Source organism: Gilvibacter sp. (assembly GCF_965601605.1).
Taxonomy (GTDB): Bacteria; Bacteroidota; Bacteroidia; order Flavobacteriales; family Flavobacteriaceae; genus Gilvibacter.
Window position 1 is genome coordinate 57,672 of sequence record NZ_CBFCWJ010000017.1, and the last position, 57,671, is coordinate 115,342.

44 protein-coding genes and 3 pseudogenes (2 of these 47 cut by a window edge) are annotated in these 57,671 nt (G+C 43.8%); 40 read left to right on the plus strand and 7 right to left on the minus strand.

The genetic code is table 11. The features are described from left to right. Window positions 1-92: the beginning of a DUF6686 family protein gene (locus tag ACSLP7_RS04475; RefSeq protein WP_435578208.1), read on the minus strand. 262 nt of this gene lie to the left of the window's left edge; 92 of the gene's 354 nt are visible here — the first part of the coding sequence; it begins with the start codon at window positions 90-92; its stop codon lies off the left edge, out of view. A gap of 454 nt (window positions 93-546) precedes the next feature. On the opposite strand from ACSLP7_RS04475, the gene ACSLP7_RS04480 reads away from it, so the two are divergent. Together ACSLP7_RS04480 and ACSLP7_RS04485 are read left to right on the plus strand one after the other, a co-directional pair. Continuing rightward, a complete protein-coding gene (locus ACSLP7_RS04480) occupies window positions 547-705 on the plus strand; it encodes a hypothetical protein (protein ID WP_435578209.1) in 159 nt (52 codons plus the stop codon). Window positions 706-838: 133 nt separating this feature from the next. Beyond that, on the plus strand, window positions 839-1,060 hold the full coding sequence (locus ACSLP7_RS04485) for a hypothetical protein (protein WP_435578210.1): 222 nt from the start codon (window positions 839-841) through the stop codon (window positions 1,058-1,060). Between the two features lie 57 nt (window positions 1,061-1,117). On the opposite strand, the gene ACSLP7_RS04490 is transcribed toward ACSLP7_RS04485, so the two are convergent. After that, window positions 1,118-1,939 carry a universal stress protein gene (locus ACSLP7_RS04490; protein ID WP_435578211.1) on the minus strand — a complete coding sequence of 274 codons (822 nt, stop codon included), beginning with the start codon at window positions 1,937-1,939 and terminating at the stop codon, window positions 1,118-1,120. Between the two features lie 147 nt (window positions 1,940-2,086). Here ACSLP7_RS04490 and rimP point away from each other — a divergent pair, with 147 nt between their 5' ends. The 3 genes from rimP to infB are packed head-to-tail and all read left to right on the plus strand — an operon-like array spanning window position 2,087 to window position 6,527. Next, complete coding sequence (gene rimP, locus ACSLP7_RS04495) at window positions 2,087-2,551, plus strand: ribosome assembly cofactor RimP (RefSeq protein WP_435578212.1); 465 nt, start codon at window positions 2,087-2,089, stop codon at window positions 2,549-2,551. Between the two features lie 14 nt (window positions 2,552-2,565). After that, a complete protein-coding gene (gene nusA, locus ACSLP7_RS04500) occupies window positions 2,566-3,798 on the plus strand; it encodes a transcription termination factor NusA (protein ID WP_435578213.1) in 1,233 nt (410 codons plus the stop codon). Window positions 3,799-3,842: 44 nt separating this feature from the next. Then, window positions 3,843-6,527: a translation initiation factor IF-2 gene (gene infB, locus ACSLP7_RS04505; RefSeq protein ID WP_435578214.1), complete on the plus strand. Its 2,685-nt coding sequence runs from the start codon at window positions 3,843-3,845 to the stop codon at window positions 6,525-6,527. Between the two features lie 54 nt (window positions 6,528-6,581). On the opposite strand, the gene ACSLP7_RS04510 is transcribed toward infB, so the two are convergent. Continuing rightward, window positions 6,582-6,989: an SPOR domain-containing protein gene (locus ACSLP7_RS04510; protein WP_435578215.1), complete on the minus strand. Its 408-nt coding sequence runs from the start codon at window positions 6,987-6,989 to the stop codon at window positions 6,582-6,584. A 224-nt stretch (window positions 6,990-7,213) separates the two neighbouring features. On the opposite strand from ACSLP7_RS04510, the gene ACSLP7_RS04515 reads away from it, so the two are divergent. The 9 genes from ACSLP7_RS04515 to ACSLP7_RS04555 all read left to right on the plus strand — a co-directional run bounded on the left by ACSLP7_RS04515 (window position 7,214) and on the right by ACSLP7_RS04555 (window position 20,415). Beyond that, a complete protein-coding gene (locus ACSLP7_RS04515; RefSeq protein ID WP_435578216.1) occupies window positions 7,214-8,545 on the plus strand; it encodes a c-type cytochrome in 1,332 nt (443 codons plus the stop codon). Window positions 8,546-8,572: 27 nt separating this feature from the next. Further along, window positions 8,573-11,638, plus strand: coding sequence for a TAT-variant-translocated molybdopterin oxidoreductase (locus ACSLP7_RS04520; protein ID WP_435578217.1), 3,066 nt, complete (start codon window positions 8,573-8,575; stop codon window positions 11,636-11,638). Window positions 11,639-11,663: 25 nt separating this feature from the next. Then, window positions 11,664-13,397 carry an NrfD/PsrC family molybdoenzyme membrane anchor subunit gene (gene nrfD / locus ACSLP7_RS04525; protein ID WP_435578218.1) on the plus strand — a complete coding sequence of 578 codons (1,734 nt, stop codon included), beginning with the start codon at window positions 11,664-11,666 and terminating at the stop codon, window positions 13,395-13,397. Window positions 13,398-13,400: 3 nt separating this feature from the next. Then, the gene (locus ACSLP7_RS04530; RefSeq protein ID WP_435578219.1) at window positions 13,401-13,937 is read left to right on the plus strand and encodes a DUF3341 domain-containing protein; all 537 of its coding nucleotides are present in this window, start codon (window positions 13,401-13,403) and stop codon (window positions 13,935-13,937) included. 4 nt (window positions 13,938-13,941) lie between these two features. Further along, complete coding sequence (locus tag ACSLP7_RS04535) at window positions 13,942-14,604, plus strand: c-type cytochrome (protein WP_435578220.1); 663 nt, start codon at window positions 13,942-13,944, stop codon at window positions 14,602-14,604. Window positions 14,605-14,630: 26 nt separating this feature from the next. After that, a complete protein-coding gene (locus ACSLP7_RS04540) occupies window positions 14,631-15,983 on the plus strand; it encodes a quinol:cytochrome C oxidoreductase (RefSeq protein WP_291182499.1) in 1,353 nt (450 codons plus the stop codon). Between the two features lie 30 nt (window positions 15,984-16,013). After that, complete coding sequence (locus ACSLP7_RS04545) at window positions 16,014-17,078, plus strand: cytochrome c oxidase subunit II (protein ID WP_435578221.1); 1,065 nt, start codon at window positions 16,014-16,016, stop codon at window positions 17,076-17,078. A gap of 18 nt (window positions 17,079-17,096) precedes the next feature. Further along, a complete protein-coding gene (locus ACSLP7_RS04550; RefSeq protein ID WP_435578222.1) occupies window positions 17,097-18,920 on the plus strand; it encodes a cytochrome c oxidase subunit I in 1,824 nt (607 codons plus the stop codon). An 88-nt stretch (window positions 18,921-19,008) separates the two neighbouring features. After that, window positions 19,009-20,415 (plus strand): MATE family efflux transporter, encoded by a 1,407-nt coding sequence (locus tag ACSLP7_RS04555; RefSeq protein WP_435578223.1) that lies wholly within the window; start codon window positions 19,009-19,011, stop codon window positions 20,413-20,415. Here the strand turns inward: ACSLP7_RS04555 and ACSLP7_RS04560 are convergent. Continuing rightward, on the minus strand, window positions 20,412-22,607 hold the full coding sequence (locus ACSLP7_RS04560) for a DUF5916 domain-containing protein (RefSeq protein WP_435578224.1): 2,196 nt from the start codon (window positions 22,605-22,607) through the stop codon (window positions 20,412-20,414). The two genes, ACSLP7_RS04555 and ACSLP7_RS04560, sit on opposite strands and share 4 nt — an antisense overlap. A gap of 131 nt (window positions 22,608-22,738) precedes the next feature. Between ACSLP7_RS04560 and ruvB the strand changes: the two genes are divergently transcribed. The 11 genes and pseudogenes from ruvB (at window position 22,739) to ACSLP7_RS04615 (ending at window position 41,181) form a co-directional block, all read left to right on the plus strand. Beyond that, window positions 22,739-23,761, plus strand: coding sequence for a Holliday junction branch migration DNA helicase RuvB (gene ruvB, locus ACSLP7_RS04565; RefSeq protein ID WP_435578225.1), 1,023 nt, complete (start codon window positions 22,739-22,741; stop codon window positions 23,759-23,761). Next, window positions 23,761-25,101, plus strand: a complete 1,341-nt coding sequence (locus tag ACSLP7_RS04570) for a cytochrome P450 (RefSeq protein WP_435578226.1) — start codon at window positions 23,761-23,763, stop codon at window positions 25,099-25,101. The genes ruvB and ACSLP7_RS04570 overlap by 1 nt, the downstream gene beginning before the upstream one ends. A 1-nt stretch (window position 25,102) precedes the next feature. Then, window positions 25,103-26,046 (plus strand): annotated as a pseudogene (gene queG / locus ACSLP7_RS04575) (tRNA epoxyqueuosine(34) reductase QueG). An 84-nt stretch (window positions 26,047-26,130) separates the two neighbouring features. Beyond that, window positions 26,131-28,426, plus strand: a pseudogene (locus ACSLP7_RS04580) (NADP-dependent malic enzyme). 86 nt (window positions 28,427-28,512) lie between these two features. Next, on the plus strand, window positions 28,513-29,094 hold the full coding sequence (gene ruvA, locus ACSLP7_RS04585) for a Holliday junction branch migration protein RuvA (protein WP_291182508.1): 582 nt from the start codon (window positions 28,513-28,515) through the stop codon (window positions 29,092-29,094). A 3-nt stretch (window positions 29,095-29,097) separates the two neighbouring features. Continuing rightward, a complete protein-coding gene (gene sprA, locus ACSLP7_RS04590) occupies window positions 29,098-36,480 on the plus strand; it encodes a cell surface protein SprA (RefSeq protein WP_435578227.1) in 7,383 nt (2,460 codons plus the stop codon). Between the two features lie 27 nt (window positions 36,481-36,507). Continuing rightward, the gene (gene gcvH, locus ACSLP7_RS04595) at window positions 36,508-36,888 is read left to right on the plus strand and encodes a glycine cleavage system protein GcvH (protein WP_435578228.1); all 381 of its coding nucleotides are present in this window, start codon (window positions 36,508-36,510) and stop codon (window positions 36,886-36,888) included. A gap of 55 nt (window positions 36,889-36,943) precedes the next feature. After that, window positions 36,944-37,267, plus strand: a complete 324-nt coding sequence (locus tag ACSLP7_RS04600; RefSeq protein WP_435578229.1) for a VanZ family protein — start codon at window positions 36,944-36,946, stop codon at window positions 37,265-37,267. Between the two features lie 55 nt (window positions 37,268-37,322). Continuing rightward, window positions 37,323-38,045: an energy transducer TonB gene (locus ACSLP7_RS04605; protein WP_272830317.1), complete on the plus strand. Its 723-nt coding sequence runs from the start codon at window positions 37,323-37,325 to the stop codon at window positions 38,043-38,045. A 145-nt stretch (window positions 38,046-38,190) separates the two neighbouring features. After that, the gene (locus ACSLP7_RS04610; protein ID WP_435578230.1) at window positions 38,191-38,976 is read left to right on the plus strand and encodes an energy transducer TonB; all 786 of its coding nucleotides are present in this window, start codon (window positions 38,191-38,193) and stop codon (window positions 38,974-38,976) included. 81 nt (window positions 38,977-39,057) lie between these two features. Next, window positions 39,058-41,181, plus strand: coding sequence for a gliding motility protein RemB (locus ACSLP7_RS04615; RefSeq protein WP_435578231.1), 2,124 nt, complete (start codon window positions 39,058-39,060; stop codon window positions 41,179-41,181). Here the strand turns inward: ACSLP7_RS04615 and ACSLP7_RS04620 are convergent. Continuing rightward, window positions 41,178-42,068 carry an MBL fold metallo-hydrolase gene (locus ACSLP7_RS04620; protein ID WP_435578232.1) on the minus strand — a complete coding sequence of 297 codons (891 nt, stop codon included), beginning with the start codon at window positions 42,066-42,068 and terminating at the stop codon, window positions 41,178-41,180. The genes ACSLP7_RS04615 and ACSLP7_RS04620 overlap by 4 nt on opposite strands. Before the next feature lie 124 nt (window positions 42,069-42,192). Between ACSLP7_RS04620 and cyoE the strand changes: the two genes are divergently transcribed. From cyoE to tsaB, 15 genes and pseudogenes are all read left to right on the plus strand, one after another. Beyond that, window positions 42,193-43,101, plus strand: a complete 909-nt coding sequence (cyoE, locus tag ACSLP7_RS04625; RefSeq protein ID WP_435578233.1) for a heme o synthase — start codon at window positions 42,193-42,195, stop codon at window positions 43,099-43,101. Beyond that, window positions 43,098-43,682, plus strand: coding sequence for a cytochrome c oxidase subunit 3 (locus tag ACSLP7_RS04630; RefSeq protein WP_291185217.1), 585 nt, complete (start codon window positions 43,098-43,100; stop codon window positions 43,680-43,682). Before cyoE ends, ACSLP7_RS04630 begins: the two co-directional genes overlap by 4 nt. Window positions 43,683-43,727: 45 nt before the next feature. Further along, complete coding sequence (locus ACSLP7_RS04635) at window positions 43,728-44,705, plus strand: cytochrome c oxidase subunit 3 (RefSeq protein ID WP_435578234.1); 978 nt, start codon at window positions 43,728-43,730, stop codon at window positions 44,703-44,705. A gap of 18 nt (window positions 44,706-44,723) precedes the next feature. Next, window positions 44,724-45,107, plus strand: a complete 384-nt coding sequence (locus ACSLP7_RS04640) for a cytochrome C oxidase subunit IV family protein (protein ID WP_291185222.1) — start codon at window positions 44,724-44,726, stop codon at window positions 45,105-45,107. A 239-nt stretch (window positions 45,108-45,346) separates the two neighbouring features. Continuing rightward, window positions 45,347-46,000 (plus strand): hypothetical protein, encoded by a 654-nt coding sequence (locus ACSLP7_RS04645; protein ID WP_435578235.1) that lies wholly within the window; start codon window positions 45,347-45,349, stop codon window positions 45,998-46,000. Window positions 46,001-46,003: 3 nt separating this feature from the next. After that, entirely contained in the window at window positions 46,004-46,633 is a 630-nt protein-coding gene (locus tag ACSLP7_RS04650) for an SCO family protein (protein ID WP_435578236.1), read from the plus strand. Beyond that, window positions 46,630-47,163, plus strand: coding sequence for a DUF420 domain-containing protein (locus ACSLP7_RS04655; RefSeq protein WP_435578237.1), 534 nt, complete (start codon window positions 46,630-46,632; stop codon window positions 47,161-47,163). The genes ACSLP7_RS04650 and ACSLP7_RS04655 overlap by 4 nt, the downstream gene beginning before the upstream one ends. Then, window positions 47,163-47,390 (plus strand): hypothetical protein, encoded by a 228-nt coding sequence (locus ACSLP7_RS04660; protein WP_435578238.1) that lies wholly within the window; start codon window positions 47,163-47,165, stop codon window positions 47,388-47,390. The genes ACSLP7_RS04655 and ACSLP7_RS04660 overlap by 1 nt, the downstream gene beginning before the upstream one ends. 117 nt (window positions 47,391-47,507) lie before the next feature. Then, the gene (locus tag ACSLP7_RS04665; protein WP_435578239.1) at window positions 47,508-48,215 is read left to right on the plus strand and encodes an ABC transporter ATP-binding protein; all 708 of its coding nucleotides are present in this window, start codon (window positions 47,508-47,510) and stop codon (window positions 48,213-48,215) included. After that, window positions 48,208-49,452 (plus strand): ABC transporter permease, encoded by a 1,245-nt coding sequence (locus ACSLP7_RS04670; protein ID WP_291185261.1) that lies wholly within the window; start codon window positions 48,208-48,210, stop codon window positions 49,450-49,452. The genes ACSLP7_RS04665 and ACSLP7_RS04670 overlap by 8 nt, the downstream gene beginning before the upstream one ends. A gap of 1 nt (window position 49,453) precedes the next feature. Beyond that, window positions 49,454-50,713, plus strand: a pseudogene (locus ACSLP7_RS04675) (ABC transporter permease). A gap of 30 nt (window positions 50,714-50,743) precedes the next feature. Further along, on the plus strand, window positions 50,744-51,904 hold the full coding sequence (locus ACSLP7_RS04680; protein WP_435578240.1) for an efflux RND transporter periplasmic adaptor subunit: 1,161 nt from the start codon (window positions 50,744-50,746) through the stop codon (window positions 51,902-51,904). Between the two features lie 63 nt (window positions 51,905-51,967). Next, window positions 51,968-53,410, plus strand: coding sequence for a TolC family protein (locus tag ACSLP7_RS04685; RefSeq protein ID WP_435578241.1), 1,443 nt, complete (start codon window positions 51,968-51,970; stop codon window positions 53,408-53,410). A 3-nt stretch (window positions 53,411-53,413) separates the two neighbouring features. Further along, window positions 53,414-54,700, plus strand: a complete 1,287-nt coding sequence (locus ACSLP7_RS04690; protein WP_435578242.1) for an efflux RND transporter periplasmic adaptor subunit — start codon at window positions 53,414-53,416, stop codon at window positions 54,698-54,700. A gap of 6 nt (window positions 54,701-54,706) precedes the next feature. Continuing rightward, window positions 54,707-55,366, plus strand: coding sequence for a tRNA (adenosine(37)-N6)-threonylcarbamoyltransferase complex dimerization subunit type 1 TsaB (tsaB, locus tag ACSLP7_RS04695; protein ID WP_435578243.1), 660 nt, complete (start codon window positions 54,707-54,709; stop codon window positions 55,364-55,366). On the opposite strand, the gene ACSLP7_RS04700 is transcribed toward tsaB, so the two are convergent. Together ACSLP7_RS04700 and ACSLP7_RS04705 are read right to left on the minus strand one after the other, a co-directional pair. Continuing rightward, window positions 55,363-57,477 (minus strand): thioredoxin domain-containing protein, encoded by a 2,115-nt coding sequence (locus tag ACSLP7_RS04700; protein ID WP_435578244.1) that lies wholly within the window; start codon window positions 57,475-57,477, stop codon window positions 55,363-55,365. The genes tsaB and ACSLP7_RS04700 overlap by 4 nt on opposite strands. Before the next feature lie 64 nt (window positions 57,478-57,541). After that, window positions 57,542-57,671, minus strand: partial view of a dodecin family protein gene (locus tag ACSLP7_RS04705; RefSeq protein WP_291185282.1) — the 3' portion only. Its footprint extends 71 nt past the window's final position; the window shows 130 of its 201 coding nt (coding positions 72-201); the start codon falls outside the window, past its right edge; it ends in the stop codon at window positions 57,542-57,544.

Genomic DNA, 57,671 nt, shown 5'->3' on the forward strand with positions numbered 1-57,671 from the left:
TTGTTGAAGGTGAGTTGAAACTTTCTACAATTCTCACAGTAAGCAAGCTCTCCATTAACATTTTTAGTAAGTACCTTGACTGAATGACACATAGTGCTTTGGGTTTAGATCAGTATCTGTAAATGCATCTAATTTTCTACAGCACAAATGTACACCAGAATTTCATTATTTAAAATAAATCTAAATAAAAATAGATGTTAAAATTCTGAAGAAACTAATCTCTTTACTTCCAACTGAAAGATAACGTGATATGATGTACTTTTGTGAAACCCAGAAATCAAGAAAGAACTAAAGGTCTAATCATTGACCAATTAACAGTATATATCCTCTATTTGGTTTTTATGCGGTTAAATGAACACTGGTCAATTAAAAACCCGGCGCTTAGCGTCGGGTTTTGCATTTTATAGTCTGTGACTCTAGATCATAGCCGATTTAGTGAGCCTTGATAGGGTTTTTAATTTCGGTCTTGTAGGTCTTCTGCGTCCTACCCGAGCACCGAGGCCATAGGAGTTGTTGATAGGTAAAGATTACAATTGGACCGGCGTTGTGACCGATATTACCGGTTTTTATTTGTACATGACCACAGGCACGGGTGAGTACCTAACTTTGCCTAATAATTTAGTCCTTCAAAAAGGGATAGAATTACTGCCTGAATATCCTGAGGAAAATGCTGATAATCAAGAGGATGCGGCGTTCTTTAAATAGCCCATAAACTAAGGCAATAGTGGGTATAAATTTTAGTTATGTTTAGTTTTTGATCTAAATAGTTAAACAAAAGCTAAAATTCTAGTTTTCAAGGCTAACAATTATTAGTTTTACTCAACTAAAATTTAAAGCTATGAGCCTATTTGATAAAGCCCAAGAGTTCCTCAGTAGAAAGATGAGCCACATGTCCACTAGTGATCGGGTAAAAGCTTCAAGAGAAGCGAAGGCCTTGGTACTTGGACTCAACGAAATTTACAAACAAGATAAAGATGCCTCCATCATGGATTTGATGAAGACCATCACCGTGAAAAAGAGAAAAATAGAAAAACGTTTATATCACGTACCTACAGTTTAAACTTACTGTGATACAGACACTTTGGAGAAAGGGATAGCCTTAAAGGTTATTCCTTTTTTATATTTTAAAGGTAATCACCGGGCGTTGCGCGTGATTTACCAGGTCTTCACTGATACTTCCGTTAAAAAAGTGAGACAGTCCTTTGCGGCCGTGTGTGGACATTCCCACCAATTGCGCGTCCGTTTCCTTAGCAAAATTCAAAATACCTTTCTCTACAGAATGATCGTTGTAAATGTTCAGGCTGTAATTCTCAAGGCCCATGTCTTTGGTAAAGGTTCGCATAAGAGTGAGCGCTTCATCAGAAGTCTTAAAATCACTTACAGTATTGACAAAGAGCAAATGGAGCTTAGCATTCATGCTCTGCGAAAACTTATATGCCTTGTCTAATGGAGTTCTGCATTCTTCAGAAAAATCCGTTGCAAACACAAAGTCGTTGATGTCAAAATCATCGTGATCGTTTTTGATGACCAGTACAGGTTTGTCCGAAGTCCGAACTACTTTCTCTGTGTTACTGCCGATGAACATTTCTTTAAATCCGCTGGCGCCGTGCGAGCCCATAACGATCAAATCGATATCATTGACCTTGATCGCGTCTTGGATGCCTGCGTAGATCTCGTTATAGGCAACCTCCTGATGCACGGTCAATCCATCTAAATAGGGTTTGCGCTCCATTTCCTTGAAATTCTTTTCAGCGAGCTTGATAAAGAACAGGGATTCCGGAAGTTGTTCGTTGTTTCCAGAATTAGCCAAATGAATCGGTAATTCTAAAATATGGAGTAGGTGAATTTCTCCATTGTGTTTTCTGGCAAGGTCCGCAGCTACTTTTAATGCGTACTCAGCTTGTTCAGAAAAGTCAGTTGGCACTAATATTCGTTGCATGTTTGTGGTTTTTAGTATGTAGGAAATTACGAAATAAACCTATGCGCCAAAGGCTTTTAAGTCTCAAAAATTATTGCTATATTTGCAGCGCATTTATAGGGAATAACGAACTATGAGGGGACACAAAGTCCCCTCTTTTTATAGACCATGTTCAAAGAAAAAGTAATCGATCTTGTTTCGGCAGCGCTAGAAGAGCGTCCGGATCTTTTTTTGATAGACCTGCACATTGGTGAGGGGAATCAGATCAAGATTGTCATTGATGGAGACCAAGGAGTACGAGTTGAAGACTGCATTGCCATGAGCCGCGCGGTAGAGCACAACTTGGATCGTGAAGAAACGGACTTTTCTTTGGAGGTGACTTCTGCGGGAGCTACAGCGCCTTTAGAATTGCCGAGACAATTCGTCAAGAACATTGGTCGTAAACTTGCTGTTAAGACCGCCGAAGGAGAAAAACTGGAAGGCGATTTGACTGCTGCAGACGATTCAGGTTGTACCCTGAGTTGGAAGACCCGAGAACCAAAGCCTGTTGGAAAAGGTAAGGTTACAGTGCAGAAAGAGGCAACCTTGGCCTATGCCGATATTGCCGAAGCTAAAGTGATGATCAAATTTTAATTAAGAATAAGCAGATGGAAAATCTCGCATTAATCGAATCATTTTCAGAGTTTAAAGACGACAAGCTGATTGATCGTGTAACCCTGATGGCGATTTTGGAAGATGTATTCAGAAGTGCTTTAAAGAAAAAGTACGGAGATGACGATAACTTCGATATTATCATTAACCCTGACAAGGGGGATTTAGAGATCTGGCGCAACCGTATCGTTGTGGCCGATGGCGAAGTTGAAGACGAGAACCAGGAAATTTCATTGACCGAGGCCCAAAAAATTGAGCCTGACTTTGAAGTTGGCGAGGATGTATCCGAAGAAGTAAAACTCATTGATCTTGGACGTAGAAGTATTTTGGCCTTGCGTCAGAACTTGATCTCTAAGATCCACGAGCATGACAATACCAACATCTACAAGCAGTTTAAAGAGCTTGAAGGTGAGATTTATACAGCAGAGGTGCACCACATTCGTCACCGTGCGGTAATTTTGTTGGACGATGAAGGCAACGAGATCATTTTGCCAAAGGATCGTCAGATTCCATCAGACTTCTTCCGCAAAGGAGAGAACGTTCGTGGAATTATTGAGAGCGTGGAGCTCAAGGGCAACAAGCCTGCGATCATCATGTCTCGTGCAAACCCATTGTTTTTGGAAAAACTCTTCGAGCAAGAGATTCCAGAAGTATTTGACGGTTTGATCACTGTGAAAAAAGTAGTGCGTATTCCAGGAGAGAAGGCCAAAGTGGCTGTAGACTCTTATGATGACAGAATTGATCCAGTAGGTGCCTGTGTGGGTATGAAAGGATCGCGTATTCACGGAATCGTGCGCGAGTTGGGTAATGAGAACATTGACGTGATCAACTATACCAACAACCTGCAACTGTTTATCTCTCGTGCCTTGAGCCCGGCCAAGATCACTTCTATGAAATTGGATGAGGAGAACAAGCGCGCTGAGGTTATCTTGCGTCCGGAAGAGGTTTCTAAAGCCATTGGACGTGGAGGACACAATATTCGTTTGGCGGGTCAATTGACTGGTTATGAAATCGATGTGTTCCGTGAAGGTGCAGAAGAAGACGTAGAATTAAGAGAATTCTCTGATGAGATCGAAGATTGGATCATCGCAGAATTCAGCAAAATAGGTTTAGATACCGCCAAGAGTATCTTGGAAAAAGAAGTTGGCGATTTGGTGAAAATGACCGATTTGGAAGAAGAAACCATCGTCGAAGTAATGAATATTTTAAAAGAAGAATTCGAGGAGTAAATTGTAACTTGCGGATTCTTATTAGCTAAGAGAGAAGCATTTTTATGGCTGAAGTAAAAACAATGAGGCTTAGTAAAGTTTTGCGAGAATTTAATATTTCGCTTGATCGTGCCGTTGACTTTTTAAAGGAAAACGGATTCGAGGTGGAGGCACGCCCTACAACCAAGATCACGGGAGAGGAATATCAAATTCTGTTTGACGAGTTTCAAACGGACAAGAGCAAGAAGGTAGCCTCAAAAGAAGTTGGTGAAGAAAAGCGAAAGGAGAAAGAAGAACTCCGTTTGGCTCGTGAGCGCGAACTGGAAGAAAAGCAGCAACGCGAAACTTCCAAAGTGATCAAAGCCAAAGCGCAGCTCGATGGGCCAAAGGCAGTAGGTAAGATTGACCTAGAGCCTAAGAAGGAAACCCCAGAGCCTGAGCCACAGCCAGAACCGGTTAAAGAGCAGGAAGCTCCTAAAGTTGAAAAGGAAGCTCCTAAAGCTCCAAAAACTCCAAAAGCTCCTGAGAAGAAAGAGGAGAAGAAGGAAGCTGCTCCAGTAGAAGCCAAGAAGGAAGAGGCTCCAGCAGAGCCAGGCAAACCGGACAAGGTAAAAACCCAGTACAAAAAACTGGACGGTCCTAACTTCACAGGACAAAAAATCGATCTGGATAAGTTCAAAAAGCCAGAGCGTAAAAAGAAAGATACCGATAATAAGGACGACAAGAAAGGTGGCGGACCTAACAGAGAGAAACGCGGCAAGCGCCGTCGTATCAGTAAGGAGCCATCCGGAGGTCGTGATAACAGACGCGGCGGAAACAGACGTTCTCCAATTGTAAAGGAGGAGCCGTCTGAGGAAGAAGTGCAAAGACAAGTGCGCGAAACTCTTGAAAAGCTTCAAGGGAAGAGCAGCAAAGGGAAAGGTGCCAAATACCGTCGTGAGAAGCGTGATTCTCACCGTGAAAAGACGGAAAAAGAGCTGGCAGCTGCAGAAGCAGAAAGCAAAACACTGCGCGTAACAGAATTTGTTACGGTAAGTGAGGTTGCAACCATGATGGATGTGTCCGTGACACAGATCATCTCTGCTTGTATGTCTTTGGGAATGATGGTGACCATGAACCAGCGTCTGGATGCAGAAACACTTTCTATTGTTGCCGATGAATTCGGGTTTGAAGTAGAATTTGTAACTGCAGATATTGAAGAAGCAATTCAAGAGGTTGAAGACAAACCAGAAGATCTGGAGTCTCGTGCACCGATCGTAACGGTTATGGGTCACGTTGACCACGGTAAGACCTCTTTACTGGATTATATTCGTGATGCGAACGTGATTGCCGGAGAATCCGGAGGAATCACCCAGCACATTGGAGCCTATGGGGTAACCTTAGAAAGCGGTCAAAAGATCACCTTCCTTGATACTCCTGGTCACGAGGCCTTTACCGCGATGCGTGCTAGAGGTACTCAAGTAACTGACTTAGTGATCATTGTGGTTGCTGCGGATGATGATATCATGCCTCAGACCAAGGAAGCGATCTCTCACGCCCAAGCGGCGGGAGTGCCAATCGTTTTTGCGATTAATAAGGTAGATAAGCCAACGGCGAATCCAGATAAGATTAAAGAAGGACTTGCGGCCATGAACCTCTTGGTAGAGGATTGGGGTGGTAAGATCCAATCACACGACATCTCGGCCAAAACAGGTCAAGGAGTGAATGAACTCCTAGAAAAGGTGTTATTAGAGGCAGAGCTTCTTGAACTGAAAGCCAACCCGAACAAGGCGGCTGTAGGTAGTGTGATTGAAGCTTTCTTGGACAAGGGTAGAGGTTATGTATCCACTATATTGGTACAAGCCGGTACTCTTGAAATTGGAGATTATGTACTTGCCGGACAACACTCTGGTAAGGTAAAAGCCATGCATGATGAGCGCGGTAAATCCATTAAAAAGGCAGGGCCGGCTACTCCGGTTTCTATCTTAGGTTTGGACGGAGCGCCTCAGGCTGGTGATAAATTCAACGTCTTTGAAGACGAACGTGAGGCAAAAGCAATTGCAGCCAAGCGTACGCAATTACAGCGTGAGCAGTCTGTAAGAACACAGCGTCACATTACTCTGGATGAGATTGGACGCCGAATTGCCCTTGGAGACTTTAAAGAGCTTAACATCATCCTTAAAGGAGATGTGGATGGTTCTGTAGAAGCTTTGACCGATTCGTTCCAGAAACTCTCTACAGAGGAGATTCAAGTGAACATCCTACACAAAGGTGTGGGTGCGATCACCGAAAGTGATGTGCTCTTGGCGTCTGCTTCTGATGCGATCATTATTGGATTTAATGTACGTCCGATGGGTAATGCCCGTCAGGTAGCTGATAAAGAAGAAATCGACATCAGAACGTACTCGATCATCTACGATGCGATCAACGATCTTAAAGATGCGATGGAAGGGATGCTTTCTCCAGAAATGAAGGAAGAGATTACTGGAACCGCAGAGATCCGCGAAACCTTCAAGATTTCCAAGATCGGAACCATTGCAGGTTGTATGGTAACCAACGGAAAGATCTTCCGCAATTCTGGGGTACGCCTGATCCGCGAAGGTGTGGTTATCTTCACTGGCGAATTGGCTTCCTTGAAGCGATTTAAAGACGATGTAAAAGAAGTATCTAAAGGGTACGACTGTGGTATGCAAGTCAAAAACTATAATGACATCAAAGAAGGTGATATTGTAGAGGCATTCCAGGAAGTAGCCGTTAAAAAGAAACTGTAATTGACAGTTTAATAGAAATAAAAAAGCGACCATTTGGTCGCTTTTTTTTATGCTTTATTCGTCCTTTTTCTTGGCCCGACTCCGCTTTATTGGGAAGGCTGCCGGAAACTTATCTTGTATTTTAACCAAAGCCTGATCTGCTTCTAATCGCGTGCTAAAATTACCCACCCATACCTTATAGTTAGGTGTTTCGTACTCAATGTTGGCTGGCCATTCAGCGAAACTGTTGCGGTATTTGCGCAAGGTGCTGTTGGCAGTATTGAGTTCTCCATAATAAAGTTGAATGGTATATCCATCGGCGAGTTTGTTGTTCTTTTCCATGGATTTTTTTAGGTCCAATAATTCCGCAATCTGAGGATCTTCATTTACGGTGACTTGTCCTTGTTGAGCAGTCGTATTCTGGATTGAAAACAGGGCTATTAGACCCAAAATCAACATTTTAATTTCTATACGTTTCATCATGGTTAATCGCTGAGTTGGCAAAGGTATAGCTTTATAACTCACTACTTTTATTTTTTATTATTTAGAATCGTTATAAATTGTAGATTAACAATCCGTTCACACTTTTTAAAATCGACTTTATGTCGTAGTTTTGCGCTGTTATTTATGGCTCCTAAAATAGCCTTTTTTAACTAACTAAAAAGGCCGATTTAGAGCCGTTAAAAAGACGATAATTAACCTGAAGTATGAAAAAGGTGACACACCGTTCGTTAACTACCAGATTATCACTCACTTTACTAGCATTACTGCTATCGTTTTCAACCTTAACTTTTGGTCAAGAGCCAGCTGCTGCTGATGCTGTTGCCGATGCTGCTCCCGCTGCTGATCTCGGAGGAGATCCCGCTGCCGGAAAAACATTGTTCAACGCCAACTGTGCATCCTGTCACAAGCTCTATGCCAAAGCTACTGGTCCTGCTCTTTTTGGAGTTGGAGACAAATACGAGAAAGAGTGGCTTTACAAATGGGTGCGCAACTCTCAAGCGCTGATCAAATCTGGTGATGCCAGAGCCGTTGCAATCTCTACCGAGTACAACGGGGCTGTGATGAATTCTTTCGAGGCCTTGTCCAATGAGGATATCGATAACATTATTGCTTATACCTATACGCCAAAACCAGCACCAGTAATTCCTACTGGAGCTGTAGCAGAAGCTGGTGGTGGAGGTGGTATCTCCAGCGATATCATTTTGGCTGTTCTGGCCTTGGTGTTCTTGATGTTGGCCATCATGCTTTACTTGGTTAACAAGACATTGAAAAGAATTGCCGTTGCTAACGGTGTTGAATATGAAGACAAGGAGCGTGCAGAGCGTTTGCCAATTTGGAAAGCTTTTGCGCAAAACCAATTCTTGGTTTTAGTCAGTGCAATCATGTTGTTATTGGCTAGCGGATACTTCGCTTACGGATGGATGAGTCAGGTAGGTGTTGATCAGGGTTATGCTCCGGTCCAACCAATACACTACTCGCACAGAATCCACGCAGGTACGAACCAGATTGACTGTAAGTACTGTCACAGTTCTGCTCGTAAGAGTAAGCATTCGGGAATTCCATCTTTGAATGTTTGTATGAACTGTCACAAGAACATCGCTCAAGTAGGGGATAAAACTTACCAAGAAGGTATTTCTGAATACCAGATCGACTACAACAAAGAGATTCAAAAATTATACGACGCTGTAGGTTGGGATAGAGACAACCAGCGTTACACAGGAGAGACCAAGCCGGTGAAGTGGGTGCGTATCCACAACCTTCCGGATTTCGCATACTTCAACCACTCTCAGCACGTAACTGTTGCGGGTGTTGAGTGTCAGACCTGTCACGGTCCTGTGGAGGAGATGGAGATCATGTATCAATATTCTCCGCTAACTATGGGATGGTGTATCAACTGTCACCGCGAAACCAATGTTAAACTAGAGAGCAACGAGTACTACGCGAAAATTCACGAGACGCTTTCTAAAGAGTATGACTTCCCTACACTTACTGCCGCACAGAACGGTGGTTTGGAATGTGGAAAATGTCACTACTAATTCATTAAAGGCAAATTTCGATTATATATGGCATCGAACAAGAAATACTGGAAAAGTGTTGAGGAGCTGAAAGATCACAGCCCTATTCTTGAGACGCTACGACAAAACGAATTCGTTGAACCGATTCCAACTGATGAGTTCCTTGGGGACGAGCAGACTATGGAAAATTCTTCGACTTCTAGACGTGACTTCTTAAAGTTTGTTGGATTCTCTACAGCTGCGGCTACCTTGGCTGCCTGTGAAGGTCCAGTAATCAAATCTATTCCTTACGTAAACGCTCCTGATGAGATCGTTCCTGGAGTAGCAAACTACTATGCGACCACCATTGCAGACGGTTTTGATTTTGCAAACGTATTGATCAAAACTCGTGAAGGGCGTCCTATTAAAGTAGAGTCTAACGACATGGCCATGCACAACGGTAGCGTAAACGCCCGTGTACATGCTTCTGTGTTGTCTATGTATGATACACAACGTTTGGCTGGACCAATGATTGGTGGGGAAGCGGCTTCTTGGGCTGACTTTGATAGCCAAATGGCTGCTAAGCTAAACGGAATGGCTGGAAAGGAAGTTGTTCTTTTGACACAGACCTTTGCAAGTCCTTCTACTTCTAAACTGATCGCTGAGTTTACTGCAAAGTATCCTAACGTTAAGCACGTTGTTTACGATTCAGTATCGAGCTCAGAAGCTTTGGATGCCTTCCAAAACAAATTCGGAGTTCGCGCCTTAGCAGATTACGATTTCTCTAAAGCAGAGGTTATCGTTTCTGTTGGAGCTGATATTCTAGGTGACTGGCAAGGTGGTGGATACGATTCTGGATATTCTGCCGGACGTGTTCCAAAGAACGGAAAGATGTCTCGTCACATTCAGTTTGAATCAAACATGACCTTATCTGGTGCTAACGCAGACAAGCGTGTTGCCGTTAAGCCATCAGAACTTAAAAAGATAATGAACGCATTGAACGGCGGATCTACTTCTGGTCTTTCAGACAAAGTAGCAGAAGCTGTAAAAAATGCAAAAGCACAATTGAACGCTGCCGGTGCAAACGGAGTAGTAGTTTGTGGTGCTGAGGATGTAGCTTGTCAAGCTATGGTGTTGGAAATGAATGCCAACTCTGTAGTAATGGATGCTGCTAAGCCTCGAATGGTACGTCAGGGTAATAAAGCTGAGGTACTTAAAGTAATGAACGGCGTGATGAGCGGTTCTGTAAAAGGGCTTATCGCTGTAGGTGTGGATCCGGTTTATGCTTTCCCTGGGAAAGGATTTGCTGAGGCCTTCGCCAACCTTGAATTGAGTGCAACCTTTGCCATGAAAGCAAACGCTACTGCGGCGGCTTCTCAGTTCGTAGGTGCTACACCACATTATTTAGAGTCTTGGGGTGATGCGCAAATCAAGAAGGGATACTTCAGTTTGCAGCAGCCAACCATCAGACCATTGTTTGACACACGTTCTTTCCAAGATACCCTATTGGCTTGGATGGAGAGTGATCAGACTTATTACGATTATATTAAGGACACTTGGACGTCTATCCTTGGAGGATCTTCTTGGAACCAAGCGCTTCAAGACGGTGTCTTTATGAGCGATGCTGAAGTAGCTATGGACGTAGCTGGTTCAGAGAACGTAGATACAACTTTAGAAGACGCCACTTCTAACGGAGCTCAAGACGGAGCTTCCAGCGGAATGGAACTTCTTTTATATACCAACACTGCAATTGGTGATGGACGTCAGGCAAACAACCCTTGGTTGCAAGAAATGCCAGATCCGATCACTCGTGCATCTTGGGACAACTACTTAACCATGTCTGCAGCCGATGCTGCGGCCAAAGGGATTATCAACGAGAATGTTGCTAACGGTGCTTTGAACGGTTCTTACGCCAAAGTAACTGTAGGTGATGTTACTCTTGAAAAGGTACCTGTGTATATCCAACCAGGACAAGCAAAAGGTACTGTTGGTCTTGCTTTAGGTTACGGGCAAACCAACGCCATCCAAAAAGAAATGCAAACCGGTGTAAACGCTTATGCGCTTTACAACGGATTCAACTTGATGCAAGCAGGTGTTCAGGTGGAGAAAACCTCCGGTGATCACGAATTTGCTTGTGTACAGTTGCACAATACTATGATGGGTCGCGATATTATTCGCGAAACCACCTTAGATGTATATAAGGACAAAGACGTTCACTATTGGAACCCAATTCCAGAAGTGTCTAAAGATCACCAGGAAATTCCTGTGACCTCTCCAGATGCTGACCTTTGGGATCCGTTTGATCGTTCTGTCGGTCACCACTTCAACATGTCCATTGACCTGAACGCATGTACAGGTTGTGGGGCTTGTGTGATCGCTTGTCACGCAGAAAACAACGTACCAGTAGTAGGTAAATCAGAAGTACGTCGCAGCCGCGATATGCACTGGTTGAGAATTGACCGTTACTACTCGTCAGAAGAAGATTTTGCAGCAGATGCTCAGAAGAAGGACGATATGTCTGGTCTTTGGGGAGATAATGGTTCTCTAGGCGGATTTGGAGAAATGGAAGATCCAGCAGAGAATCCACAGGTAGCCTTTATGCCTGTTATGTGTCAGCACTGTAACCATGCTCCTTGTGAGACCGTGTGTCCAGTAGCCGCAACTTCTCACGGCCGTCAAGGTCAGAACCACATGGCTTATAACCGTTGTGTGGGTACGCGTTACTGTGCAAACAACTGTCCTTATAAAGTACGTCGCTTCAACTGGTTCTTGTACAACGAGAATGACGAGTTCAACTATCACATGAACAACGACCTTGGTCGTATGGTATTGAACCCAGACGTTGTAGTACGCTCTCGCGGGGTTATGGAGAAATGTTCTATGTGTATCCAAATGACACAGAAGACCATTCTTGATGCTAAGCGCGATGGACGTCCTGTAAAAGACGGTGAATTCCAAACTGCTTGTTCTAATGCATGTTCTGCAGGAGCAATCACCTTTGGAGATGTCAACGATCACAGCAGTGAGATCTACAAGAAGAAAAAAGACAGTCGTATGTATCACCTACTAGAAGCTGTAGGTACAGAGCCAAACGTGATGTACCAGACTAAGGTGAGAAATACTAAAGAATCGTAACTACTAAATAATTTTAGCAAAGGATATGGCATCGCATTACGAAGCACCCATTAGAAGACCTTTAGTAACAGGTAACAAAACATACAGTGACGTCACTCGTGACGTAGCTGCGCCTGTTGAAGGTACTGCCAATAAGCAATGGTGGATAGTATTTTCCATTGCACTGGTTGCATTTTTATGGGGAATAGGATGTATCGTTTACACCGTCTCAACAGGGGTTGGAACTTGGGGTCTTAACAAGACCGTAGGTTGGGCCTGGGATATCACCAACTTCGTTTGGTGGGTAGGTATTGGTCACGCGGGAACGCTGATCTCCGCGGTACTGCTCTTATTCCGTCAGAAATGGAGAATGGCAATTAACCGATCTGCAGAGGCGATGACGATCTTCTCGGTAATTCAGGCTGGTTTGTTCCCAATTATTCACATGGGACGTCCTTGGTTGGCTTACTGGGTATTGCCGATTCCGAACCAATTTGGTTCGCTGTGGGTAAACTTTAATTCACCGCTACTTTGGGACGTATTCGCGATCTCTACCTATCTATCGGTTTCCTTGGTATTCTGGTGGACGGGACTTTTGCCTGATTTCGCGATGATCCGTGATAGAGCGATCACTCCTTTTACTAAAAGAATTTACAGCATCCTTTCCTTTGGATGGTCTGGACGCGCCAAAGACTGGCAACGTTTTGAAGAAGTATCTTTGGTATTGGCCGGTTTGGCGACGCCACTTGTACTTTCTGTACACACCATTGTATCCTTTGACTTTGCTACTTCGGTAATTCCTGGATGGCACACCACGATCTTCCCACCATACTTTGTTGCCGGGGCGATCTTCTCAGGATTCGCGATGGTAAACACCCTACTGATCATTATGCGTAAGGTGTCTAACTTGGAGAATTACATTACTATTCAGCACATCGAGCTTATGAACATCGTGATCATGATCACTGGTTCTATTGTAGGTGTTGCTTATATCACTGAGCTTTTCATTGCTTGGTACTCAGGAGTGGAATACGAGCAGTATGCATTCCTCAACCGTGCAACCGGACCTTACTGGTGGGCATACTGGGCAATGATGACCTGTAACGTGTTCTCACCACAGTTCATGTGGTTCCCAAAACTTAGAAGAAGCATCATGTTCTCTTTCTTCATCTCGATCGTGGTAAACATTGGAATGTGGTTTGAGCGTTTTGTGATCATCGTGACTTCATTGCACCGTGACTACTTGCCATCTTCTTGGACTATGTTCTCACCAACCTTTGTTGATATCGGGATCTTTATCGGAACTATTGGATTCTTCTTTGTATTGTTCTTACTATACGCAAGAACCTTCCCAGTAATCGCACAAGCAGAGGTGAAGTCGATCCTCAAATCATCTGGAGATCGCTACAAGAACCTAAGAGCTGAACAAGGTGATGATGCTCCGCATTACACGATGCCTGATACAGCGGCTACTCAAGTAGAAGCAGCTCCTGCAGCAGACCTATCTGAAGAAGATAAAGCAGCAGGTATCAGCACGCTGATGAGCAAACTCGGAAGCTTTAATCCAGACACGGATACTGCAGATGACCTTAAAAAGATCTCTGGAGTTGGTCCTAAAATGGAAGAAAAACTACACGAACTCGGCATCTATACTTTTGATCAAGTAAGCAAGATGACCGATGCAGAATACGATCTATTAGACAGCATTATTGGCGAGTTCCCAGGCCGTGCGAAGCGCGACGATTGGGCTGGTCAAGCTAACGAACTTAAAAATCAATAACGGATGGCTTCAAAAGTAATTCACGCACTTTACACTGACGACGACATTCTGCTGAATGCCGTTAAGGAGACCCGTAAGGCACACTATCACATTGAAGAAGTGTATACCCCTTTCCCTGTTCACGGACTAGAGAAAGCAATGGGCCTTGCTGATACGCGACTTGCCATCTGTGCTTTCATGTACGGATTGGTTGGACTGTCTGTAGCAGTTACGATGATGAACTTCATCATGATTGAAGATTGGCCACAAAACATTGGTGGTAAGCCAAGTTTTAGCTATATCGAGAACATGCCGGCCTTTGTACCGATTATGTTTGAGATGACAGTATTCTTTGCAGCGCACCTTATGGTAATTACCTTCTATATGCGCTCTAAGCTTTGGCCGTTCAAGAAAGCCGAAAATCCAGATTTGCGTACCACAGACGATCACTTCTTGATGGAAGTTGATCTAGGTGGGCACAGCGAAGAGGAAGTCTCTAAGTTCTTATCAGGAACTGGAGCCACAGAACTTAAAATAGTAGAAAAGGAATCAGACCACTAGACCTATGAAGCGTTTATTAAACCTATCCTTAATTTTTGCAGCGGCATTGTCGTTGGTGGGTTGTTTTGACGAAAGCAAACCAAACTACCAGTATATGCCCAATATGTACGAGCCTGTAGGTTATGAGACCTATGGCGAGTACGAGATCTTTGAAAACGAGCAAGAGGCTATGCTTCCGGTTGACGGTACCATTCCACGTGGTTGGATGCCGTATGACTATCCAAACACCTTAGAAGGTAAAGAGATGGCATCTGCGGAGCTTACTAATCCACATCCAGTGACTCAAGAGAACTTGGACAAAGGAAAAGAGCTTTATGACATTTACTGTGCAGTATGTCACGGAACCAAAGGTGATGGTCAAGGTATCCTTATGAAAAATGAAGTATTCCTCGGAATTCCTTCTTACGCAGACCGTGTAGTAACAGACGGAAACGTTTATCACGTGATGATGTACGGATTGAACTCTATGGGATCATACGCTTCTCAAACCAATGAGTTGGAGCGCTGGCAGATCACTATGCACGTAAGAAACCTTACGGCAGCCCTAACGGGTGGGGAGCCACTTACGGTGGTAGAACCAATGGAAGATGCGATGGATTCCATGGATGCAATGAGTGACGAAGCTCAAGCAGACGAGGCTCACGATTCAACAGACGAAGCACATTAATAATAGACAAAAGAGATATTTACGATATGTATACGCTACCTAACAAACTAAAACTTTTCGCTATTATTTTTATGGTGGTTGGTGCCTTGGGTATGATTGGAGGTTTCCTTGCGGTTCCTTCAAATGTAGAAGAGGTAAAGACCATGATGGCCAGTCACGATGACGGTCATGGCGGAGGTCATGGAGATGCTACTGCTGCTCACGGAGGAGATCACGGCGCTGCCGGAGCTCACGGTGAGGAAGGTGCTCATTCGGGTGATGCCCACTACGAGCACGTTTTAGGACAGTTGCAAAACCGTCCCTGGGCGGCTGTTTATGTTGCAGCTTTCTTCTTTATGATGATCGCTCTTGGAGCATTGGCCTTTTACGCGATACAATATGCAGCACAAGCTGGTTGGTCTCCTGTACTCTTTAGAGTGATGGAAGGAATTACCGCTTATCTGCCGGTAGGAACAGTTATTCTGTTTGTACTGCTATTGCTTTCTGCTTTACATTTCAATCACCTTTTCCACTGGATGGACGGTGATCTAGTAAATCCAGATAGCGACAAATTTGACAAGATCATTGCTGGAAAATCCGGTTTCTTGAATACACCTTTCTTCTTGATCCGCGCGGGGATCTTCATCTTAGGATGGAACCTTTACCGTGCGATCTCTAGAAAGTACTCTTTGAAATTGGACGAAACCAACGATCCAGCATACTTTAAAAAGCTATTTAAGTTCTCTGCCGGATTCCTAGTATTCTTCATCGTGACAGAATCGATGATGTCTTGGGACTGGATCATGAGCTTTGACCCACACTGGTTCTCTACCTTATTTGGATGGTATGTGTTTGCGGGTATGATGGTTTGCGCCATTACCGTGATCGCGATGATAACCATGGTGCTAAAATCTCAAGGTTATTTAGAGTTTGTAAACGACAGCCACATCCACGATTTGGCCAAGTTTATGTTTGGATTCAGTATTTTCTGGACCTACCTATGGTTCTCTCAGTTCATGCTGATCTGGTACTCTAACATTCCGGAAGAGGTAACGTACTTCGTTACAAGAATTGAAGATTTCAACCTCTTGTTCTTTGGAATGGTTGCGATGAACTTTGTGTTCCCGCTGCTAATCCTTATGAACAGCGATTACAAACGAGTGAACTTGTTTGTGATTATGGCAGGTATTATTATCCTGGCGGGTCACTACATTGATGTATTTGTTATGGTTATGCCATCTGCAGTAGGTACATCATGGTATATTGGAATGCCAGAGATCGGAGCTATGATGTTCTTCTTTGGGTTGTTCGTCTTTGTAGTGTTCACTGCATTGACCAAGGCACCATTATTGGCCAAGGCCAACCCATTATTGAAAGAAAGTAAACAGTTCCATTATTAATAAGTAAACTATTAAAGAAGAGTTATAACGATGACCGCATTTTTATACTTAGTAGTAATCATCCTTTTCGCTGTCAGTGTTTGGCAGATGAGCAAGATCCTTTCTATGTCTAAAGCAGGAGAGGACAGTAGCACTTCTCAGATCGCTAATGATAAAGACAACAAGATCAACGGTAAGTTGATGTTGGGCTTTGTAATCTTTATCTATGTATTGGCGTTCATTTCATTCTACAAATGGTCTGATGTATTGCTTCCGGACTCTGCTTCAGAGCACGGAGTTGACATTGACCAACTATGGTTGATCTCCATGATCATCATCTTTATTGTAGGGATTATCACCCAGTGGTTGTTGCACTATTTTGCATTCAAGTACAGTGGTAAAAAAGGACAACGCGCTACTTTTTATGCAGATAATGACCGTTTGGAATTTATCTGGACCGTTATTCCAGTTATCGTATTGGCGGGATTGATCATTTACGGATTGTTCACTTGGTCCGACATTATGAATGTCGACACAGAAGACGATCCATTAGTGATTGAGCTTTATGCTTACCAGTTTGACTGGCGTGCCCGTTATGCCGGCGATGATAACATTCTAGGAGACGCTAACGTTCGCCTTATTGAAGGAGTGAACCAGTTAGGTCTTGACGCTTCCGATCCGGATGCACAGGATGATATCGTTGTTAATGAATTACACCTGCCAGTTGGCAGAAAGATCCTCTTTAAAATGCGTTCTCAGGACGTGTTACACTCGGCCTATATGCCGCATTTTAGAGCTCAAATGAACTGTGTGCCAGGAATGGTTACCCAGTTTTCGTTTACTCCTACCAAGACCACCGAGGAGATGCGTTTAGACGATGAAATCATTGCGAAGGTTGAGCATATCAACTCGATTCGCTCTGAAAAGAACGTAGCTCGTGCAATTGCAGGCGATGAGCCTTTAGAGTTGTATGAGTTTGATTATTTATTGCTATGTAACAAGATCTGTGGTAACACGCATTACAACATGCAGATGAAGATCGTAGTTGAGACGGAAGATGAATTCAACGAATGGCTTTCGACTCAAGACAACTTCGCCACAACTATGAAAAATTAAAAAAGAATTTTTACAGGTATGTCAGCACAAGGATACGCACACCCGGTCACACATGATGAGCACGAACATCATCACAAAGAAACCTTTATAACCAAGTACATCTTTAGTCAAGATCACAAGATGATCTCTAAGCAGTACTTGATTACAGGGCTGTTTATGGGAATCATTGGTATTGCAATGTCATTGATCTTCCGTTTGCAGTTGGCTTGGCCAGATAAACAATTCACCATTTATGAAGTACTTCTAGGTAAATGGGGAGAGGACGGAATTATGGACCCTTCTGTATACTTAGCATTAGTTACGATTCACGGTACCATCATGGTATTCTTCGTACTAACAGCTGGGTTGAGTGGTACATTTTCTAACCTGTTGATTCCATTACAGATCGGTGCCCGAGATATGGCCTCAGGATTCCTGAACATGGTTTCTTACTGGTTGTTCTTCATCTCGAGTATTATCATGGTAATGTCTCTATTTGTAGAAGCTGGACCAGCATCTGCAGGTTGGACTGTATACCCACCGCTTTCTGCTTTGCCTCAGGCCATTCCAGGTTCTGGTGCGGGGATGACTTTATGGTTGGTGTCCATGACGATCTTTATCGCTTCCTCACTATTAGGTTCACTGAACTATATCGTAACGGTACTTAACTTGAGAACTAAAGGTATGTCAATGACACGTTTGCCATTGACAATCTGGGCGTTCTTTGTAACTGCGATCATCGGTGTTATCTCTTTCCCAGTATTACTTTCTGCTGGACTTATGATGGTGATGGACAGAAGCTTTGGAACTTCATTCTTCCTATCGGATATCTATATCGCAGGAGAGGTGTTACACAATCAAGGAGGTTCTCCAGTATTGTTTGAGCACTTGTTCTGGTTCCTAGGTCACCCAGAGGTATATATTGTACTTCTACCAGCCTTGGGTATCACTTCGGAAGTAATCGCGACCAACGCTCGTAAACCGATCTTCGGTTATCGCGCTATGGTTGCCTCGATTTTGGCAATTGCATTCTTATCAACGATTGTATGGGGTCACCACATGTTTATCTCAGGGATGAATCCATTCCTAGGATCGGTATTTACCTTTACAACTTTGCTTATCGCGATTCCATCCGCAGTAAAAGCTTTTAACTATATAACGACCCTCTGGAAGGGTAATTTGCAGCTCAACCCGGCGATGCTGTTCTCCATTGGATTGGTTTCTACTTTCATCACAGGAGGTTTGACAGGTATCATCTTGGGTGACTCTGCACTAGATATTAACGTACACGATACTTACTTTGTGGTAGCTCACTTCCACTTGGTAATGGGTATCTCTGCGCTTTACGGACTCTTTGCTGGGGTTTACCACTGGTTCCCTAAGATGTTTGAAGGCCGAATGATGAACAAGAACTTGGGTTATGTCCACTTCTGGATTACCGCAATTGGAGCTTATGGGGTATTCTTCCCGATGCACTTTATCGGTATGGCTGGACTACCAAGACGTTACTATACTAACTCTGCCTTCCCATACTTTGATGACTTGGCAGATGTGAACGTAGTGATCTCCATCTTCGCCTTCATCACTGGAGCAGCGCAGTTGGTATTCTTGTATAACTTTATCCACTCTATGTTCTACGGTAAGAAAGGACCTAAGAACCCATGGAACTCTAACACACTAGAATGGACTGCAGAAGTGAAGCACATTCACGGTAACTGGGATGGACCAATTCCAGAAGTACACCGTTGGGCTTACGATTACAGTAAATTGAACAAAGATGAGTCAGATTACGTAATCCCAGGACAAGACTTCGTGCCGCAGCACATTCCACTTCAAGACAATGAAGAAGAAATGAATCACTAAGACTGAATCCTTAGTAATCTTAAAACCCTTCCACTCCGGAAGGGTTTTTTGTTATATTTAACCTCCTTCAACCAACTAACGCAACATTATGGAGACCGCCAAAAAAGGCCTGGGGTACTATTTTAAACTCCTTGGCGAAGCTGTAAAGGGCAGTCAACAAGACTTTACAACCGGCAGTATTCGCAAAGCGATCTTTATGCTTTCCGTACCTATGGTGCTGGAAATGATGATGGAATCCATCTTCTTTTTGGTAGATGCCTACTTTGTTTCTAGTCTGGGTGCTAACGCCATTGCAACGGTTGGATTGACGGAATCTGTACTCACCTTGGTATATGCCATTGCCATTGGACTCAGTATGGGTGTTACCGCTATAGTAGCTCGTAGGATCGGCGAAAAGCAGGTAGAAGGAGCGCGAAGAACTGCGGTACAAGCCATCATGTTAGGGGTGCTTGTTGCCGCGCTTATCAGTGTAATTGGTATACTATTCCCTAAGGACATTTTAAGGCTGATGGGTGGTGCTCCAGACCTGGTAGAAGAAGGCTATCGCTTTACACAGATCTTGTTGGGTGGAAACGTCACCATCATGCTGTTGTTTTTGATCAATGCCGTGTTTAGAGGAGCCGGAGATGCTGCTGTTGCTATGCGCGTGCTTATCTTTTCCAATGTGCTGAATATTGTTTTGGATCCCTTGCTGATCTTTGGTTGGGGACCTATTCCGGGCTTTGGAGTTCAAGGTGCTGCCATTGCCACCACTATTGGCCGCGGGAGTGCGGTGATCTTTCAGCTGTTAATTCTCTTTTATGGATGGAGTCGAATTAAGGTCGGCTTTAAAGATATAGTAGTTCGGGGCTCAGAGATGATCAATCTGGTCAAAGTGTCTTTAGGCGGAATTGGACAGTTCATTATTGGGACTTCTAGTTGGGTATTTCTGATGCGCATCATGGCCGAGTTTGGTGCGGAAGTCCTTGCCGGTTATACCATCGCGATTCGTGTCTTAATGTTTACACTCATGCCTTCATGGGGAATGAGCAATGCTGCCGCGACCTTGGTGGGTCAAAACTTAGGAGCCGGCAATCCGGAGCGGGCAGCTAAATCCGTCTGGAAGACAGGAAAGTACAATGCCGTTTTTATGGTCTTTGTTTCTATCTTCTATTTGATCTTTGCGGAGTGGATCCTAAAGATTTTTAGCGATGATCCCGAAGTGATTTCTAATGGTGCCTTAAGTCTGCGCATTATAGCTTCAGGTTACGTATGCTATGCCTATGGAATGGTGGTTATTCAAGCCTTTAATGGGGCAGGAGATACTCAAACTCCAACGATCATAAACTTCTTTTGTTTTTGGCTGTTCCAATTGCCATTTGCCTATGCCGCTGCCCTTTACTTTGAAATGGGTCCTCTAGGTGTATTGTTAGCCATAACGCTAGCGGAAGTCTTGATTGCCGCGGTGGGAATCATTTGGTTCCGAAAAGGAAAGTGGAAGCAAGTAAAGGTCTAGAGGTAGAGCCAGTAGGTCAACTTCAAATTGATCGTTCTAAAACGCGGTGCAAATACGTCATCGGTGAAGTAATTATCGTTATACACCAAGAACAGATCCGACAATGGAGCGAAGCGCCATTGCAGACGTGAGTTAATTCCTAAATTCCCTTGATTAGAATTGTATTGAATAAAGGTAGCCCAAAAGAGCGATTTATTAAAGGTCACATCAATACGCGGTCCAATAAGCCAAAGTTCATTGTCTGAATAAGGCTCCGGTAGGCTGATCCTGTCATAACGACCTTCTGCGGATAGGGTCAAATACGGCTGCAAACGTAGATTTAAATCCAGACGCTGGGTGTAGATCGACCCGTTAAAAAATCCCCCAAAAGTACTCCTCACATTGAAGAAAAAGGACTTTCTGCTGTCTGATCGGTATTCTACGTCAAAGGAGGTGTATCTGTATTCAGTGTCTGCAGGCAGCGGTACGCCATCAGCTAATGAAGGATCAAATTCATTGAATAGATAGACATACTGATTCCGCATGGATGCTTGAATGTTCGAGGTATTCTTCAGCTCAGCTTCCCAACGGGAGATCAAGAAGTAATCTGCTAACTGGAAATCTAGCTTCGGTCGCCAAATAACAACCGGTGTGAAACTAAATATATGTCTATTGATGAATCCTTTTTTAGGGAATAGCAAATGCTCAATTTGCGGATTGATCTTAAAGATGTCTTTTCGTCTAACAAATCCAAGATCAGAATTAAAGTCTTCTCCAACAAAAACCCCACTGGCTCTAACACGCCAATTGCGAGAGTTGTATTGCAGTCGTGCTCCAGCCGAGTAATTGGCATTCCCGGTATTGCGTTTAAAGGAAGAATGGGTAAAAAATTTACCACTCCAGCTGTTGTCTGCATTGGCCAAATTGTAATCCAATCCTGCCACACTGTTGTATTCTTCTCCGGGCTCCAAGAAAGGCTCATTTCCTGTAGCTACTCTATTGATAAAGATCGCGCTGATGTTAGAACGACTAAATACGCGATGCTGCAGGGCGATCACCGTATTGTTGTTTCCAGAGATCTCATTGGCCTCGTCAGCGGTGGTCTGCATATTGAGCAAACCAACTCTAAAGTCGTTATTCACCTTACCACTCAAACGCACACCAGCAATAATATCATTTTGAATTGTATTGCCGTCTAAATCACTCGCTATTCCAATACGTCTGGAGAAGAACGGATTGGCATCTCTTGAGTCTCCAAAATCAGCAAAGAGGTCATTATTCTCAATAAAAAACTGTCGGCGCTCCGGTAAATTTACCTCAAAGCGTGACAGGTTGGTCACCTGCTGATCCACTTCAACCTGTGAGAAGTCAGGATTGATGGTCACATCCAAATTCAAGCTGTTCCAGAGGGTAAATCGCGCATCACCACCCACTTTGAATTCATTAAAGGAATCGTTCAAGTCATAATCTTTCCCAGCCAAACCGTTGATGTAGGGAATAATGGAGATCGGACTCTTTGAATTCCCTAAGGGCTTTTCAAAGATCATATCACCCATATAGGCCAGATTGAAAATGAATTGGTTCTGCGGGATTCTAATCCAAGTGGTACGTTCGTTATCCTGCGTATCGAACATATAGGAATTAAAACGCCAACGGGTTTCTCCTTCCTTGTATTTAAATGCCGATAGCGGAATGGCCCACTCACAGATGTAATAGCCGTCGTATTTTTTAGTTTCGCCAACCCATTTCGTATCCCAACTCGTGGTAAATCCACGGAGTTCCGTACCTCCTCCAGAAACCAAAGCTTCGCGCAAAACACCTTCCGGATTAGATCCGAACAAGAAAGCATTGACCCCGTCGTTAAAGGTGTCAAACATCAAGGTGATATTATCACTACCTCCAGCTCTAAAGTCACGCCTTAGTGAAGGAACAATATAATCATCACCAATGGCTTCAACTTTGATTCCCACATAGAGTTTGCGGTCATCAAACATAAACTTGATCTCTGTTTGGTTGCGGGCTTGAATGCTGTCGGTTGGAAAATACTGCCAGAAATTGGTAGCCGGCTCTGCAGTTTGCCAAGAAGGCTCATCCAGCACGGCGTCTACAGTGATTTCTTCGGAGATGTATTTGACCGTGACGTCCTTGGTTTGGGCCACGGTTTGAAATACGGTCAAAAGCGCGATGTAAGTGGTAATTAGGTTACTTCGCATGTTAATGGTCGGTTGCTGAGCGAAATTACCAAAATATATTCCCTAAAACTTAGGTATTAACGTTCCTTTGTGATTTCAAATTAAGACCTCCGCCACGTGCATCGCAAAACCCAAGTTCGTATATTTGTTATATGAACGAGCACCTGGACCCAAGCGGGGAACATTTTACTCCAGAAGAACAAGATGTAGAACGCAAATTGCGGCCGCTGGCCTTTGATGACTTTACGGGTCAATCTCAGGTACTTGACAACTTAAAGATCTTTGTTGAGGCAGCGAATCTTAGAGATGAAGCCTTAGACCACACCTTATTTCACGGACCTCCAGGACTCGGTAAAACAACCCTGGCCCATATTTTGGCCAATGAGTTGGATGTAAGTATTACGGTGACTTCTGGTCCCGTTCTGGACAAACCAGGAGATCTAGCCGGACTACTGACCAATCTCGATGAGCGTGATGTACTTTTTATAGACGAGATTCACCGTCTGAGTCCTATCGTGGAAGAGTATCTCTATTCTGCCATGGAGGATTATAAGATCGATATCATGATCGAGACCGGTCCTAATGCGAGAACGGTACAGATCAATTTGAATCCTTTTACCCTTGTTGGGGCGACCACACGTTCGGGATTGCTTACGGCTCCGATGCGTGCGCGATTTGGTATTTCTTCTCGCTTGGAATACTACAAGACAGAATTGCTTACCACCATTATTGAGCGTAGTGCAGGTATTTTAAAAGTGCCGATCACTATGGAAGCTGCAATAGAGATCGCAGGTCGTAGTCGTGGAACTCCTCGAATTGCCAACGCGCTTTTGCGTCGCGTTCGTGACTTTGCTCAAATTAAAGGTAACGGTACCATCGATATTAAAATCGCCAAATACGCCTTAGAAGCTTTGAACGTAGATGCGCATGGCTTGGATGAAATGGACAATAAGATTCTGGCTACTATCATAGATAAATTCAAAGGCGGCCCTGTGGGTATTACTACTTTGGCCACGGCAGTATCCGAATCCGGAGAAACTATTGAAGAGGTCTACGAGCCCTTTTTGATCCAACAAGGATTCATTGTGAGAACACCGCGAGGACGTGAGGTCACCGAGGCAGCATACAAACATTTGGGTCGTGTGCGCGGCGCTACACAAGGCGGATTATTTTGATGGAACAAACGGGTCTCAAAGAGTTTCCAACCGTGAGCTTCTTAAGATTCTTAAGGCATGCTTCTAATATTGTAAAAAATCCACTCCCGTTTCACAATGCGAACTTCAAACGATTGGGAGATTCCTTTGAACTCAAGATAGGGCCAAAGGCAACCGTAATATTTTCCAAGAACGCAGAATATTTGAGGTATACGCTGCAAAAGAATCAGCGTAATTATACCAAGAGTAAAATTCAAACCAAGGATCTAGCTAAGTATGTGGGTCGCGGCTTGTTGACCGCAGAGGGTGATCATTGGCAGCGGCAGCGCAAACTCATCCAACCCGCTTTTCACAAAAAGCAACTGCGGTATTTATTGGATACCATGCAGACGGTCATTGGCAAAGAACTCCAAAACATCCAATTGGATCAAGCGGCTGACATCCACAACGTCTTCAATGATCTTGCGTTTCAAACGGTGATCAAGACTTTGTTTAGCGGTGGAGTCAGTCCAGAGCAAATTGCTCAACTGCAGCGCACCACAGAAGAAGCCCAACAAATGATGGTCAAAGAGTTGCGTCAACCTTTTTTAGTTTGGTGGTTTAAAAGCAGTGGGAAGATTCAAAAACATTTAGACGCCGTTGGTGAAGCTCGCGAAATGTTGGAAGATCTTGTCAATCAACGACGTGAAAGTGGAACCCGTTATGACGATCTGCTGGATATGTTGCTGGATGCGCGCTATGAGGATGGAACAGAGATCGCGGAAAAACAACTTATTGATGAAATCTTGATTCTGTTTGTGGCGGGGCACGAAACTACATCCAACGCCTTGACCTTTACCTGTGAGCTTTTGGCTCGAAATCCGGAGGCATTGCAAAAAGTACAACAGGAAGCCAAGCAGCTAGGTAGTTCGGGAGAAGATATCATGAGTATGCTCAAAGGAGCCACGTATATCCAACAGGTACTGCAAGAATCCATGCGCCTGTATCCTCCAGCCTATTTTATAGATCGTGTAAATTATCAGCAAGATCAATTGGGTGAATACCGATTGCCAAAAGACTCCACCGTTTTGTTCTCTGTTTACGAGATGCACCGTTCAGAGGCCTATTGGGAACGTCCTTTGGAGTTTGACCCAGACCGATTCGATCCACAGCAACCCAGACAACACAGTGATTACTATTTCCCCTTTGGGGCTGGTCCAAGAATGTGTATAGGGAATAACTTTGCCATGTATGAAATGATCTTGGCAATGATTCAACTCTTTAGTCAGTATACCATCGAACACAAAAAGTCGCCCATAGATATTAGGCCGCTTATCACTCTAAAACCAAAAGATGCTATCTTAGTATTTCGAGCATCTTAGATTGGACAACAAGCAAAACACATACGCCGATATTATAAAAACCCACGCCAAACGATTGGGTTTTTTGAGTTGTGGTATTAGCAAGGCTGAATTTCTAGAGGCTGAAGCGCCTCGCTTGGAAAAATGGCTTCGTGATGGGATGCATGGGCAGATGGCCTATATGGAGAAACCATTTTGACAAGCGTTTTGGATCCAACCCTTTTAGTGCCTGGTGCCAAAAGTGTGGTTTCTTTACTATTCAATTATTATCCAGAAGAGCAGCAGCGGGAGGATTCCTTTAAGATCTCTAAATACGCCTATGGAGAAGACTATCATTATGTGGTCAAAGACAAACTCAAGGAGTTAATGCATTGTATCCATGAGGAGATCGGAACTGTTGATGGGCGTGTCTTTGTGGATTCTGCCCCAGTTCTGGACAAGGCCTGGGCCGCCAAGAGCGGTTTGGGTTGGATTGGGAAGCACAGCAACCTGCTCAGCAAGAAAACTGGGAGTTTCTTTTTTGTTGCTGAATTGATCATTGACTTGGACTTGACTTATGATCATCCGGTAACCGATCACTGCGGATCTTGTACAGCCTGCATTGATGCCTGTCCAACTCAGGCTATAATTAAACCCTACGTGGTGGACGGAAGCAAATGTATTTCCTACGCCACCATTGAACTCAAAGATTCCATTCCTGCTGATTTCTCAGGGCAAATGGATGATTGGATGTTTGGCTGTGATGTGTGTCAAGACGTCTGCCCGTGGAACCGTTTTAGTAAGTCGCACAATGAGCCTCGCTTTAAGCCTAAGCCTGAATTGCTTCAAAATGATAGAGCTGCATGGCAAGAACTCACTGAGGAGGTCTTTGGAGAAATTTTCAAGAAAAGCGCCGTGAAACGCACCAAGTTCTCAGGACTGACGCGGAACATCGCGTTTTTAAGCGCGGATGGATCGCGTGAATAGTTCAAAAATCCCTTCAATTTCAACGTTTTTGCCTGCAGTATTGGTAAATTTGCAACTTCATTTACAATGTAAAAACCCCCTGGGATGAGTAAAGCCACAAAGCGTCAAGAAGCGCTCAACTACCACGCCAAACCACAACCCGGTAAAATAGAAGTAATCCCCACCAAGAAGTACAGCACCCAACGCGATCTGTCGTTGGCCTATTCACCAGGAGTGGCTGAACCTTGTTTGGAGATTGAAAAGGACAAAGCCAACAACTACAAATACACCAACAAAGGGAATTTGGTTGCTGTGATCTCTAACGGAACAGCAGTACTTGGGCTTGGAAATATTGGTCCGGAAGCTTCCAAGCCAGTGATGGAAGGGAAAGGCTTACTCTTTAAGATCTTTGCGGGGATTGACGTATTTGATATTGAAATTGATACCGAGAATATTGATGAATTCATCGATACGGTAAAACGCATCTCACCAACCTTTGGGGGGATCAACTTAGAAGACATTAAGGCTCCAGAAGCCTTTGAAATTGAGACGCGTCTCAAGCAGGAATTGGATATCCCGATCATGCATGACGATCAGCACGGGACGGCGATTATTTCAACAGCGGCTTTATTAAATGCTCTGGAAATAGCAGAAAAAGAGATCGGTGAAGTACGTGTAGTGATTTCAGGGGCTGGTGCCGCTGCAGTAAGTTGCACTCGAATGTACATCGCTTGCGGTGTTAAGCCTGAAAATATTGTGATGTTGGACTCCAAAGGGGTTATTCGACAAGACCGCCAAGGGCTTACCAAAGAGAAGCAGGAGTTCGCGACTGCTCGCAAGATCGATACTTTAGATGAAGCGCTTGTAGATGCTGATGTTTTTGTGGGCTTATCCATTGGAAACATCGTGAGTCCAGAAATGCTGCAAAGCATGACGGCAAAGCCGATCGTGTTTGCCTTGGCCAATCCGGATCCAGAGATCGCCTATGACTTGGCTTGTAAAACGCGAGACGATATCATCATGGCTACGGGGCGCAGTGACCATCCGAATCAAGTGAATAATGTACTTGGGTTTCCGTTTATCTTTAGAGGAGCTTTGGATGTTCGCGCTACCAAGATCAATGAAGAAATGAAAATGGCAGCGGCTTTAGCCTTAGCCGAACTCACCAAACAACCCGTTCCGGAACAGGTGAATATCGCTTATGGAGAGACCCGCTTAAACTTTGGAAAAGACTACATCATTCCAAAGCCGTTTGATCCAAGGCTAATTACCGCTATTCCTCCCGCTGTAGCTAAAGCTGCTATGGAAAGCGGAGTAGCTACCGCGCCAATTGATGATTGGCAAGCCTATGAAGATGAATTGTTGGCCCGAATGGGGAATGATAACAAGATCACTCGATTGTTATTGAATCGTGCGCGGACCAATCCGAAGAAAATTGTGTTTGCGGAGGCTGATCACTTGGACGTTTTAAAGGCGGCGCAAATCGTTTTTGAAGAGGGAATAGCTACCCCTGTTTTATTGGGAAGAAAAGCGACTATCAACGAACTGATGGCAGAAATAGGTTTTGAGGCCGAGGTGGATATCATTGACCCAAAGGCCGACGATGCCTTACCGCTCTTAAAATCCTACGCCAAGACCTTTTGGCAAAAACGACGAAGAAACGGCATCACGCTCTACGATGCTGAAAAGCTCATGCGAGAGCGTAATTACTTTGCCTGTATGATGGTCAATGAAGGCGATGCGGAAGGTTTTGATTTCTGGTTATTCCAGAGCATACTCCTCGGTAGTGCGCCCTGTAATTGAAACCATTGGCCGTTTTGATGGAGTGGACAAAGTAGCTACCACCAACTTGATGTTGACCAAACGCGGACCGCTTTTTATCTCAGACACCGCGATCAATATTGATCCCTCTGCAGAAGATCTGGCTAAGATTGCGCATATGACTGCGTACACCATGAAAATGTTTGGGGTCAACCCGACCATGGCAATGGTGTCTTACAACAACTTTGGATCTTCCAAACACCCATCCTCAGAAAAGGTGAGAAAAGCTGTAGAGATCTTACACAGAGATGTGCCGCAACTTTGCGTGGATGGCGGCCTGCAAACAGACTTTGCTTTGAACCCAGAAATGCGAGGTGACAAGTATCCGTTTTCTAAGTTGGGCAAGAAAAAAGTGAATGCCTTGGTCTTTCCAAATCTAGATGCCGCGAACAGCAATTACAAGCTGCTCAAAGAATTTGACGGAGCGGATTCTATTGGTCCTATCATGCTCGGTTTGAAGAAGCCAGCTCACATCTTACAATTGGGAGCTACCGTAGATGAAATTGTCAATATGGTGGCTGTGGTTGTAATCGATGCTCAGCAAAAGGAAAAGCGGGCAAAAGAGCAGGCTAAAAAGTAGTCCAAAACCCCTGTATTTTTAACGGAAATTCGCGCTAGTCAATGTGAATAATTATGCTATATTTGGGTTTTTATCAGAGTTAGCGAATGATCACCCACTTAAAGGGAAGACTAGTAGAAAAATCCCCTACCTCCGTTGTTGTGGAATGCAACGGTGTGGGCTATGAGGCTCATATCTCATTACACACATTTTCTTTACTCCCTGAATCGGAAAATGTAAAGATCTACACCCATTTGTTGGTGCGGGAAGATTCGCATACGCTCTACGGATTTTTCGAACCTTCGGAACGCGAAATCTTCAAACTTTTGATCTCTGTATCCGGTGTTGGAGCCAGTACGGCAAGAACCATGCTGTCCTCGCTGCCGCCTAAACAAGTTCAGGAAGCCATTGCCACAGGTAACGTAGCGGTTATCCAAGGCGTTAAAGGAATTGGCGCAAAAACGGCACAACGTGTCATTCTGGATTTGAAGGACAAGATATTGAAAGTGTTTGCAATGGAAGATGTTTCGGACTTTTCGAGCAATACGAATAGAGATGAAGCGTTATCTGCTTTAGAGACTCTTGGTTTTAGTCGGAAACAGACCGATAAGGTACTGTCAAAGATCGTCCAAGAGGATCCGAATGCGAGCGTTGAATCCATCATCAAACTAGCTTTAAAAAACTTATAACAATTGAACAGGGAAAATTACCGCAAGGCACGGCTGCTTAAGGGCCTGATATTCCTTTTTAGCATACTAACCACCGCGACCTCACTGGCACAAGATCCAACGGAGACTGTTACGGACTCTACAAAAACGGGCTTTGTCATGGGACGTATGGAGCTCCCCACCAATAGCGTGGAAGACTCATACACCTACGACCCGATTACGGATCGTTACATCTACACGCAAAAGGTTGGTTCTTTTAATATCACCTATCCAACCATCCTCACACCGGAGGAATATCACGATTTAGTACTGCAAGAGTCTATGCGTGATTATTTCAAAACCAAGATCGACGCGGCCGACGGTAAGAAAGAAGGATCAGAAGAAGACCAAAAGAATTTATTGCCCAACTTTTATGTGAACTCGAACTTTTTTGAGACCGTATTTGGAGGCAACACGATTGAAGTTATTCCACAGGGTTCGATAGAGATGGATCTCGGACTCCTGTTCACTAAGCAGGACAATCCGGCATTCTCGCCGAGAAACAGGAGCAATCTCACCTTTGATTTTGACCAGCGCATTTCCCTGAGCTTGTTAGGAAAGGTAGGTAAGCGTCTGCAAGTGACTGCTAATTACGACACGGAATCAACATTTGATTTCCAGAATCAGATTAAGTTGGAATACACCCCGACAGAAGATGACATAGTTCGTAAGATCGAAGTGGGTAACGTTGCCTTGCCGCTTAACACCAGTTTGATTACTGGAGCACAATCGCTTTTTGGTGTGAAGACCGAATTGCAATTTGGAAAAACGCGAATCACTGGGGTTTTCTCAGAACAGCAATCGGAGACAAGGACCGTAGTCGCAGAAGGTGGTGCCACGGTTACCGACTTTGAGATCTTTGCCTTGGATTATGATGAAGATCGTCACTTCTTCCTTTCGCAATACTTTAGAGATCGATACGACGCCAACTTGGAGCAGTATCCGTTCATCAATACGCAGATTCAGATTACACGTGCTGAGGTGTGGGTAACCAACCGTACGCAGAATACAGATAACGTAAGAAATATTGTTGCGCTTCAGGATCTGGGAGAATCCGATCCGGACAAGATCGGTTTATTGACCGTGCCTCCTAGCTTTATCAATGCAGGGCCAACGGCATTTCCAGACAACTCCAATAACGACTTCAATCCTTTTGGTATCAACGGTCCGGAGGAGAGTATTTTAAACGATGCGATTCGTGATGTAGCTTCTGTAGAAGCTGGATTCGGAGGTTTGCCTGTTCGAGAAGGAATTGATTACGCCAAGCAAGAGAATGCGCGTAAACTGCAACCGAACGAATATACCTTACACCCAAAACTAGGTTATTTATCGCTGAGCCAGCGCTTGAGTAACGATGAGGTTTTGGCCGTTGCTTTCCAGTACACCATTAACGGACGTGTTTATCAGGTTGGTGAATTCTCCAACGACGGGGTGAACTCTACGGGAACCAATCCTGATGACGATATGGATGGAATTCCAAACATCGCTGATGTGGATATCAACGGTGATGGCGTGGACGATAACGGAACCGATAGTGACGGAGACGGGATCAACGATTCCAGTGATGTAGATCAGACGGGTGGGAACGACGTGAATGTAGATGGTATTGATGATAATATTGTCTTTGCAGAAGGGTCTCCGCAGAACTTGGTCTTAAAACTTTTGAAGAGTAATATCATCAATGTAGAAACCCCGACTTGGGATCTGATGATGAAGAATATCTATAGTCTCGGTGCTTTCCAATTGGAGCGTGATGACTTTAGAATGAACATTTTGTATACCGATCCTTCTCCGCTGAACTATATTACTCCAGCGCCAGGAGGTGAAGGGATCTTCCCAGCAGACCTCAATCAAACTACGCTTTTAAGAGTGTTTGATCTGGATCAGTTGAACTATAACAATGACCCTGTTCAAGGCGGTGATGGATTCTTTGACTTTGTGCCGGGACTTACTGTGGATCAGCAAAACGGAACCATCATCTTTACTAAGGTGGAACCTTTTGGGGAATATCTCTTTAACGAATTGAAGGAATCTCCAGGTTCTCCAGAGAACTATGATGTGGAGTCTACCTATAACGTTAACCAAAGCCAATATGTATTCCGCGAGCTTTATGCCTCTACTAAGACCTTTGCAGAGCAGAACGCGAGTGAGAAGAATAAATTCCAGCTTAAAGGGCGCTATAAGTCATCTGCGGGAGATGGTATTCCAATCGGAGGATTCAATATTCCTCAGGGATCGGTAACGGTTTCTGCTGGGGGCCGTGTCTTGGTTGAAGGAGTGGACTATACGGTGAATTACCAATTGGGTCGTGTGCAGATCTTGGATCAGGCCTTGTTGAACAGCAATACTCCAATTGAGATCACTACGGAGAACAATTCCGTTTTTGGTCAACAAACACGTCGCTTTACTGGGTTGAACATTGAGCATCAATTCAATGAGAATTTCTTAGTTGGAGCAACCTATTTGAACTTGAACGAGCGTCCAATTACGCAAAAAGCGAATTACAGCTACGAGCCAATCAACAACACCATTGTAGGGCTTAACGCGAACTACTCAACTCAGGTTCCGTTCTTAACACGAATGGTGAACCACCTGCCGAACATTGACACAGATGTAGAGTCTAACGTATCATTGCGTGGTGAATTTGCTTACCTTTTCGCAGGGGCGCCTAAAGTGAGCAACTTTGGCGGAACAGTAACTACTTATGTAGACGACTTTGAAGGTGCACAAACCGCTTTAGATATTAAAACACCGCTCAGTTGGTTCCTTTCCAGTACGCCAGTTGGTTTTGGTGGGGAATTGCCTAACGGAGATCTAGCATACAACTACAACCGAGCAAAATTAGCTTGGTATACCATTGACCCGGTCTTTTACAGCCGTCAGCGTCCTGATGGTATTACAGATGACGACCTTTCGAGCTTTGCTACACGTCGTGTATTTATTGACGAGATCTTCCCAGAGGTTGATATCGTACAAGGGCAGACTCAGGCCCTATTCTCTCTGGATTTAGCATACTTCCCGTCTGAACGTGGACCGTACAACTACAACCCAGTTGCGGGAGGATCCAATACACTTCCTGATCCAGGAAGTCGTTTTGGAGGTATCTCGCGACAGTTAACCTCTACGGATTTTGAGCGTACCAATGTGGAGTACATTCAGTTCTGGTTGATGGACCCTTATGCTCATGACGAAACACTTACTGATCGCGGTACTTTGACGTTCAACTTGGGGAACATCTCCGAGGATATCTTAAAGGACGGTCGTAAACAATACGAGAACGGACTTCCTGCAGATGGAGGAACGGCCAATACTATTCCAACCGTATACGGTAAGGTGCCTTCTCAGCAATCTTTGATCTATACCTTTGATTCAACTGGGCCAGATCGTGAAAATCAGGATATCGGTTATGACGGTATTAACGATGCTGGGGAGGCGGCAAATTTCCCTGCCTTTGCCAGTTTGGAAGATCCTGCGAATGACAACTATGTGTTCTTCCTACAAGCAGAAGGGAACATCATCGATCGCTATAAACAATACAACGGTAACGAAGGAAACTCTCCGGAGACCGTAACCAATACGAACCGAGGAGCTACACCACAGCCAGATGTGGAGGATATCAACCGAGACAACACCATGAACACGGTGGACAGTTACTTCGAGTATGAAGTGCCGATCTACCCAGGGATGAGTGTGGAAAACAACACGGGAACTAACGGAGCTTCTCAAGATTTCATTACGGACGTTAAAGAACTGACTGTAACCTTAGAGAACAATACCGACATTCCGGTGCGTTGGATCCAATATAAGATTCCAATTAGTGCGCCAGATAGAGCCATCAATGGAATTGCAGATTTCAGATCGATCCGATTCATGCGTATGTTCCTATCGGATTTCCAAGAGAATACGGTACTTCGATTCGGAACCTTAGACTTGGTTCGTGGTGATTACCGTCGTTATTTGGAAACGCTTCAAGCTGATGGAGAACCTAACGAGGGAGATGATACCCTCTTTGAGACAGAAGCTGTTAGTATCGAACAAAACGAAAACCGTGTTCCGATTCCTTACGTATTGCCTCCAGGAGTACAACGTGAAGAATTGGTCAACAACAACAATAACATCCGTCAGAATGAGCAGTCACTTTCAATTAGGGTAGTGGGCCTTGAGCCGGATGACGGTCGTGCGGTCTACAAGAATTTCAATGTAGACATGCGTCAGTATAAGAATCTGGAAATGTTCTTGCACGCAGAATCCATTCAAACAGAGACACCTCTGGCCGATGGAGAAATGGTGGCCTTTATGCGATTGGGTAATGACCTTTCACAGAACTATTACGAGATTCAGATTCCGCTAAATACCACCTCTTTTGGAACTTCAGATCCGGAGGCTATTTGGCCTATTGAAAACCGTTTGAACCTGCCGTTGACCTTACTGCAAGAAGTAAAAGCTCGTGCCAATGACTTAAGAGCTTCTGCTGCAGATGAGATCTTCTTTACAGAAAGCGAATTGGGCGGTGACGTAGGACCGGAGAATGAAATGCGCATTGGTATCAAGGGTAATCCGAGTTTCGGTGCTGTACGTACCATTATGCTCGGTTTGAAAAACCAATCCAACCGCGAGATTGCTGGAGAGGTTTGGTTTAATGAATTGCGCCTTTCTGATTTAGAGAACAGTGGAGGTTGGGCTGCAATTGCCAATATGGACGCCAACATTGCCGACTTTGCAACCGTAAGTGCAAGTGGACAGCGTTCAACCATTGGATTTGGATCCTTGGAACAAGGGCCTTTAGAGCGCAGCTTAGAAGACGTTCAGTCGTATGACTTGGTGACTAATGTTAACCTGGGTCAACTCTTGCCAAACACTTGGGGCATCCAATTGCCATTCAACTATGGTAGATCTGAACAGTTGATCACACCGAAGTATGATCCACAATTCTTAGATGTAGAGTTGGATACTAGTATTGAGAATGCTGATGATCCTGACGCGAGAAAACGTCAATCGACAGAATACACCAAAAGGGAGAGTATTAACTTCATTGGGGTGCGTAAAGATCGAACCACGGATAAAACGCCTATGCCTTATGATGTGGAGAACTTTACCTTCTCATACAGTTATAATGAAGAGAACCACCGCGACTTTGAGGTAGAGGAAGCCTTAAGTCAGAATGTGAATTTAGGCGGAACCTATAATTTCAATTTCCCACAAAAGACCTTTGAGCCTTTCAAGAAGAGTGATTCGCTCTTTAGAGGCCGATACTGGAGATTCTTGAAGGACCTTAACGTGAATTACTTGCCGACCAGTCTTACGGTAAACTCCAACTTTATGCGACAGTTCAACTCGCAGAAGTTTAGAGAGGTCATTGGAGCGCAAGACGATGGAAACATTGAATTGCCAGTGCTTTATCAACGTAATTACACTTTTGACTTCCAGTTTACTTTGAATTATAATCTGACGAAATCATTGCGTTTCAATTTCAACTCGAATAGAAACAACTTTGTCAATAATTTCTTGAATGATGGAGGGCTCATAGACGATCCCGATGCAGGTGTCTGGGACGGCTTCTTTGATCTCGGGGAACCCAACCGACATTTCCAGTCCTTGCAGCTGAATTACGATCTGCCGTTCAATAAGTTTCCATTCTTAGAGTTCATTAGGGCAACCTATTCCTATACTGGAGACTATCAGTGGCAAGACGGATCGGATCTCTTTGACAATATTACCATTACCACTTCTGATGGAGTTCAAGACACCTACAACTTAGGTAACTCTATTCAGAATGCCAGTACACACCGTATAAACTCAACGCTTGACTTTACAAGCTTCTACCGCTATTTGGGTATCAAGAAAAAGCAAGCTCCTTCTGATGATGACAGTAAAGGTGGAGCGAATCCATCTGTGTTCAGCAGTGGAGGAGGCAAAGGTGGTAACGCAGGCGGTGGAGTAGCAGGAGCTCCTCCAGGAGCAGGCGGCGGCGATGCAGATGGTGGTGCCAAACCAAAGTCTAGATTATCTGCCGGAGATCAAGCCTTGAATACGGTGATTGGAATCATCACGGGATTGAAGCGTGCTCAGTTCAATTATCAAGAGAACCGCGGTACTTTCCTTCCGGGATATTTGCAGTCCATTGGATTCATTGGAACCTTAAAGCCAACTACTGGATTTGTATTTGGTGGCCAAGCTGATGTACGAGCGCTAGCTGCTCGTAAAGGGTGGTTGACCATCTTCCCAGAATTTAACCAGCAGTATACGACCACCAAGAACAATCAATTGGATTACCAAATGACCTTTGAGTTCTTGCCAGATCTAAAGATCGATTTGAATGGTAACCGTACCCTGTCAGAATCCTATGCAGAGAACTATATAGTTGAAGACGGATTATACCGTTCGCTAACTCCGAATACCTTTGGTAATTTCAATATTTCAACCATGTTGATCCGCACGGCTTTCCAAAGCAGTGATGAGTTCAATTCCCAGACTTTTGATCAGTTTAGAAGTAATCGACTTATTGTTGCCAATCGCTTGGCTCGTGAATTCTACGGTACAGACGACTTCCCGACGGATCCTTCAACAGGCTTCCCTGTTGGATTCGGAAGAAACAATCAAGAAGTATTGCTTCCTGCATTCTTATCGGCCTATACTGGGCAAGATGCCAATGATGTGCGTAAAGGACTCTTTAGAGATGTGCCATTACCTAACTGGGATATTAAGTATACGGGTCTGATGCGTCTTAAATGGTTCAAAAAGAACTTTAAGCGTTTCTCCATCCAGCACGGATATCGCGCGGGATATACAGTAAACCAGTTCCAGAGCAATCTGGATTTCAACGCGGCCAATCCAACGGAGGTTGACCAAGCGGGTAACTTCAAGAATGAATTGATCTTATCCAACGTAAACTTAACTGAGCAGTTCAGTCCACTGATTAAGCTAGACTTTGAGATGAAGAACTCCGTGAAGGTACTGGCAGAGGTTCGTACGGATCGTGCACTCTCTTTAAGCTTTGCAAACAACTTATTGACGGAAATCCAAGGGACCGAGTATATCGTAGGTCTTGGATACCGAATCAAGGACTTGCGTATAGGAACCAACTTTGGCGGCAAGAAGAAAATCCTTAAGAGTGATTTGAACTTCAAGTTAGACGCTTCTATTCGCGACAATAAAACGATTATTCGTTACTTAGATATTGAAAACAACCAAGTAACTGCAGGGCAAACCATTTACGGTTTACAGTTTACTGCGGATTACGCCTTGAGCAAGAATTTAACCGCTTTGTTCTACTACGATCACACCTTCTCGGAATATGCAATTTCCACTGCTTTCCCACAGACTACGATCAGAACAGGATTGACCTTGCGCTATAATTTTGGAAACTAAATACTATCAAATAATACCATTGTTGAAATGAACATACCAGCCAATCTCAAATACACTAAAGATCACGAGTGGGTTTCTATTGAAGGAGACGTAGCCACCGTTGGGATTACTGACTTTGCCCAAGGAGAGCTTGGGGACATTGTTTATGTAGAAGTAGAAACGGTAGATGAAACCTTAGATAAAGACGAGGTTTTTGGAACCGTAGAAGCCGTGAAGACTGTTTCTGATCTTTTCTTGCCACTTTCTGGCGAGATCATTGAATTCAATGAGTCTTTGGAGGATGCTCCAGAAACAGTGAATTCAGATCCATACGGAGATGGGTGGATGATCAAGGTGAAGATCAGCGACACGTCAGAAGTTGAAGAATTGCTTGACGATGCCGGATACAAAGCCCTTGTTGGCGCCTAGATTTCTACTCGGACTTGCTTTATTTTACACAGCGCTACTTACCGTAGTCTCTATTATGGAAAGGACTGATCTACCGACGGTCCCTATTTTTCCATTTCAAGATAAACTAGCGCATTTTGTTGCTTACGCTGGCTTGGCTGTGCTTTGGGGCGCCTATTGGTTGCGCAGAAGCGCACCGAGCTTTTGGAAGCCATTCCTTTTGATTCTATTATTAAGCGGATTCATTTATGGTATAATAATTGAGTTTTTACAGGCACAGATCACCCAAAGTAGAAGCGCTGATCCTTATGATGTAGTCGCGAATACGGTGGGAATGTTCATTGGCGCGACCGCAATTTTTCTTTTGCAATCAAAAGTCGGGTTAAATAACAAAGTTTAATTTTTTTTGCGCTAGAAATTCTATATTTTAGCGTGCATATTAATTCAGAAACGCAATGGAACCGAAGAAAAATCCTAAAGCAGATTTACGTAAAAGAAGTATCTACTTCTTTCAGATCGGAATGATTGTAATGCTTTTACTGGCATGGCAGGCCATAGAGTATAAGACTTACGACAAAGACGCCTTGGCTCTAGATCAACTGGAACTCGACGAAGAATTCGAAGAGGAAGTACCAGTGACTGAAATTCAGAACCAACCTCCACCACCTCCACCGCCACCACCGGCACCAGAGGTTATCGACATCGTAGAAGATGAAGAAGACGTAGAGGAGACGGTAATTGAATCTACTGAAACAGATCAGGAAGAAGAGATCGTTGAAATCGAAGAGATCGAAGAAGTAGAGGAAGAGGTTATCGCAGACGTTCCTTTTGCAGTAATTGAAAACGTACCAATTTATCCAGGTTGTGAAAACGCTGGAAATAACGATGCGAAGAAAAAATGTATGTCTGAAAAGATCAGCAAGTTCGTAAACAAGAAGTTCGATACCGAACTGGCAGGAGAACTTGGTCTTTCAGGACGTCAGCGTATCGCAGTACAGTTTAAGATTGACCGCAACGGAAACGTTGTGAACGTGCGTGCTCGTGCACCACACCCAAGACTGGAGCAAGAAGCTATCAAAGTAGTACAAGGACTTCCAAAAATGACCCCAGGAAAGCAGCGAGGAAAAGCTGTAGGGGTATTGTACTCACTACCGATTCTTTTTGCCGTACAGGATTAATTTCTAAAAAGTTTCAACCAAATAGATCCCGCTCTGCCAGCGGGATTTTTTTTTGGCATCAATCTTGTGTGTTAAAAACTTTAACATATCGATACTGAGCTAAGTACTAGCCGATTCAGCTCAGTGTTTCTAAAAGTCAGTAGTCATGAAACAAAATGCCAAAAACACAGACACTAACCAACTGACTTCCATCCAAAAAAAACGCCAGGTAAATTTGCGTTGGAACCATACGCGAAATTTTCAACTTGGTCTGATCTTTAGCTTGCTGTTCGTCATTTTTGTGGTCGAAACAGTTCGTATTGAAATTAAGGAGATACCCATTACGTATACCGATGATTCGGACGATGAGGTATTTACTATGACGGATTTTATCGTAGAAACCGTAAAACCCAAGGTAGAACCTGTGGCTAAAGTAGAGCCGCCTAAACAGGTCCGAGACGTTATTAAGGTGGTCAAAAATGATGTGGCCACTACCGTAACGCCGAACATCAGCACGGATCCACCTGTTGTAGAGGTGAGCCCGGGAGCCAATTTGGTCAAGGGGGATCCGCCTAAGGAGGAACCACCAACACCGATCTACATCAACAATGTTATGCAGATCCCAACCTTTCCAGGTTGCGATGCCGGTGCAGATCGTGAGGAGCAGTTGGAATGCTTTACGCGTATGACTCACAAGTTTGTACAGCGCCGCTTTGATTATGATATCGGCGCTGAAGAGAACCTTTCTGGGAAAGTGAGGATTGCTTGTCAGTTTACCATTGGTCCAGATGGCGTGGTCACTGATATCAAGGTCAGAACAGCCAACGATGCGCTGCGGGATGAAGCCATTAAGGTCATCAAAAAGCTGCCGCAGATGAATCCCGGAATGCATCAAGGCAAAAGTGTTCCGGTGATCTTTTCACTGCCGATCATCTTTCAAATACAAGATTAATTGAAGTCCCGCCGCCTAGGCGGGATTTCTGCTTTTAGGATTCTCAAAAAAACGTATCTTTCGAAAGCCTATCTACGTTTTATGAAATTACCGTTGCGCTCACTCCTCGTTTTACTGCTATTAACTACGTATTCGCTAAAGGCGCAAGAAGCGCTATCAGATATTGAAAAGTATCCGGTCTTTGAGTCTTGCGAAGGACAAAGCGGTGCTTCATTGGCGGATTGTTTTAACGCAACGCTCCAACAGTTTTTTTACGAGAATTTCAAAACACCAGATATTGTTGGTGAGGAGAATTACTCAGGAGTAATGGTCTCTCTTTTAGAGGTGACGGCAGAAGGTGAATTCAAGGTTTTGTATACTGAGGCGGCCTATCAGGAATTGAAGGACGAGGTTAAACGGGTCTTTGGTGAATTGCCAAAAATTGAACCGGCTACCTATAACGCTAAACCCACTTACGTTCAATTCCAGTTTAGTGTAAACCTTCCTTTACAAGCTCCGCAGATCACACAGACCACAACGGCTACGGCAAATACAGGCACTGCAGATTCAGACGATACCAGTCTTGTGGTGGTGCAAGATCAGTTCAATACAGAATATGAGGATATCAAGAGCTTTCCTTATCAGAATGAAGAGTATACCAGTCAGCTGAACATTCCGCTTTCTCATCAGAATTACGCCATGTTTGATCCAGCCATGAATCAAGTCGGCATAAACAACCACACCGCTCAGAAGCCTTATGTGTATGAGGAAGTGAATAAATACTACAATTTCGAGGCTGCCAATCAGAAGCTACTCAAAAAGAAGTCCTCGTGGCTGGGTAGGAAATGGTGGAACGAGCATATGGGAATTGTAAAGGGTGAAGACTATTGGTTTACCATTGACCCTGGAGTGGATCTTCAAGTTGGTCGTGGAGACGGCGTGGATACCTATAACAATACTCGTTTGGTTTATTTTCAAGGTGGACTGGGTAAAAAGCTGAACTTTTTTGCAGCAGTTTATGAAAGTCAAGGGCGCTTTGCTGGTTATTTTAATCGTTATGCGGAGTCGCTTCGTCCCGACGGAGGAAACCCTGCCATTATTCCAGGGCGCAATATTGCAGAGCCTTTTAGAACAGATTCTTATGATTATCCTGTGGCTGAGGGTTATTTGTCGTATGCCCCGAGCCAGCATTTCAACATTCAATTGGGGCATGGAAAGAATTTCATTGGAGACGGATACCGCTCTTTATTATTGAGTGACAACGCATCTCCTTATCCTTATTTGCGCTTGAATACCAATTTCTGGAAGCTCAAATACACCAATACCTGGATGTCACTGCGCGATGTGCGTTCTGAGGTGACCTTGGACGGTTCCTTCAGAACCAAATACATGGCCAACCACTATTTGAGTATCAATGTGACCAAACGTTTGAATATTGGTCTTTTTGAAGCTGTAATGTGGGAAAATGATAACGATCGTGGTTTTGATCTTAACTATTTGAATCCGGTGATCTTTTACAGAGCCATTGAGTTTACTACTGGTTCCCGTGGAGGAAACGCCATTATTGGTTTGAGCGGGAAATATAAGTTCTCAGATCAGATTAACGCCTACAGCCAAGTGGTTATTGATGAATTTTCTTCTGGAGATGTATTCGGAGGTGATCAAAGCTGGAAGAACAAACTCGGTTTCCAATTGGGAGCCAAATATTACAACGCCTTTGGGGTTAAGAATCTTTACCTACAGGCAGAATACAATCAAGTGCGTCCTTATACCTATTCGCACAATACGATTGTACTCAACTACGGGCACCAAAACCAACCCATGGCTCACCTCTGGGGTGCTAACTTTAGAGAAGGGATCTTGATTGCGCGTTATTTTAACGGGCGTTGGTTTGGATCGGCTAAGTTGACTTTTGGAGAACGTGGTTTTGATTTTAATACTGCTGAAGACTCCTTTTATTACGGAGGCGATATTTACCGCGATGAAGGCGACCGTCCCTTTGATACCGGAATTGAAATTGGTCAAGGAAATACCACCTCAGTCTTTATTGGAGAATTTCAAGGAGGGTATTTGATCAATCCGGCTACGAATCTAAAGGTCTATGCGTCGCTTTTGTTTAGAGATTTCACGCCAGATGTGGATACGGCTACTGAGTTTGCCTCCAGTTCAACTTGGTTCAATCTGGGCATTCGCACAGATCTCTTCAATTGGTACTTTGATTTCTAAGGTTGTTTTTTCAAGCTTTTGTAGAGTGTTTCGCGCATGCGTTTTGGATTAATGAATCCACTGCCAAAGCCTTGAGCGTCGTATTCAGCCGTGATGCTTTCATCGGCCACAAATTCTTCAAAGCTCATCCCAGCATTAATGGCTCTAAGCGCATTCTCTTTAAGCCCTTCCAGCATTTTCATAAAGGCCATATAGTCTGCCCGGGAGGCTAATGGGCCGTGACCCGGAATGATCTTGGTATCCTCGTCTACCAACATCATGCCGCGTTTTACCGCTGCGAGATAACCCTCAACAGATCCGCCCGAATTCAAATCGATATACGGATAACGTCCGTTAAAATAAGTATCGCCCGTATGCAAAACATTGCTTTGAGTAAAGTAGAGTAGGGAATCGCCGTCAGTATGTGCATTGCCCACGTGAAGGATCACTACTTCTTCGCCATTGATATAAATAGACATTTGTGTTTTATAGGTAATTACCGGTAAGGCTTCTTGAGGTCTGTCGTTACCGTTTCTATCGGGTTGTTCCAGGCGCTTTCGAACATTTTTATGAGCGACAATGGTCGCGCCAGCTTTTTGCATATTGACGTTCCCGCCAGAATGATCTCCGTGATAGTGTGTGTTGGCTACATATTGTAAGGGTCCATCACTAAGCATTTTGATTGCCGCCAGAATTTTTTCAGATAGTGGCGCAAACTGATCGTCAATAACAAAAACACCATCGGCTCCTACAGAAACTCCAATATTTCCACCACGACCTTCTAACATATAAACAGGGCCATTGACCGGTATTGTTTGGATCGTGACATCGGCCATGTCTTGACCAAAACTCAAGGTACTTAGAGTTAAAAGTATTCCGAATAAATAGTGATGGATGGGTGTTTTCATATTTTTTGATTTGCTTTAAAGATACGCAACATTGCAGGTAGTCTGTTAAAATGGAATTTCCTTTCAGCATGCATTGGCTGGCAGCAGTTTATGGAGTATCTTTGCACGAGCAAAATAAAGCGGAATGCAATCGGTTTTGGAGCCACAAGAAGTTACCATACAAAAAACATCGCTCTTGCGCGATTTTGCCGAGATCACCAAGGTGAGGCTCTCGGTTTCTGTGGTGTTTTCATCCATAGCGGGTTATTTATTGGGAGCACCCACTATCGATTTCAAGGTGCTATTGATGCTCGCTTTAGGAGGCTATTTCATGGTTGGAGCTTCTAATGCTTACAACCAGATCATTGAGCGCGATCTTGACACTTTAATGGATCGTACCAAAAACAGGCCTATTCCCGCTGGCCGCATGAGCGTTCAAACCGCTTTTATCATTGCCACTTTATTCACAATTTTGGGAATCGGGACGCTTTATGTGATCAACCCTAAAACTGCTCTTTTTGGCGCTATCTCTATCTTTATGTATGTGAGTTTGTATACGCCATTAAAGACCAAAACGCCACTTTCCGTATTTGTCGGTGCCTTCCCAGGAGCTATTCCATTCATGTTGGGCTGGGTTGCCGCTACAAACGAGTTCGGGATTGAGGCCGGGACATTATTTATGATCCAATTCTTTTGGCAGTTCCCACACTTTTGGGCCATAGGTTGGTTCCTCTATGAAGATTATAAAAAAGGCGGATTCAATATGCTGCCAAACGGAAAACGCGATAAAGGAACTGCAACGCAAGTGGTGTTATACACCTTATGGACTGTACTTTGTTCTCTAATTCCCGCTTTGGGAATCACGGGAATGTTTAAAGTAAGTCTGTTAGCTGCAGTGATCATTGGTTTATTGGGTGTGTGGTTCTTGATCGCCGCCGTAAAACTATATCGCAAAAAAGACGCCAAGACCGCCAAGCGATTAATGCTCACCAGTGTGAGTTATATCACCTTATTACAGATTATTTACGTAGTTGATAAATTCCTTAGTGTATGACGGAAGTAGAACAGTATGAATTGGATAAGGCCAGACGCGCAAAGCGCATGATGCTCTGGTTTGGGATCATCAGCTTATTGATGAGTTTTGCGGCTTTTACATCAGCCTTTATTGTAAGTAGTGAACGCGACGATTGGATTGCGGACTTTCAAATGCCGAATGCCTTCTTTTTAAGTACTCCAGTGATCATTTTGAGTAGTATAACCATGTGGCTCGCCGTGCGAAACATTCGCGAGGAGAAGCGCAGTCAAGGTATGTTGTTCTTAGTAAGCACTTTTATCCTTGGAGTGGTCTTTGCCAGCCTGCAGTATTACGGCTTTAGACAGATCACCTATGATCTGGGCTACTATTTCACAGGAGAATCGAGCAACATTACCTACACCTATATCTTTTTGATCGCCTTTGTGCACTTATTGCACATTTTTGCGGCCTTAATAGCCTTGGGAGTAGTGATTTATAAGCATTCTAAACAGCGATATAATAAAGACAATATGCTAGGGGTAGAATTGGCAGGTACTTTCTGGCATTTCGTAGACCTTTTATGGATCTATTTGTTTTGCTTTTTATATTTCGTTAGATAAGAAAATTGATTATTTTTGCCTCAATCATAACGTCAACTTCTTTATATGGAAACAACTGTTGTTGAAACAGGTACTGAAGGGAAAGTCTGGGGTGGTGGTAACCGACCATTAAAAGCCAGTTATGGGAAAATGATGATGTGGTTCTTCATCGTTTCTGATGCCCTTACTTTCTCCGGATTTTTGGCCTCTTACGGCTTCTCACGATTCAAATTCATCGATTCTTGGCCAATCGCAGATGAAGTGTTTACCCACGTTCCTTTTGTACACGGAAACTTCCCGATGTACTACGTGGCCTTCATGACGTTTATTCTGATCTTTTCTTCGGTAACCATGGTATTGGCGGTTGACGCTGGTCACCAAATGAAGAAGAACAAGGTTATTCTTTATATGTTTTTAACCATTATTGGTGGTTTGATCTTCGTTGGTTCTCAGGCCTGGGAATGGAAAACGTTTATCAAAGGAGACTACGGAGCTGTTGAAACTAACGGAGGGCGTATCCTTCAATTCGTGGATACGGATGGCAACCGTGTTGCTCTTGCAGATATTGCAGGTGAGTCTACACAACGTGAAGCACACACACGCAACAATGGAATTTGGTATGAGACTGACGAGGAAACCTTATCTACTTACACTCTAGACGATATTAAAGCTGGATTCGCAGCAAACGATAATTTGCTAATTAGAACGCAATACCTCACAGAAGACGGGGAAAAGACTGTTTTGAGCCGCGAGGAATCTATTGCCAAACTAAACAAAGACGGAAAGCTCATCGTAGAAGGAGCTAACCTGATACGCAACGAGTACGGATCACCGCTCTTCGCTGATTTCTTCTTCTTTATTACTGGTTTCCACGGATTCCACGTATTCTCAGGAGTAGTGATCAACATCATCATCTTCTTCAACGTGATTATCGGAACTTACGAGCGCCGAGGCCACTATGAAATGGTTGAGAAAGTAGGTCTTTACTGGCACTTTGTAGATTTAGTTTGGGTATTTGTATTTACCTTCTTCTATCTGGTATAAATTCGATTATAAAGCATTATGGGACACGAGCATAAATTAGAGATATTCAGAGGACTTCTTAAATTCAAGTCCAACGTTTCCAAGATCTGGGGTGTATTCATTGTACTTTCTATTGTTACAATAATCGAAGTTGCCTTGGGTATCTATAAACCGGCCTTCTTGGTAGAAGGACGCTTTTTAGCCATGAAGTATCTAAACTGGATCTTCATCATTTTGACACTATTTAAAGCATACTATATTACTTGGGACTTCATGCACATGCGTGACGAGACCAAAGGTTTGAGACGTGCGGTTGTATGGACTGCTGTATTCTTGATCTGTTATCTGGTTTTGATCGTACTTCTTGAAGGAGACTACATCTATGAGGTCTACAAGAATAACCACATCAAATTCAACTTTTAACAGTTGAATTAACGACTCTGAGCCTCGCTTTTAGCGGGGCTTTTTTGTATTTTTGTATTTCGAAAGTGCTTTAGACTTTTAATCATAGGTTAAGCCCGTTTTTTTGCACTCGCTCCTTGTCTATACATCGCTACGTAGCCCTGCTATGCAGTTCAAAAAGAAGCAATCATCGAGCGCTGATAAATCGCGTTTACCTCACTACCTAAAAAGGTCTTAATCACTTCTTTATTTTGCTGGATATGAAGAAGTTTTTTGTTTTAGGATTTTTGTTCATTTTACCGCTAGTTGCCTACATGTTTTTTGCAGCTGCGGATCACAACTTCTCCATGCTTCCCACCTTGGGAGAGCCTGTTTCAGAATTGCCGGAAGGCACGAAAAGTCTGCGTGGAGATTCCATCGTTTTTGATAGTAATATTACCATCATGGGATTTTTAGGCAAAGATGCCAAGAGTCGTTACGGGCATGTGTTCAATCTGGCCCACAAGATCTACACGCCATACTCGGAATTCTACGACCTCCAATTTGTCTGGTTGATCCCGGAAGGAGCAGAAGGCACCATTCCAGATCTGGAAGAAAAGCTCAGCAAGATCAAGGAAACAGAAAAGTGGCAGTTTGTGGTCTTATCAGATCAGCAGATTCGCAAGCTCAAAGCAGAGCTCGGCTCTCCGTATAAGTTAGATGATGATCTTGGCTCAGACTACGTTTATATTCTGGATAAGGATAAGCGCTTGCGTGGAAGAGATGATGATGAAGACGTGGGTACGCTATACGGATACAATGCCAGTAATGTAGCAGAACTTGATGACAAGATGGATGACGACATCCAAGTGATCTTGGCAGAGTACCGCAGAGCCCTTAAAAAGAACGACAAATACAAGCGCAAGCAGCTATAAGCTATGAATAAATCCTACTCCTATATAGGAATCTCTTTCATTATTCTCATCTTCGGAATTTGGGCTGTGCCTAAAATTGTCGGGAGTGTGAATCAACAAGAACTCGCAACTATTGGTCCTGTGCCCGCCTTTGAGTTTACCAACCAACGCGGAGAGACCATTACCAATGCCAACTACGAAGGCAAGGTTTATGTGGTTGATTTTTTCTTTACGACTTGTCCCACGATTTGTCCTGTAATGAGCCGAAATATGGTGAAGCTTCAGGATGAGTTTTTTGGCAACCCGAGTTTTGGGGTTGCGTCCTTTAGTATAGACCCAACCTACGATACCCCGGAAGTATTACAAACCTATGCCGAGAACTATGGAATTACCAATCCCAATTGGCATTTAATGACTGGTGACAAATTAGCCATCCACAAATTGGCCAATAACGGTTTTAATCTCTATGTCAATGAAGACGATACTGCCGCGGGTGGCTTTGAGCACTCCGGCTTTTTTGCGCTTATTGATCAAGACGGGAATATCCGCTCTCGTATTGATGAATACGGCAACCCAATTGTATATTATAACGGAACGGACTTGGAGCAAATTCAATTGCTCAAAGACGACATCAAACAACTATTAGACCAATGAGCACCTCCCCAAACTCAGAACTGAAGTATAAAAAATTAATCTGGGCACTTTCAATTGCCATTCCTTTGGCCGTTGCTGTGCTCTTCGGGATTAGAATTCCAGGAGTGGAACGTCTTGGATTCTTGCCTCCGATCTACGCAGGAATAAACGGCATCACTGCGGTAGTACTTATCCTGGCGGTAATCCAAATTAAAAACGGTAACCGAAAGGCACATGAGGCCCTCATGAAGACTGCAATAGCTTTGTCTGCGCTCTTTTTAGTGATGTACGTGGCCTATCACATGACCTCAGACAGTGCAGAATACGGTGGGGAAGGTGTGATTCGATACGTCTACTACTTTATCCTAATTAGTCATATCACACTATCTATTGGTATTATTCCTTTAGTGCTATTCACCTATGTGCGCGCCTTGTCAGAGCAGTTTGACAAACACCGCAAATTGGCCAAGATCACTTTCCCAATCTGGTTGTACGTAGCGGTTACTGGTGTTATTGTTTATTTTATGATCTCTCCTTATTATCCAGCCTAATGCGAAAGTTGATCCTTTTATTGGTAGTGTTCCTTCTTTATTCTGCGGATGTAGATGCGCAGTGCGCCATGTGTCGTGCCGTATTGGAAAGTGAGGAAACCCAAAGCGCAGCCCGTGGGATCAATAACGGAATCGTTTACCTAATGGCCATACCTTATATATTAATGGGTGGACTGGGTTATGTGATCTATCGCAGCCGAAGAAAAAGACAAGAGGCTAAAAATTAACAAGACCTTAATATTCTCCCCTGTAACAAAACTCTTATTTAGCGGTCTATTTACCAAGACCGTCAAGTAACCAACAACAAGGCGGCTTCATTAATCAACACCATAAGGTGCATTGCTATGATAGCCATCAATGATCTGCATAAGTCCTATCACATGGGGAGTAATTCCTTGCATGTGCTTAAAGGCATTAATTTCGAAGCGAAAGAAGGCGAGATGATCGCCATAATGGGTTCCTCAGGTTCTGGAAAGTCTACTTTCTTGAACATTTTGGGTATGCTCGATGAGGCCGATTTGGGCTCCTATCATTTAGACAATGTACCCATCAGAAACCTCAATGAAAAAGTTGCTGCGCGCTATCGCAACCAATTCCTCGGATTCATTTTTCAAAGTTTTAATCTGATCACCTACAAAAGTGCTTTAGACAATGTTTCTATGCCTTTGTATTATCAAGGAGTAAAGCGTTCTGTGCGCACAGAAAAGGCCATGCACTACTTGGAAAAGGTAGGTTTGGCTGATTGGGCGACTCACCTGCCTAGTGAGCTCAGTGGTGGGCAAAAGCAACGTGTGGCCATTGCCAGAGCCTTGGCTAGTGACCCGAAAGTTCTTCTAGCCGATGAGCCTACAGGAGCTTTGGATACCAAGACTTCCTATGAAGTAATGGAACTCATTCAAGGAATTAATGATGAAGGCAAGACGATATTGGTAGTTACTCACGAGGATGATATCGCCCATATGTGTAAGCGCATTGTGCATCTAAAGGATGGCAAGATTCTCGATGATAAAGTTGTAGAACAGGTACGCGCCAAAAATCCAGCTCATGTTTAATCTAGAACGCTGGGAAGAAATATTTGAAACCATTCGCAAGAATAAATTGCGAACCTTCCTCACGGGGCTTTCAGTAGCCTCAGGGATCTTTATTTTGGTAATCCTGCTCGGATTCAATTCTGGGATTTCCAATGGAGTCCGCGAAGCTTTTGAAGAAGATGCTACCAACCGTATCTCCATATGGACAGGTGTAACTTCCAAAGAGCACAAAGGCCTTAACCCTGGGCGTTATGTGCAATTGCGCAATGAAGATTATCAAAGTCTCAATCAGAAATACGAAGAACAGATAGAATACCGCACTTCCTTGTACTCCCTTTGGGGCGGGCAAGTGACCTACGGTAAAGAATCAGGAAACTACCGCATTGAAGGATCAGATCCAGATCAGCAGTTCATTGAAAATGAAACCATGGTCAACGGGAGATTCATCAACAAAAGTGACTTGGATCAAGTAGCCAAGATCGCCGTGATCGGGAATCAGATCCAACTCGACCTCTTTAAAGGAGAAGATGCTGTTGGAAAGCAGATCAAGATCTTTGGGATCAACTTTTTGGTAGTAGGAGTCTTTTCAGATCCAGGAGGAAGCCGTGAAGAAAACCGCGTGTTTATTCCAGTGACTACCGCACAAGGTGTTTTCAATGCTGGAGACCGTTTGCGTTCCATTGCCTATACCGTAAAGATGTCAGAGAACTTTGACGAAGCCGTGGCGCTTTCAACAGCCATGGCAGAAAGCTTAGAATCTGACCTAAAGGCAAGACACACGGTAGCGCCAGACGACCGTAGCGCCGTTCGCGTATTCAACACTTTAGAAGAAGCCAAAAAGATCTACGGTCTTATTGATACTATTAGAGCCGTATTCTGGTTCATCGGAATTGGAACTATCATTGCTGGAGTAGTGGGAGTGAGCAATATTATGCTCATTGTAGTTAAGGAACGCACTAAAGAAATTGGTATTCGTAAAGCCATTGGAGCTTTGCCTGGATCCATTATTGGAATGATCATGCAAGAAGCGATCTTTATTACTGCTATCGCTGGATTTATCGGTTTGTTTGCCGGAGTTGGCCTTTTAGAATTGGTTGCTCCTTATGCGGAGACCGACTTTATCAAATCCCCACAAGTAGATTTCAATACCTCGATCACTACTGTTTTTGTATTGATCGCTGCAGGTGCCTTAGCTGGATTCATTCCGGCCAGACGCGCTGCCAATATCAAACCCATAGAAGCCTTAAGAGACGAATAAGATGTTTAACAGAGATCGTTGGAACGAAATATTAGAGGCTTTAAACGCCAATAGATTCAGAACCTTCCTGACTGCCTTTGGAGTGTTTTGGGGGATCTTCATCTTAGTACTGTTGCTCGCACTGACCAACGGACTTAAGAATGGGGGTGCAAGCAGACTTTGGAAACTTTGCGACCAATTCCATTTTTATGTGGTCTCAAGGAACTTCTATGCCTTATAAAGGATTGCCTAAGGGTAGATTCTTCAACTTTAAGTTGAGTGATGTTCAAGCCCTGAAAGACAATATCCCAGAACTTAAATATGTCTCTCCGCGCAACCAATTGGGTGGTTTTAGAGGATCCAACAATGTAACGCGCAATGAAAAGACAGGTGCTTTTGATATCTACGGAGACTATCCGGAGTTTATCAACCAACAGCCTTTGGATATCATGGAAGGGCGTTTTCTGAGCTATTCAGACATTGAAACTAAGCGTAAAATCGCGGTAATTGGTCAAGATGTGATCCGCTCCCTATACGATAAAGGCGAGGAAGTCATTGGAAGCTATATCAAAATCAACGGCATTAACTTCTTGGTGGTGGGAACCTTTAAAAATGCGAATTCGCAAGGAGATAACGAACAAGAGGCTAATACTATCTATGTGCCATTTACCACTTTCTCACAAGCCTTTAACAGAGCGGATAATGTGGGTTGGATGGCCATCACCGCTCATGATGATGTAAGCATCACCAGCGTCAAGCCACGTATTATGACCATGATGCGTGAACTCAGAACGGTACACCCAGAGGACAAGCGTGCAATCGGGCATTTTGACTTGGCGGAAGAGTTCGCCAAGATCACAGGCTTGTTCGGCATCCTAACTGTAGTAGGCTATTTTGTTGGCGCTTTAGTGTTGCTTTCCGGAGTTATTGGGATCAGTAACATTATGCTCATCGTAGTAAAAGAACGTACCAAAGAAATTGGTGTGAGACGTGCTCTAGGAGCTTCTCCTTGGAACATTCGTTCTCAGGTACTTCAGGAATCCTTAGTACTGACTATCATCTCCGGAATGGTTGGTATTTCCTTTGCCTCGGAATCATTTGGATCATGAATACCGTTTTAGACAACGTAGGTCCTGTAGAAAACTTTGCCAACCCTAGTGTGGGGATCGGCGTAATTATAATCGCGTTGAGCATTTTGATCATTTCTGGACTCTTAGCCGGATTGATCCCAGCTACGCGCGCCACTCAAATGAAACCAGTAGATGCTTTGCGCATTGAATAACCGTAATACCAAGACAATAATTCAAAAATCATGAAACGAAAAGGAACCATCGTAGTACTCAGTCTGATATTGGTCGGATTTATATTCGGGATCCGCTATATCTATTTAAAGGATAAAGAGGATCCGGTAGTATATCAAACCGAACAAGCCACTACATCGAGTATCGTAAAGAAAACTGTGGCCACAGGGAGTATTGTTCCCAAAGAAGAAGTACTTATCAAACCAAATATCTCTGGAATCATTGATGAGATCTTTGTAGAAGCTGGAGACTTTGTTGCCGCTGGAGACCTAATCGCCAAGGTAAAAGTTGTTCCTAACGTTTCTGCATTAAACTCGGCTCAAAACAGTATTCGCTCGGCGCAAACTCAATTAGATGCTGCGCGATTGGCCTTTGAGAACCAAAAGAACATCTACGATCGTCAAAAAAGTCTTTTTGACAAAGGGGTGATCTCTGCAAACGAGTTTGACAATGCGCAAATTACCTACAACCAAGCAGAACAGCGTTACCGCGCTGAACAAGTGAACGTAAATGCAGCCCGTCAGAATTTTGACATCATCAAAACCGGTACAACCGCTGGTTTAGGTACGGCAGCCAACACAGAGATCCGCGCGACGGTTTCTGGGATGGTATTGGACGTTCCTGTCAAAACAGGAAACCAAGTAATTGAAGCCAACAACTTCAACGACGGTACCACTATTGCTACCCTCGCCGATGTAGAGAAAATGATCTTTGAAGGAAAGGTAGACGAAAGTGAAGTTGGAAAGATTAAAGAAGACCTTCCGTTGGAGATCACCGTGGGAGCCATTGAGAACGCTACTTTTGATGCAGTATTGGATTATATCGCGCCTAAAGGAGTTGCAGAAAATGGAGCAATTCAGTTTGAAATCAAAGGTACTTTAGCTAAGATTGACTCTACCTTTATTAGAGCAGGCTTAAGTGCCAATGCCTCTATTATTCTTGCCCGCGCAGATAGCGTTATGGCAGTTAAAGAAGCTCTGGTTCAATACGACCCTAAGACCCAACTTCCTTTTGTTGAGGTTGAGGTAGGAGATCAGCAATTTGAGCGTAGAGACCTGGAATTGGGCGTTAGTGATGGCATCCAAGTAGAGGTAAAATCTGGAATTACAAAAGAAGATAAAATCAAAGTTTGGAATCAACTCAAGCCGGTTGCTCAATTTGGCGGCCGCTAATTTCGTTACCTTTGTGTAACACATTTGACTATCCATAGACTTATTCAACAATTAACACTGATTATGAAGCAGATTGTTGTCCTTTTCCTTTCGCTTTTTATAAGCACTTTGGCCTTTGGTCAGAAAAAATGGACGTTAAAAGAATGTGTAACCTATGCTTTGGAAAACAACATTTCCATCAAGCAAAGTATGCTCGATATTGAGAATGCGGCAATTGATAAAGTTGACGCTTTTGGAAACTATTTACCGACTTTAAACGGTAGTGCATCCAACTTCTGGAACACAGGTCTTTCTCAAAATATTACTACGGGGATCTTGGAGACCCAAACTTCGCGAAACTTCTCTTTGGGAGTTAACGCCGGAGTTCGTGTGTTTGCCGGTTTGCAAAACCTGCGCACCATGCAACGCGCTAAGATCGCGAAGCTTGCAGCCGATTACGGACTGTCTCGAATGAAAGATGACATTTCCTTATTGGTTGCCAATAGCTATTTGCAGATTCTATTGAACAAAGCAAACGTAAACGCTTTGAAAGCTCAGAATCTAGTAACGCAACAATCCATTGCACAAACGCAAGAATTGGTAGACGGAGGTATTCTTCCTAAAGGAGACCTTTTGGAGATTCAGGCCACCAATGCAACAGAATTGCAAAATATTGTAGTTGCGGAGAACGCGGTAAAGATTTCTTTAATCAGTTTAGCGCAGCTATTACTTTTAGATGATTATGCCAGCTTTGATATTGAAGATGAAGGTTATAACCTTGTTGATGAAGGCATCATTGAAAAAACCGCTTCTGAAATCTTCCAGGCAGCTACGGAGAATCGTAGTGAGGTGAAGATCGCTCAGGCCAATGTAGATCTAGCACAAAAAGATCTACAGATTGCTAGAAGTAACTATTATCCAACGATCAACGCTTTCTTTAACTACAACACTCGTGAGTCTGACCTATCTCAGTTCTCTCGTGTGGTAGATCCAAACGATCCTACCAGCGTGCAAGAAATCGGATTTGTAAATGAGACCGGGCAAACCGTATCTGCAATTGTTCCAAACACAATTCTGCAGGAATTACCGCCGCGTTCCTTTATAGATCAATTGTACTTAAATGATGGTATTTCATATGGTTTACAAATGAATGTACCTATCTTTAACGGCTTTTCTACGCGTAACAACGTAAAGCGCCGTAAAGTGAACTTAAAGCGTCAAGAGTTCTTGTTAGAGCAAGCGAAACTCGACCTAGAGTCTAATGTATATCAGGCTTATGTTGATGCAGAGGGTTCTAAAAAAGCATATGAAGCAGCAATCGTTGCTTTGGAATCGCAGGAATTGGCGTATCAATACGCTAAGGATCGCTACGATGTTGGTATTACCAATGCGTTTGACTTTAGTCAATCCAAGTTGCGTTATGACAACGCCCAGATTGAGGTCAACCGTTCTAAATACGATTATATTTTTAGGCTGAAGGTTCTGGAACTTTACTTCGGAATCCCAGCTACAGAGCTAAAATTCTAAACCATGAGTAAAAGAACACTAATCATCATTGTTGCCGTTTTAGTCCTTGGACTAATCGCTTTGATAATGCTACGCAAATCAGGTACCATTGGTGGTGATGGCGATTACCGCAAGGTAGAACTCACTGAAATTGAACCTATTGACATCGTAGAAACGGTGGCAGCCACTGGAAAGATCCAGCCGGAGGTAGAGGTAATGATCTCTTCTGAAGTATCTGGTGAGATCATCGAGCTTTTGGTGAAAGAAGGTCAACAAGTCAATAAAGGTGATTTGTTGCTTCGCATCAATCCAGACTTGATTCAGGCGGCTTTGAACCAAACTCAAGCGAGTTTGCAGAGTGTTCGTGCCAATTTAGCACAGGCAGAAGCGAGCCTGAAAAATGCTGAGTTGAACTATAACAGAAATAAATCACTTTTTGAAAAAGGAGTGATCTCTAAGCAAGATTGGGACCGTTCCGTACAGGAATATGAAGTGGCTCAAGCCAACAAACAATCTGCTTTTTATAATGTACAAAGTGCTGCGGCCTCTGTAAAACAGAGTCGTGATAACTTGGGCAGAACCACTATTTACGCGCCTATGGACGGTACCATTTCTAAATTGGACGCTGAACTGGGAGAGCGCGTAGTAGGTACCGCTCAAATGGCAGGTACGGAGATTTTGCGTGTGGCAGATCTTTCTAATATGGAAGTTGAGGTAGATGTGAATGAGAACGATATTGTAAAAGTATCTCTTGGAGATTCTACTATAGTTGAGGTAGATGCTTATTTAAAGCGCGAATTCAAGGGGATCGTTACAGAGATCGCCAACTCTGCAGAAAGTACTTTGACTGCAGATCAGGTGACTAATTTTAAAGTTAAGGTGCGTATCCTTCCGAGTTCTTATCAAGATCTCCTAGAAGGCAAGCCTGAGTTCTTTTCACCTTTCCGTCCTGGGATGACCGCCACAGTTGATATCATTACCAACAAGCGTGAAAAGGCTATTGGTGTGCCGATCAGTGCTATTGTGGTAAAGACGGATACTACCTGTACTCGTGGTCCAGTAGCGCGTACTACGCAGTCTGGAGACCAAGAGAAGTTTGAAACCGTTTACGTCAAATCTGGTGAAGAAGCCAAATTGCGTGTGGTAGAAACTGGAATTCAAGATGATTCTAACATTGAGATCATTTCTGGACTACAAGAAGGTGACGTAGTAGTAACTGGTCCGTATAATACAGTAACTAAATTGCTCAAATGTGGTGATGCGATCAAAGAAGAATCAGATTTCTCCGCAGAACCAGATAGCGAAGAATAAAATACTATGGCAGTAATACTGGCATTAGAAACAGCCACCACGAATTGTTCGGTGGCTGTTGTCGATTCCAAGGGTGAGGTATTGGTCAAAGAAGACTATGGCTCCAAGTATTCTCACGGCGAGAAATTACACGTTTATATTGATGAGGTCCTCAAAGAAGCGGGTCTTACTCAAAAAGACTTGGATGCCGTTGCCGTGAGTGCTGGTCCAGGTTCGTACACAGGCCTCAGAGTCGGAGTATCCGCTGCAAAAGGCTTGTGCTTTGCCTTAGACATTCCTTTGATTACAATTGGAACCTTAGATAGTTTGGTGCGACAGTTAAGTGCAGATCAAGGGCATTTGATCCCCATGTTGGACGCGCGCCGTATGGAAGCTTATACAGCCGTTTATGACCATAGCTATCAAGAGTTGGTTCCCGTGCAACCACAAATCTTAGATGCTGAAAGTTTTTCTGATTATTTGAGTCAAGGCCCAGTAACTTTCATAGGCACCGCCAATGAGAAATTCTCAGAAATTTGCACTCATGAAAACGCACGATTTGTCAATGGAAAGCTGCCTTCTGCCAAGGAGTTGATTGCTTTAGCCCAAGCCAAATATGAAGCAGGTGATTTTGCCGATTTGGCCTACTTTGAACCAGACTATCTCAAAGCCTTCCAGCCGGGTTAGTAGCCCATGAGCGGTAGGGCTTCCTCCGCAGTTCTTACCGGTAACTTACAGGTATTGTTTACACAGACGTAAACAAATGTCTCGCCCTCAATAAAACGATTTTTCAAAAGAGGAGCATCACTGCTGCTACTGCTTGCTGCAATCATTTTGTTGGGGATATAGGTTTTATTGATCTCTGCTAAGACAGCTTCTGCCTCTGGGCCAACCACTACGAGTTCATAAAATTCATTTTGAAAGTTGCGTCCCAATTGCAACCAATTACTAAAACTACTTGGATAAGCCGATACTTCTGGCAGCACATTGTGCAACATCGTTTGAGCGTCTTTGATCCAATCGGATTGGTCAAAGTAATGTCCCAATCTCAAAAGATTATGCGCCATAATAGAATTGGAAGCAGGGATCACATTATCTCGATACTCGATGCTTCTGCTCACCAGCTGAGCGTCTTCATCAGAAGTAAAATAAAACAAGCGGGAATCCGTATACCCAAAATGCGTTTGGGCATACTCCATAAGTTGTTTTGAAAGATCCAACCACTGCTGATCAAAAGTGGTCTCATACATCGCAATAAATCCGTCAATTACCGCTGCGTAATCTTCTAAATAACCGTTAATGGTACTCTTGCCGTCTTTATAGCTGTGCCAAAGACCGCCATCTGCTTTCACTTGTTGGTCTTTGATGAAGTTTGCATTTTTAGTTGCAGCGGCTAAAAAGTTAGGTTCTCTAAAAACTCGATAGGCATCTAGATAACCTTTGAGCATGAGCCCATTCCAAGAGGTGAGGCTCTTATCATCCAAACCGGGTCTTGGACGCGTATCTCTATAGACTCCTAGTTTTTCTTTCCAAAGGGATTTCAGGCCATTGAGTTCTGCTTGACTCAAGTTGTTAGCTGCTGTGAATTCTTCATCTGTTTCCTGTCGAATCAATACGTAAGAGCCTTCTTCTTCCCATTTGCCGTAATCGTTAATGTTGTAATAGGATTTAAACAGTTCAGGACGATCCGTTATCAGCGAATCAATCTCCGCCTCAGTATAGACATAATAGGCGCCTTCTTCTAATTCACCGTCTGGACTCTTGCTGTCTGCATCTAAAGAAGAATAAAACGCTCCTGATTCATGGGTCATTTCATCATTAATATAGTTCAAGGTCTCATAGACGATCTCTTTGTAAAGTGGATTCGGATCCACCAAATAAGCGTCACTATACAGGCTCACCAATTGCCCATTGTCATAGAGCATTTTCTCAAAATGCGGAATGTGCCAGCGCATGTCTGTAGAATAACGGGCAAAACCACCTCCGACCTGATCATAAACACCACCAAAGGCCATTTTCTTAAGCGTGAGCTTTACAAACTCTAGAAGATCCTGGTCTTCAGTTTCCACAGCATAACGCAAGAAGAAATGATAGTTGTTTGGCATCATGAATTTGGGCGCTTGAGCGATTCCTCCATCCTTCTCATCAAAACGACTGCTCCAGGCGGTAACAATACTGTCTGTCTTGAGGGCAGAAAAATCTACCTCATCCCGATTGATCTGGACCAGATCCAAGGATTTTATACCTGCTTCCAATCGCGCGGCATAATCCACCAAGCGTTCGGGACTGTCTTCATACAAAGTTTGAATCTGCGATAAGGCACGCTTCCATTCTTCCTTGGCCACATAGGTCTCTGCCCAAACAGGGCGACCATCAGGTAAGGCAATAACATTCAGTGGCCAACCTCCGCGACCTTTCATCAGCTGGATGGCATTCATATAGATCTGATCTACATCGGGACGTTCTTCGCGATCTACTTTAATGTTGATGAAGTTCGCGTTCATAACTGCAGCTACAGCAGTATCTTCAAAAGACTCGCGTTCCATCACATGACACCAATGACAAGCGGCATATCCCACACTAATAAGCATGAGTTTGTTCTCTCGTTTGGCCTTAGCTAAGGTAGAATCGTTCCAGGCATACCAGTCCACTGGGTTGTGAGCGTGTTGCAACAAATAAGGGCTGGTCTCATGGATCAGCGAATTGGTGTAAGCGTAGTCTTCCACAGCGTTAGGATTTGAATTGCAGGCGAGGAGTAATAAACCGGCAAGGATCGACAAGAGAAATGACTTGTACATGGGTAGAATTAAAATGCGCCATACCCGTGAGGATATGGCGCATAAATTTAGCGAATTTCAAAGTCTATTTGACCTCGAAAGTGATTTTAACATTCACACGGAATTCAGTAACCTCATCTCCGTCTACAATTGCACTCTGCTCTTGGACATATACCGAACGAATGTTTTTTACACTTTTACCCGCTTGCTTTACC

What these genes read in the sequence shown, in the direction of transcription:
- ACSLP7_RS04485 (WP_435578210.1), top strand. Translation starts at nt 839, where the DNA reads ATGAGCCTATTTGATAAAGCCCAAGAGTTCCTCAGTAGAAAGATGAGC.
- ACSLP7_RS04490 (WP_435578211.1), bottom strand. Translation starts at nt 1,939, where the DNA reads ATGCAACGAATATTAGTGCCAACTGACTTTTCTGAACAAGCTGAGTAC.
- rimP (WP_435578212.1), top strand. Translation starts at nt 2,087, where the DNA reads ATGTTCAAAGAAAAAGTAATCGATCTTGTTTCGGCAGCGCTAGAAGAG.
- nusA (WP_435578213.1), top strand. Translation starts at nt 2,566, where the DNA reads ATGGAAAATCTCGCATTAATCGAATCATTTTCAGAGTTTAAAGACGAC.
- infB (WP_435578214.1), top strand. Translation starts at nt 3,843, where the DNA reads ATGGCTGAAGTAAAAACAATGAGGCTTAGTAAAGTTTTGCGAGAATTT.
- ACSLP7_RS04510 (WP_435578215.1), bottom strand. Translation starts at nt 6,989, where the DNA reads ATGATGAAACGTATAGAAATTAAAATGTTGATTTTGGGTCTAATAGCC.
- ACSLP7_RS04515 (WP_435578216.1), top strand. Translation starts at nt 7,214, where the DNA reads ATGAAAAAGGTGACACACCGTTCGTTAACTACCAGATTATCACTCACT.
- ACSLP7_RS04520 (WP_435578217.1), top strand. Translation starts at nt 8,573, where the DNA reads ATGGCATCGAACAAGAAATACTGGAAAAGTGTTGAGGAGCTGAAAGAT.
- nrfD (WP_435578218.1), top strand. Translation starts at nt 11,664, where the DNA reads ATGGCATCGCATTACGAAGCACCCATTAGAAGACCTTTAGTAACAGGT.
- ACSLP7_RS04530 (WP_435578219.1), top strand. Translation starts at nt 13,401, where the DNA reads ATGGCTTCAAAAGTAATTCACGCACTTTACACTGACGACGACATTCTG.
- ACSLP7_RS04535 (WP_435578220.1), top strand. Translation starts at nt 13,942, where the DNA reads ATGAAGCGTTTATTAAACCTATCCTTAATTTTTGCAGCGGCATTGTCG.
- ACSLP7_RS04540 (WP_291182499.1), top strand. Translation starts at nt 14,631, where the DNA reads ATGTATACGCTACCTAACAAACTAAAACTTTTCGCTATTATTTTTATG.
- ACSLP7_RS04545 (WP_435578221.1), top strand. Translation starts at nt 16,014, where the DNA reads ATGACCGCATTTTTATACTTAGTAGTAATCATCCTTTTCGCTGTCAGT.
- ACSLP7_RS04550 (WP_435578222.1), top strand. Translation starts at nt 17,097, where the DNA reads ATGTCAGCACAAGGATACGCACACCCGGTCACACATGATGAGCACGAA.
- ACSLP7_RS04555 (WP_435578223.1), top strand. Translation starts at nt 19,009, where the DNA reads ATGGAGACCGCCAAAAAAGGCCTGGGGTACTATTTTAAACTCCTTGGC.
- ACSLP7_RS04560 (WP_435578224.1), bottom strand. Translation starts at nt 22,607, where the DNA reads ATGCGAAGTAACCTAATTACCACTTACATCGCGCTTTTGACCGTATTT.
- ruvB (WP_435578225.1), top strand. Translation starts at nt 22,739, where the DNA reads ATGAACGAGCACCTGGACCCAAGCGGGGAACATTTTACTCCAGAAGAA.
- ACSLP7_RS04570 (WP_435578226.1), top strand. Translation starts at nt 23,761, where the DNA reads ATGGAACAAACGGGTCTCAAAGAGTTTCCAACCGTGAGCTTCTTAAGA.
- ruvA (WP_291182508.1), top strand. Translation starts at nt 28,513, where the DNA reads ATGATCACCCACTTAAAGGGAAGACTAGTAGAAAAATCCCCTACCTCC.
- gcvH (WP_435578228.1), top strand. Translation starts at nt 36,508, where the DNA reads ATGAACATACCAGCCAATCTCAAATACACTAAAGATCACGAGTGGGTT.
- ACSLP7_RS04600 (WP_435578229.1), top strand. Translation starts at nt 36,944, where the DNA reads ATGGAAAGGACTGATCTACCGACGGTCCCTATTTTTCCATTTCAAGAT.
- ACSLP7_RS04605 (WP_272830317.1), top strand. Translation starts at nt 37,323, where the DNA reads ATGGAACCGAAGAAAAATCCTAAAGCAGATTTACGTAAAAGAAGTATC.
- ACSLP7_RS04610 (WP_435578230.1), top strand. Translation starts at nt 38,191, where the DNA reads ATGAAACAAAATGCCAAAAACACAGACACTAACCAACTGACTTCCATC.
- ACSLP7_RS04615 (WP_435578231.1), top strand. Translation starts at nt 39,058, where the DNA reads ATGAAATTACCGTTGCGCTCACTCCTCGTTTTACTGCTATTAACTACG.
- ACSLP7_RS04620 (WP_435578232.1), bottom strand. Translation starts at nt 42,068, where the DNA reads ATGAAAACACCCATCCATCACTATTTATTCGGAATACTTTTAACTCTA.
- cyoE (WP_435578233.1), top strand. Translation starts at nt 42,193, where the DNA reads ATGCAATCGGTTTTGGAGCCACAAGAAGTTACCATACAAAAAACATCG.
- ACSLP7_RS04630 (WP_291185217.1), top strand. Translation starts at nt 43,098, where the DNA reads ATGACGGAAGTAGAACAGTATGAATTGGATAAGGCCAGACGCGCAAAG.
- ACSLP7_RS04635 (WP_435578234.1), top strand. Translation starts at nt 43,728, where the DNA reads ATGGAAACAACTGTTGTTGAAACAGGTACTGAAGGGAAAGTCTGGGGT.
- ACSLP7_RS04640 (WP_291185222.1), top strand. Translation starts at nt 44,724, where the DNA reads ATGGGACACGAGCATAAATTAGAGATATTCAGAGGACTTCTTAAATTC.
- ACSLP7_RS04645 (WP_435578235.1), top strand. Translation starts at nt 45,347, where the DNA reads ATGAAGAAGTTTTTTGTTTTAGGATTTTTGTTCATTTTACCGCTAGTT.
- ACSLP7_RS04650 (WP_435578236.1), top strand. Translation starts at nt 46,004, where the DNA reads ATGAATAAATCCTACTCCTATATAGGAATCTCTTTCATTATTCTCATC.
- ACSLP7_RS04655 (WP_435578237.1), top strand. Translation starts at nt 46,630, where the DNA reads ATGAGCACCTCCCCAAACTCAGAACTGAAGTATAAAAAATTAATCTGG.
- ACSLP7_RS04660 (WP_435578238.1), top strand. Translation starts at nt 47,163, where the DNA reads ATGCGAAAGTTGATCCTTTTATTGGTAGTGTTCCTTCTTTATTCTGCG.
- ACSLP7_RS04665 (WP_435578239.1), top strand. Translation starts at nt 47,508, where the DNA reads ATGATAGCCATCAATGATCTGCATAAGTCCTATCACATGGGGAGTAAT.
- ACSLP7_RS04670 (WP_291185261.1), top strand. Translation starts at nt 48,208, where the DNA reads ATGTTTAATCTAGAACGCTGGGAAGAAATATTTGAAACCATTCGCAAG.
- ACSLP7_RS04680 (WP_435578240.1), top strand. Translation starts at nt 50,744, where the DNA reads ATGAAACGAAAAGGAACCATCGTAGTACTCAGTCTGATATTGGTCGGA.
- ACSLP7_RS04685 (WP_435578241.1), top strand. Translation starts at nt 51,968, where the DNA reads ATGAAGCAGATTGTTGTCCTTTTCCTTTCGCTTTTTATAAGCACTTTG.
- ACSLP7_RS04690 (WP_435578242.1), top strand. Translation starts at nt 53,414, where the DNA reads ATGAGTAAAAGAACACTAATCATCATTGTTGCCGTTTTAGTCCTTGGA.
- tsaB (WP_435578243.1), top strand. Translation starts at nt 54,707, where the DNA reads ATGGCAGTAATACTGGCATTAGAAACAGCCACCACGAATTGTTCGGTG.
- ACSLP7_RS04700 (WP_435578244.1), bottom strand. Translation starts at nt 57,477, where the DNA reads ATGTACAAGTCATTTCTCTTGTCGATCCTTGCCGGTTTATTACTCCTC.